This is a genomic window from Bryocella elongata (assembly GCF_900108185.1).
GTDB lineage: Bacteria > Acidobacteriota > Terriglobia > Terriglobales > Acidobacteriaceae > Granulicella > Granulicella elongata.
This window is the reverse complement of record NZ_FNVA01000005.1, coordinates 1-56,770: the sequence shown is the minus strand read 5'-3', so window position 1 is coordinate 56,770 and position 56,770 is coordinate 1. Positions and strand designations below refer to the sequence as shown.

Genomic DNA, 56,770 nt, shown 5'->3' with positions numbered 1-56,770 from the left:
CCGCGTAGGCCCACTCTTTGAGACGCGGTGGAACGATTGGGACGAGAATGGCGACCAGCCCTGCAAACTTCGCCCAGGAGAGCTCCACGCGGAAGTAGCCCGGGAAACCAAGGTGCGCGAAACTCTCCGCCACCTGCGGCAGCCGCAGCTGCGCATAGGCCGTGAATCCCATCTGCAGCGCGAACAGCACGGTCGCCATCCAGAAGCCGATGACTGCACCTCGGGAGCTTTTCATTCGGCCCCCAGTTCGCCCACGACCTTATCCATGGCGCCAAGGAACTTCTGCCAGCCGTACATCGCGCCCTTGTAGTTGGCGTCGCGATCCATCGGAAAGCCCGAGTGCTCCATGTGAACGAGTGTGCCACCCTCGGTCGGTGTCAGCGTGAAGTTCACGACGGTATCGAGCCCGAAGGTGCTCCAGCGATACGAGAGCTCCTTCAGTGGCTCGACCACCAGCACCTCGCAGTCGATGATGCCATCCCAGTTCGGCATCGGTTCGCTGCGCAGCTGAAACCTTCGCCCAACCTCGGGCTCGAAGTCGTTCTTCATCAGCCACTGCGCGACGAGCGCCTTCTCCGTGAGCGCCCGCCACACCTTCTGCTGCGGATGCGCAAACATCTTTTCCATCACGACGGAACGACTGCTCTGTATCTCGCTGCTCATTGCTTCTCTCTCCTTTTCGCGTGATTGCCCCTCACGGTTCCATCCCATCCAGCAAGGCTTCCAGGCGGTCGAATCTCTCGCGCCAGAAGGTACTGTAAGCACGCAGCCAGTCCGCCATCGGCGCCAGCGCTTCGGGTTGCGCGCGATAGTGGGTCTCGCGCCCGGCACGCCGATGCCGCACCAGCCGCGCCTTCTTCAGCACCGTCAGGTGCTTCGACACGGCAGGCTGTGAGACGCCGGCAAAGCTCGTCAGGGCATGCACCGTCTGCTCGCCCTGACGGGTCAGCTCCTCGAAGATCGCCCGCCGGGTAGGGTCGGCGAGAGCGCGAAACACGTGCTGGGGGCTGGCTGACTTCACAACGGAATCATCACCATTTGGTTATGAGTTGTCAAGCCTTGTATCGACTCATTTTCAGCCCTCTGAGTTACAGTGGCAGCACGATGTCGGGCCCCGTCGCAACGTTGTTCGTTCGAGCCAACGCTTCCCCGGAGAGTGAAAGCAATGCCAAAGAACATCGTCCTCTGCGCCGATGGAACGTGGAACACGCCCCACGGCCCCTCTGCGGCCGTCACCGATACCAACGTCCGCAAGCTGTACATGACGCTCGTCAACAGCGACTCGCAGCTGAAGTACTATGACAGCGGCGTCGGTACCGATGGCACACCGCTCGATCATCTCGTCGGCGGCGCCATGGGAGAAGGCCTCTTCCAGAAGGTGCAGGACTGCTACGCCTTCCTTGCCAACGTCTACGATCCCGGCGACAGCATCTATCTCTTCGGCTTCAGTCGCGGGGCCTTCACCGCCCGCAGCATCGCCGGCATGATCGCCGGCTTCGGTGTGCCCTCCATCAACATGGATAACCGCACCGTCAGCCAGATCTTCGCGGCGTATCGCGAACCCGACCCAACCACGAAGGCTGCGCTCAAGAAGCAGCTCACCTCTACCTACGGCCTGCAGGACGTCATCGTCGAGATGGTTGGCGTATGGGATACGGTGGGTTCACTTGGCATCCCCGGCATCTTCTTCAACATGTTCAACCAGAAGAAGTATGGCTTCCTCGATACCAGCATTCATCCCTGCATCAATCACGGCTATCACGCCGTCAGCATCGATGAGCGCCGCGCGCAGTTCCTTCCCACGCTCTGGACGAACCCCGATGGCTCGCCCCTGGTCAACAACGCGCAGGTCGAGCAGGTGTGGTTTCCCGGTGTGCACTGCGATGTGGGTGGCAGCTATGTCGACTGCCAGCTCGCAGACATCACACTCAGCTGGATGCTGCAGAAGGCCATCAAACACGGGCTACAGATCTCCGACGAAGCGAAGGCGGTCAACCTCACGCCACCCATCACGGACATCAGCGGCCACACGCATGACGAGTGGAAGCTCATTCCGTGGGGGCTGCCGGAACATCGTACGGTACCGGGCATCGCCACCATGTCCAACACGGTGCAGGAGCGCCTTGATCTCGTAAGCGACTACGCTCCTCCGAACCTTCAACTCGATGGACGCAAGCTGCACGGCTACGCCATCGCACAGGTGCTGCCCTACGCCGGCTAATCCTGGTTCTCTCACGATGAAGACAGAACTCCTGCGATTCAACGGCGCCGTAGCGCACGATCCTGCGATCGATGCGTGGCTGTGGCAACATCAGGGCGCGCTCGGAGACATCGCACGCCACTGGTTCCACGCGATGCGCCGATGCGGCGACGAAGTCCGCGAACTGCTGCATGATGGCTGCCCTGCCGCGTGCCTCGGAGACGTTCCCTTTGGCTACGTCAACGTCTTCACCTCGCACGTCAACGTGGGCTTCTTCCAGGGAGCGTCGCTGCAAGATCCAGCAAAGCTCCTGCAGGGCTCCGGCAAGCGCATGCGCCACGTGAAGCTGAGGCTCGACGTCCCCGTGGACGCGGTGGCCCTCCACAATCTCATCGAACTCGCCTGGGATGACATCAAGGCCCGCGTCGAGCGTGGCTGACCGAAGCGCTTCTCTCATCGGGGAGGTCTTGGAACGGCCTCCGCCTCGGGAAGAGTTTCAGCATGCATGAACAGCGTGCCTTCGGGACTCACTACCGCGCGTCTACCTCGATCTCCTGCGCCACAGAGATACCCAGCGTCACATCCTCGTGGGTCACCTTGTCGGTCACCACGGCGACGGCTTCGAGCGCAGGGGTGAAGCCTGCGGCATTGATGCTGATGGTATAGCTGCCGGCTGCGAGGTTCGCTACGTCAAACGCTCCACGGGCGTCGCTCTTGAGCGTGTGCGAAACACCGTCTGCATTCGTCACCGTGATCTCCGCCCGCTGAATGAGAGCGCCGGAAGGATCCAGGACCGTGCCGTGGATCGAGCCCAGGTTCGCGCTGTCCGTGGACTGAGCCATTGCGGTTGCAGTGATGCCGCTCATCAGAAAGCCGAGCGCGAGAATCGTCGAAGTCATTGTCTTGGTCATTGAGTTTCTCCTTGAGAGGTTGTCAGAAGCTTTGTCTGAAGCTTCTCCAGAAGAAATCATGCGCGCAGGCCGTGCTGTCGCATTGCGTAAAGCCATGTCACGCTTTGTCACTCGAAGCGTAGTGCTGTGTCACGAAGCAAGGTCACACCTTTCACAGAAACGACCATCCTACGACGCCTCGCTTCTGCGCATCGCCGCGCGAAGGCCCCGGCTGCTGCCATCGAATAAATGCTCCTGCCATCTGCATGCGCTTCCCATGCATCACAACAACAGCGCAGTATTTCCCGGCGCGAAGTCATTCACGGGGTCTTCATGAGCCATCGTTCCATGCTGCGTTCGGCCGGATTCTCGGCGCTGGTTATCGCCTCTTCCCTCACCGTGGCCTCTGCCCAGATGGAGGTGAAGCATACCGTCGGCGCGTTGCATGGCTTCCTCGTGATTCGCTCGGAAGGTGGCGTCGATATTGGCTCCGGAGAGGTATCCGAATTCGCCGAAGGCGACCGCGTCACGGTGAAAACGGTCTATCGTTTCCGCGATGGTTCGCTCGACGAAGAGACCGCCGTCTTCAATCAGCGCAAGAGCTTCCAGTTCGTTAGCGACCATCACATCCAGAGCGGGCGCTTCTTCCCGAAGCCATCCGACATCACCATCGACGCCAGCGGTCAGGTGACCATGCGTTCCACCGACAAGGACGGCAAGGCCAAGGTCGAAACAACGAAGATGGATGTTGCACCAGGGCTATCGAACGGAGTCATGGGCACCATTCTGCAGAACATCGCGCCCAACGCTCCCGAGTTCAAGCTTGACATGATCGTTCCCGCAGGCAAGCCACGCGCTATCAAGCTCGACGTCGCTCCCGCAGGCAAACAGTCCGTCCGCATCGCGGGCCTGCGCCACGAGACCAGCGTCTTTCGTCTGAAGACCGAGATCGGTGGCGTCGCGGGAGTGATCGCGCCCATGGTCGGCAAGCAGCCGCCGGACATCTTCATCTCCATCATTGAAGGTGAAGTGCCGGTGATCGTCCGTATCCTCGGGCCACTCGGAGAAGGTACAGCTGTCGTGGACATCCAACTTGCCGGAGCGACCTTCCCACGCAGCCCGGCCTCGCACTAACGCGCTTCCACGGGCTATTGCGGAGGCACCGGAGCAGCGTTCTTCGGCAGGTCCGGAGTGTCGCTGGGTGTCACCTCGGGCGCGCCGTTCGGGTCATCAATCCAATATCCATTGCGGGCTTCGACCCTCAGGTTGACGTGATCCGGCAATGTGAGCTGGATCGTGTGAAAGCCTGTCGTCGGACTTGAAGGACGGAAGCTGAGCACGTAACGATTCGGCACATGATTCGCAATCGTCAACAAAGCCCGCTGCATCGACTTCTCGTTGTTGAAGCTGTAGTACTCGCCGCCAGTCAGCTTTGACACTGTCTCCGGCACATTGCGACGCATGCTGTTGCCCAACGCAATCGCCGCCATCTTCGCAAGGCGCAGCGGAGGAATCAACTGCGCGAAGCAATCGAAGTTCTGTTGCGAGCGGGTGGGCTGCATCGCCGGTGCGATCGTGTCATCGTGCGCGAAGCAACCGTGCGCGGGCCCTGGATCGTGCGAAGAGCTGATCGCTCCGCCATGCTTCAGTTCGGCCTTGGTCGAATTGAAGCTCACCGTGTAGATCGTTGTGTTCGTGTCCGCAACGGCATGCAGGGTATCCACAAGAGACGTATGGCTGCCATGATCCAGCGTCTCGCTGAAGAGCAGAATCGCGCGACGGTACGATGTCGGCTGCTTCCGCAGCATCTCCACCGCGAAGCTCAACGCATCGTAGATCGCGGCCTTCTGATCGCCCGGCTGCAGGCTGCCCAACGTAATGTTCACCGCATTCAGGCTCGGCGTAAAGGGCTGCTCCACCGTCGGCGCGGAGTCGAAGCCCACAACCGCCACCTTGCGCGGCACTGCGCCGATTACGTTGTCCAGCAGAGCGCCTAGCTGCCCGTACTGGTGCAGCTTCTCCGCTCCATCGCTGCCCGTCTCCACAACGATGACAAGCGCCAGCGGCTCGCCACCCGTATCTTCCTCAAGCCGCAGCTTCTGCGGAATTCCGTTGTCCGTCAGCTGGAAGTCATCCTTGCCCAGCGTGAAGACGATGTCGCCGCTCTTGGTCTTTACCAGTGCAGGCACCACCACAAGGTTCGACCGCACGCTGATCGTCGCCGTCTGCGCATCGCCCGCGGGCTGGGCGTCAACGGCTGGCGTCGTCGAGTCTGTCTGCGCCGATGCCACGCAGGCTACGGCGGCAGACATCGCCGCCAACAGGGTCGTGCGCACATGGGAGGTGGAAGGAGTCATCATCATGCGGTTCGAGACAAGCTTACCTGTGCATTGGACGCACGAGCCAACTCTCTTGGCGCATCGCCTCTCGAGCGAGCCGCTCCGTGCTCCGCACGCTACCTGTCGCTGTGCTTCCGGCCCGTCGTCACGTGGTTCAGCACGAACTCCTGCACCAGGTTACTCACGCCGTCGAGCCCTGCCTGCAACAGACCGTTGGTGATCGTCAGTGGCGCCGAATGCCGGCTTCCCACCGGGTAGTACAGGTTGGAGATCGCAGCCGCGGCCATGTCGCCACCGATGCCGGAGTAGCTTGGCTGCCACTTCCCGTTGTCGCCCCGGGCAATCACCGCGGTTGACAGCGCATACAGCGCACGGGACATCACGCTGCCTGTGCCTTTGTAGAAGTAGCGCGGATCCTGCCGCAGCAACGTCGGCAGTAATGCCCCGCCCACCAGGGTCTGCACTGCGAAGTCGCCTTCGATGGCCCCAAAGCGTTTGCCAAACGACGCTGGCCCCGAACCATAGCCGCTCATCGAATTTGTGGCTTGTCCGACGCCGGCGAAGCCCAGGTTCACCAGGTGGCTCACTGGGTCGATCGACGTCTTCCACGCCAGCTCGAACTTCTGCCGCGCCGCCAGTGGCTGTGCGTTCCAGTCGTAGGTGACAAAGTAGTTCGGCAGGACTCCCAGAAGCCGTTGATGCTCCTCTTCCTGCACCTGGATCTCAGCCATCTGCCGCTGCGAAATCGCATCCACCGAGTCATGCGTCGACGCCTGCAACGCCAGCGGTGGAAGCTCGCGGTTTCCCGCTTCGACGACGAAGCCGTTCAGCGAGCCGTCCCCGAACCCCGCAGCCGAAGCCCGCAGCGAATAAGTTCCCGCAGGAACGTTGGTGAAGGCGTAGCGCCCGTCTCCGTTCGTCTGTTGCTCACGGCTCGGGCCATCCGCCGACAGCAACCTCACCTTCGCGCCTGCGATCGCGGCGCTCTGCGAGTCGGTGATGATGCCGCTCACGACTGCCGAACCTTCGGCAGCAAGCGTCTGCTGCGAGCACCCACACGCGCCGTCGAACCACGCGAGCGAGAGCAGCATCAGGCAGAAGATCGGGAAGGCGCCACGACGCGCGCGAGCAGGCACAACGGCATGCAGCGCGGACTTGGGCCACGTGCGCTCAGGATGGCAGCTTGCAAGGGACACATCCACAGCATACCGCCCACCGTCGAAAGGAGTGCGTGCGACCCATCACGATGGAGAATGGGATACCCGTTGCGAAAGAAAGGCCCATCCCCGGTAAGAGGATGGGCTGGAGAAGTCATGCGTTGTAACAACTGGTGTTGAGTCAACCACTCCTGCTGGTGCTAGTACTGAACCACCAGGTCATCGGCAAGGCGGAAGTGAACCACCGATTCGGCCGGGAGCACGATATCGCGATTGCCCGTCGTGCCGGCGAGCAACGTACCGGCGCCCGCGCCTGCGGCTCCGCCAATTGCAAGCCCAACGCCGCCGGTAGCCACGCCACCGATGAGCATGCCCACGCCCGTCATGCCGCCAATGAAGCCAGCCGTACGACGGCCCTTGCCGCGCTTCGCATTCACATGCTCACGGGTATCCAGCGAGTAGGTGTTGCCGTTGAGGGTCATCGTGGTCAGGCGCAGTTCCAGCACCGAGGCGCCTTTGAAGTGACCGCGGCGGTGCGCTTCATCAATGCGACCGGCTACGGGCGTGCCACGAGGAACAATCACCGTCCCGCCGCGCGAGATGGGCTCAGCCACCTCACCCGTAAAGCGCTCACCCGCAAAGGCATGCTTCACGTTGATCGTCTGGTTGATGCGAATCGCCAACTCGGTACCGGACGGTACCGAAACATTCTGCGGAGCGTAGTTCGCGGCTGGCTGCGGTGCACCCTGGGGTGCAGGCTGCGTGCTCGTTCCGCCATTCACCGGGTACGAAGCCACCGCGTTGTTCAGGTTGTCGCCCTGTGCGGGAGCATTTCCATTGGCGCTGAGCATGTCAGCCGGAGGCGGAGCTGCGACCGCGCTCACCATCGGCTGCGTCGCTGCAGGCTTCGGAGCTCCCGCGGGAGGGGGAGTTACGGTCGTCGAGATCTGCTCCGCAGCGCCGGGAGTCGGAGGCGGCTGCACCGTCGTCGTCACGGTCTCGCCGCTCGAGTTCACATACTGCACCTGCTGCGGAATGTTGGTCGACGCGGCCTGTGCCTTGGCCTGATCGATCGCCTTCTGGTTCGCGCTGGTGCAGCCGGCGAGAAACGCGAACGAGAGCAATGCGGAACCCGCTACCGCGGCGCAGCGCGAGAAACTGCTTTTCGAAGTCTTGTGATCGAAAGTCATCGGTCGTATCTCCTTCACGCGACTCCCCACGAGTGCATGCCGCGTCTGCGGCGAAAGTCAGGGCTGGTGTCCCGGTGCAATGAGACGAAATCTGGATGTGGGGGCCCGTGTTACTAGAAAGATGGATGCCGCGCCATCGCGCCCTGCTGCCTGCGTGGAACACAGAAAACACCCGTCTCGAAAGGTTGCCCTGCACTTTTGAAGACAGACCGAATCTTCCCGGGAGTAGCATCGAAGGTGCCATGAGCACTGCGACAACCCTTCCCGAACCGACCGCGTCGAAGCGCCCGCAACTCGCCCATCTCACCGCCGTCCTCGACGATCTGCGCGCCAAGGGGACCTTCTTCCGCCTGCGCGTCCTCGACGACCAGCAGGCCCCGGTATGCCACTACGACGGCCGCGAGGTCATCAACCTCGCCAGCAACAACTACCTCGGCCTCTGCAATCACCCCAAGCTCATCGAGGCCGCGCTCGAAGCCACGCGCACCCTCGGCGTGGGTTCCGGAGCCGTCCGCACCATCGCCGGCACCATGAAGATCCACATGGAGCTCGAAGAGAAGATCGCCGCCTTCAAAGGCGTGGAGGCCTGCGTCGTCTTTCAGTCCGGCTTCACCGCCAACGCGGGCACGGTCTCGAGCATCCTCGGCAAGGAAGACTTCATCCTCTCCGACGAGCTCAACCACGCGAGCATCATCGACGGCGCCAGGCTCTCGCGCGCCAAGATCAAGGTCTTCCGCCACAAGGACGTCGCCCACGCGGAAGAGCTGCTCAAGGAGGTCCAGAACGAGCCCGGCCGCAAGCTCATCATCACCGACGGCGTCTTCTCCATGGACGGCGACATCGGCCCCATCCCCGCGCTCTGCGACCTCGCCGACAAGTACGGCGCCATCATGATGGTCGACGACGCCCACGCGAGTGGCGTACTCGGCAGGAACGGCCGCGGGTCTGTCTCACACTTCGGCTGCACCGACCGCGTCGACATCCAGGTCGGCACGCTCTCGAAGGCCATCGGCGCGCTCGGCGGTTACGTCTGCGGCAGCCGCGACCTCATCGACTACCTCTACCACCGCGCGCGCCCGTTCCTCTTCAGCACCTCGCATCCGCCTTCGGTCGCAGCCACCTGCATGGCCGCCTTCGATCTCCTCGAAGCCGAGCCCGAGCGGATCGACCGGCTCTGGGCCAATGCGAAGTACTTCCAGGACCAGCTGCGCTCTGCGGGCTTCAACATCGGCGGCATCACCACCCCCGCCACCGAAACCCCAATCACGCCCATCATCATCGGCGATGGCCGCGCCACCATGGACTTCTCGCGCGCCCTCTTCGATCAGGGCCTGATGGCGACCGGCATCGCCTTCCCTACCGTTGCCGAAGGCAAGGGCCGCATTCGCTGCATCATGACCAGCGAACACACGAAGCCGCAGATCGACAAAGCCCTCGAGATCCTCACCGCAACCGCCAAGAAAACGGGCGTAGGCCTCGCGTAGCGCCACGCTCTCCTCGCACCTGACACCCTGAGCACCTCGTACCTCTACAGCTTCACTATCGTGCCTGCCGTAACAAAGAAGACCCGAACGGAGACAAAGAACAAGATGGTTGCAATCGAAATGGAGTACCTCGGAGACCTGCACTGCAAGGCCACACACGGCCCCTCCGGCACTACCCTCGAAACAGACGCCCCCAAGGACAACCAGGGCCGCGGCGAATCCTTCTCCCCGACAGACCTCGTCGCCACCGCGCTTGGCACCTGCATCCTCACGACGATGGGCATCCTCGCGCGCAACATTGGCGTGGACCTCGCCGGCGCCTCCGCCTCCGTCACGAAGGAGATGGCCACTGTGCCCACGCGACGCCTCGGAAGCCTCGCCGTCACGCTCAAGATGCCCGCTGGCGTCTCCGCAGAGAATCGGATCAAGCTCGAACGCGCCGCCCACACCTGCCCGGTACACAAGAGCATGCACCCCGACGTGGCAATGCCCATCACCTTCGTCTGGCCTGATTAGCTCCCTCCCTGAACCGTCATTCCGAGCGCAGCGAAGAACCCCTGTATTTCCTTCGCAGCTGCACAGATCTCAAGGCTCACCCCAGCGCTTCGGCTTGGGCACAAAATCGGATGAGAGCGGCTCTACTGGCTTACCCCATTCCAGGCTCAAATCGCGCCACGCAGGATTGCTCGCCACAATAAGCGCAATCTTCCTGGCGCGATTCCACTTCTTCATCTCGGTCTCGCGCGCGATCGCCCGTAGCCGAACTCCCAATCAGGTTCCACCCCCCGCATGTCACACTGGAAGTGTCCCCGCGCCCCGTGCGCGTCCAAGGAGCCTTCCCCTCTTGAGCCTCAAGCGACTCGTCCCCGCCCTCCTCGTCCTTGCCCTCTCTGCTCCCGTCGCCACCCGCGCCCAGTCCCCCAAAGACTCGCCGGACGTCACGCGCGCCACGCTGAAGAACGGCCTCCGCGTCGTGCTCATCCGCAATCGGCTCGCGCCCGTCGTCACCGTCGAAGCCAACTACATGGTCGGTGGCGATGAGACTCCCGAGGGCTTCCCCGGCACCGCCCACGCGCTCGAACACATGGCCTTCCGAGGCTGCACCGGCATGACCGCCGACCAGACCGCCGCCATCTATGCGCAGCTGGGCGGAGAAAACAACGCCGACACCCAGCAGAACATCACGCAGTTCTTCGCCACCGTGCCCGCCGCTGACCTCGATGTCGCGCTCGAGGCCCAGGCCAAGTGCATGCTCGGTGTCGACAACACCGAGGCCGAGTGGGACAAAGAACGCGGCGCTATTGAGCAGGAGGTGTCCCGCGACCTCTCCAACCCCACCTACAAGTTCATCGCCCGCCTCAACGAAGACATGTTCGCAGGCACGCCCTACGCGCACGATCCGCTCGGCACGCGGCCTTCGTTCGACAAGACCACCGGCAAGATGCTCGGTGACTTCTACAAGGCCTGGTACGTTCCTTCGAACGCGATCCTCATCGTGGTCGGCGACTTCGAACCGGCCGCGGCCATGGCCAAGGTCAAGGCCCTCTACGAGACCGTTCCCGATCACAAGGTCGCCGAGCACCCGGTAATCAATCTTCAGCCCGTCAAGCCCGAAAGCTTCACGCTGGACTCGAATCTCCCCTACGTTCTCGGCTTCATCAGCTATCGCCTTCCCGGCACGGACTCGCCCGACTTCGCCGCCGCCAACATCCTCGCCGACGTGCTTGCCAGCCAGCGCGCCGATGTCTACGCGATGGTCCCTGCGGGCAAGGCGCTCGCTGCCGAGTTCGCCATGGAGGAGACCTACCCCAAGGCCTCGGTCGGCTTCGGCCTCGTCGCCCAGCCCGCCGGCGTGGATCCGAAACCCGCACTCGATGAACTGAAGAAGATCCTCGACACCTACGCGAAGAATGGTGTGCCCTCCGAGCTTGTGGACGCCGCCAAGCGCGCCGAGCTGGCGCAGGCCCAGTTCCAGCGCAACTCCATCCCCGGCCTGGCGACGGTATGGTCGTCGGCGCTCGCAGCCGAGGGCCGCAACTCCCCGGACGAAGACATCGATGCCATCCGCAAGGTCACCCTCGACGACGTGAACCGCGTCGCGAAGGAGTACCTGCTCAACGCTCCGGTGATCACCGCGACGCTGGTCCCCAAGCCTACCGGCGAGACAGCCTCGGCCAAGGGATTCGGCGGCGCCGAAAGCGTCACCCAGGCTCCCACCAAGCCGGTGGTGCTGCCGGAGTGGGCCGCCACCAAGCTCGACGAGCTGAAGGTGCCGTCCACGCCGCTCGATGTCTCGGACACGACGCTCGCCAACGGCATCCGGCTGATTGTGCGCACCGACCGCACCAGCCCCACGGTCACGCTTGTGGGCGGCGTGAAGCATAACGCCGACCTGCAGACTCCTGCCGGCAAGGACGGCGCTGACGCTCTGCTGGATGAGCTCTACAGCTATGGCACCACGTCGCTTGATCGCATCGCCTACCAGAAGGCGCTCGACGACATCGCCGCCAATGCAAGCGCCGGGTACCACTTTTCGCTCACGTCGCTCAAGGAGAACTTTGCGCGCGGCGTGGAGCTGCTCGCCGACGATGAACTGCACCCCGCTCTGCCGCCACAGGCCTTCGCCGTCGTGCAGCAGCAGACGGCCGAGTTCACCGCGGGCAACATCCAGAGCCCGGGTTACAAGTTCGACCACGCCCTGCAGCGCGCTCTGCTTCCGGCCAACGATCCGCAGCTGCGCGACGCTACGCCCGAGACCATCAAGAGCGTGACGCTTGCCGACGTAAAGGCGCTCCACGACGCTACACTGCGCCCCGACCTCACCACCATCGTCGTCATCGGTGACATCACTCCCGCCGAGGCCCGCGCCTCCATCGAAAAATACTTCGGCGCCTGGAAGGCCACCGGCCCGAAGCCTGAGACCGACCTCGGTCCGGTTCCCGTCAACAAGGCGTCGGCCACCAACGTTGCGGACGCGGAGCAGGTGCAGGACACCGTCGTCCTCGCCGAGCAGCTCTCCCTCAACCGCTTCTCGCCCGACTACTACCCGCTGCAACTCGGCACGCACGTACTCGGCGGAGGCTTCTACGCCACACGCCTGTACCACGACCTCCGTCAGGTCGCAGGCTACGTCTACTCAGTCGACGTGGCGCTGAGCGCCGGAAAGACCCGCGCTTCCTACGAGGTCGAGTACGGCTCCGATCCCGACAAGGTCTCGAAGGCCCGCGCCCTGGTCGAACGCGACCTGAAGCAGATGGCCACCGAGGAGGTCTCGCCGGCAGAGCTCCACCAGGCCAAGGCCCTCCTGCTTCGCCAGATCCCGCTCGGCGAGTCCAGCGAAGAGGCCGTCGCCGGCGGCCTGCTCGCCCGCGCCCAGATCGGCCTTCCACTGGACGAGTCTGTGCGCTCGGCGAAGATCTACGCCGGCCTCACCGCCGCCCAGATCAAAGCCGCCTTCGCCAGGTACGTCGATACCGGCGTGTTGGTGCAGGTGGTCCGGGGGCCAGCGCCTCAGTAGGGCAGCAGAACAGCTTGCCCTCCGGCCACTGTTCTGCTGTTCTGCTTCTCTGCTGTTCTGCTAACTAATTCGTTAGTTGACACGTCACATTGAGTGAAAGATGCCGCGCAAGCCCTCCAATACGCTGACCGAAGCCGAACTCAGGCTGATGAACGTCCTCTGGGACCGCGGCGAATCCGCCGTGAGCGACCTGGTGACGGCTGTGTCGGAAGAGGCCGCCCTAGCCTACACCTCGGTCCTCACCACCATCCGCATCCTCGAAAAAAAGGGCTACGTCCACCATCGGCAGGAGGCCCGCGCCTTCCTCTACAGCCCCAGCGTGGGCCGCGACGAAGCCTCCCGCAGCGAGGTCCGCCACGTCCTCTCGCGCTTCTTCTCCAACTCCCGCGAAGGCCTGCTGCTCTCCCTGCTCGGCGACGGCGATATCACCGCCGAGGAGCTCCAGCGTCTCAAAGCCGCCATCGCAGCAGCGCCGGACGACACCACCCCGCGCGCCGGCGCACCGCAGCCCACCGCACCCGGAAGGGCCCCCACCGCTAAGGAGGTCCGCAAATGACCCTCCTCACTGCGCCACTCGGCACCGCTCTTCCTCACAGCTCGTCGCTGATAGCCTCATCGCTCAACAGCGTTGCTTATAGCTCCTCGCGAGCCGCATCTGTGCTGGACAGCAACCTCCTGCACAGCAGCACAATCCTCCACGCTGCACCGATGGCCGCCGGAGCCCTCATCGCCGCGGCCTGGCAGGGCGTCATCCTCGTCAGTTTGGTCGCGCTGGCGCTGCGCCTCCTCCCGCGCCTCTCCGCCACCGTCCGCTCGCTCATCTGGACGGCCGTTCTCGCGCTTGCCGTCCTGCTCCCGCTGCTGTCCTTCGCGACCCACACCGCCCCCACGCACACCGCAGCCACCCCCCACGCCACACTTCACCTCCCCGAGACCTGGAGCTTTGCGCTCGCCGCTCTATGGGCTGCGATCTCGCTCTTCAAACTCGTTCAGCTCGCCCGCAGCGCCTGGCATCTCGCCGCCATCTCTCGCCGAGCGGTCGAAGTCGACCGCGAAGACCTCAGCTCACTCGACCCGAACATCAGCGTCCTCCTGCACGAAGGCCGTCGGCAACCGCGTCTCTGCATCTCCGACGAGGTCGACCGCCCCTGCGTCGCGGGCTTCTTGTCCCCACGCATTCTCCTCCCCGTTGGCCTCCTCGAACGCGTCACGCCCCTCGAACTCGAGCAGATCCTCCGCCACGAGCGCGAGCACCTCAACCGCAGCGACGACTGGATCAACCTCGCCCAGAAGCTCGCCCTCGCCCTCTTTCCGCTCAACCCCGCGCTGCTCTTCATCGAGCGCCAGCTCTGCACCGAGCGCGAGCTGGCCTGCGACGACACCGTCCTCCGCGAGACCCACGCCGCCAAGGCGTATGCGCTGTGCCTCGCCAACCTCGCCGAGATGTCGCTGGCCCGCAAGTCAGCGCTGCTCGCGCTCGCTGCGTGGCAGAAGCGCAGCGAGCTCGCCCGCCGCGTCGAGCGCATCCTGCTTCCCAGCGTCGCCGCCATGCCCCGCCGCGCCGCAGCCACCGCCGGCGCCCTCGTCACGATGCTCGCCATCGGCTCCGCCGCCACGCTCGCCCACGCCCCCGCACTGGTCAGCTTCGTCCCGGCGATGCCTTCGGCCAACACTCTGGCGGCAAACGATCTGCAGGTCGTCCCGCCCACGCAGTCCTTTGCTTCGCGCATGTCCCCGGTGACTCCGGCGGCCACTTCGATGGCATTTCCCGTCGGCGCCAATACGCCTGGCATGCGCCGCGCCCATGCGACATCCTTGCTCATGACGCTCCCCGCGAAACGAATCACCGCGAGGCCGGTCACCGTGACATTAGGAAAGAAGCCTGCGCACCACGCTCCGGTTGCGCGTGAGATTGCAGCGCTCGATCCTCCGCACCTGCAGCAGCCGGCGGAAGCGACGCTGGTCCGCCAGGTCATCGATCCCGAGGAAGGCACCATCACCAGCTGGTACGTCGTTGCCAGCTACGATGCCCTGGGCAGCTCTCAACCTGCGGCGGCCCAGCCTGTGCAGCAACCGCGTCGGCAGCCACACTATGTTCCCACCTACGCCGCCTTCGCGACTCCCGCAGGCTGGCTGGTCGTAGAGATGTAACCCCAACTTCAACTCGGAACGAAGAACTCGCAACTCATCACTCTGAACCCGAAACTCAAACCAAAACCTACTCCCCAAAGGTGCCACCCATGTCCACACCAACTAATGAATTAGTAGCTTCCCTCCGCAAGCAGCTCGCCCGCACCATTGCCCCCGCCGCTATCGCCACCACCTTCGCCCTCGGAGCGGTCTTCGCCGTCAACCACACCAACGTCCACGCAGCGGAGGTCTCCCCGCTCGACGACCACTCCGTCGCCGCGCTCACCGCACTCGACAACGCCATGGAGTCCGTCGCGGCCAAAGTGACGCCGGCGGTCGTGAACATCGCCGTCACCAGCAAGGGTGACGCCGACGAGGACGGCGACGATCAGCAGGGCAACAGTTCCGCACCGCAGCAGGGCCAGCAGCTGCCTCCCGGCCTCGAGCAGTTCTTCGGCCAGATCCCCGGCTTCGGTGGCTTCGGTGGAGGCAACGGCCGCCAGTTCCGGATGCAGCCCCAGCAGCCGCAGCTGCAGCACGGCATCGGCTCCGGCGTCATCATCTCGCCTGACGGCTACATCGTGACCAACGGCCACGTCGTCAACGGCGCCACCAACGTCAAGGTCACGCTGCATGACCGCCGCATCCTCAACGCCAAGGTCGTCGGCGTGGATAAGCTCACCGACATCGCCGTCGTGAAGGTCAACGCCACCGGCCTGCCCTTCATCACCTGGGGCGATAGCGGCAAGCTCATGCCCGGCCAGACTGTGCTCGCCTTCGGCTCGCCCTTCGGCTACTTCCAGTTCTCCGTCACCCGCGGCATCGTCAGCGCCGTCGATCGTCAGAACCCCTACTCCACCGACGCCCGCAAGCCCGGTGGCTACATCCAGACCGATGCCGCCATCAATCCCGGCAACTCGGGTGGCCCGCTGGTGAACGCGCACGGCGAGCTGGTCGGCATCAACACCTTCATCATCTCGGACTCGGGTTCGTTCGCCGGCGCAGGCTTCGCCATCCCCTCACAGATGGTGCACTCCATCTCGCAGCAGATCATCAGCACCGGCAAGGTGGAGCACGGCTACCTCGGCATCAGCATGAACGATGTGACGCCCGACAACGCCCGCTTCTTCCAGCTCAAGGACGCAGCGGGAGCAATCGTCGCCGATGTGACGCCGGATGCGCCCGCAGCGAACGCCGGCATCAAGCAGGGCGACGTCATCCGCTCGCTCAACGGGCATGAGATCGTCAACGGCAGCGCGCTGCAGGTGGCCGTCAGCCAGGATCGCCCGGGCACGAAGATCGAGCTTGGCATCCTGCGTAACGGCCAGCCGTTGACGATCAACCTCACGGTCGGCGAGTACCACGCGAAGGGCGACGTCCAGACCGCTGACAACGATGGCGACGGCACGAACGGCAAGCAGACCGGCAAGCTCGGCCTCGCTGTAGCCAACCTGGATGGCGACGCTCGCCAGCAGCTGCAGATCCCCAGCAGCGTGAAGGGAGCGATCATTGAGACCGTTCGTCCCGGCAGCGCTGCGGATGACGCAGGGCTGCAGCGCGGCGATGTCATCCTCGAGGTCAACCGCAAGCCGACGCCCTCGGCGGACCAGTTCGTCGGAGCCGTCAAGTCCTCCACCGATAACCGTGACCTGCTGCTGCTCGTCTGGTCGCACGGCAACGCGAGCTACCGCACGCTGCGTGGCGATTCCGGCCAGAACGGCTAAGAAGACGAGGGCCCAGGGTTAGGGCACAGGGTCCAGACTGCGATGCGATGTCAGACCACAATCGCAGTCTGGGCCCTGAGCCCTGGACCCTCAACTGCCCGCTCACTTTCCCGTCCCCACGGGCTGCAGCACCGGCGTGGCAATATCCTCCACCCCCGCTTTGCCATCCGTGCGTCCATGCCACACGCCGCCGCCAAAGGTGTTGATGTACACCCAGCCCGGGCGCACCGGGTCCGCGGTCACGCGATGCCCCCAGAGGAAGTTGTAGCCTTCCATCCGCCGCCAGTGCTCGCCCTTGTCGCTGGAGATCCACGCCGAGGACTCATAGCCCGTCGCATACAGCTCATCCGGGTTCTCCGGATTGCACGTCACCGAGAAGATGTGCTGATTGCGATCGAAGATCAATCGCCAGTGCGCGCCCGAGTCTGTCGAGAGAAAAATGCCTCCATTGCTGCCTTTGTTCCCTACCGGCCGCGGCCATGCTGCAAGGTACAGCCGTGTTGCGTCGCGCGGATCGACCAGCACCTCGTAAGGATCGTTGACCCCGTGCGGAAGCTCTACGCGATGCCAGCTCTGCGCGCCGTCGACCGAGTGATACATCTGCCCGTCGGTGTCCGGTCCTGAGAGGTTCGCGCTCGTCTTCCGTGGAACCGTGACGAACAGCGATCCATCCGGCGCCAGTACGATGCGATAGGTCCGCGGATACTCGTCGGCGATCCCTTGATTCATCAGCTTCCAGCTCTTGCCGTCGTCCACGGACTTGGCCACTCCGCGCCCCAGCACGGACGCATACAGCGTGCGTTGGCCTACCGGACTCTTCGGATCGAGCACCAGGCTCGTCACCGCTCCGGGAGGCACTCCTGCGAAGGTGTTCGTCCACGATCTTCCACCGTTCACGCTCAGATACACCGCACCGCGAAAGTGCGTCACCGGCCTGTTGCGCCACACCCTCGGCGACGGAAGATCGTGCTGGTCGCTGTAGGCCACCCACATCTTGTTGCGCACTGCGGGATCGAAGACGACATCGTACGCCGTGTTGGCCAGGGCGAACGGAACCCCTTGCCGCGAAGCCCACCACGACTCCCCGCCATCCTCACTCCGGAAGAGGCCGATGTCGGTGTAACCGACAAATATCCTTCGCGGATTAAACGGGTCGAAAGACACAACGTAGTTGTTCAACACGTCGAGCCCGTTCGTTACTGCGCCACCGTCCGGCCCTGAATGCGAGTACACCGCCTCCCAGTGGTCGCCGCCGTCGGTGGACTTCATCGCCCGCCCATCGTCGGTGGAGTACACCGTTCCGTGCTTCCCCGGAGCCACAGCGATTCCATGCGGCACACCGCCCCACATACTGCCCAGGAACGGCGTGATCCACGCATCCTGCACGTTGTCCGCACCCGGACCGGAGTCCTTCCACACCAGGGTCCAGGTCTGTCCGCCGTCCTGACTCCGTGCGATACCGTCCCACGTCTGCCCGGCGTCCTTCAGATCGGAGAACGCAGCGAAGATCGTCTTCCCGTCGTGCCCTCCTGCGGCCAGCGCGACCTTGGCATCGGTCCCCGGCAGCTCCGCCTTGTGCCATTGCGTGGGCCCGTCCTTGCTCGCGTTCACCACGTACAACACATCGTCGTGGACGCCCATCAGCGTGACTGGCCCCGCGGCAGCTTTGTCGGGCCCATCCAGCGCCACGCTCGACCAGTAGTCCGTCGGGCTCACGCTGGGAGCGAAGATCTTCTTGTCTGAGAGGCGCCAGAAGCCCTTTGGGCCGGCCAGCCAGACCCCGTCCGCGGCCACGAGAAGCCGTTCCACCTTGGCTGGCAGCATCTTCTCCTCACGCCAGTGCGTCCCGTGGTCAGCCGAGCTCCACAGCAGCTCCGGAACTCCCTCGGTAGCAGCCCACAGGCGGCCATCTCGCGGGTCGACCGCAATCGCAGCCACGCCCGGAGGTCCCTGACTGCCGGGCGGCGCCGGAGAGCGAAGATTGATGTCAGCGTCGTCCGAGCTGTCGTCGACCCCAACGATCTGCTTGGGCGATGGGAGCACCAGCTCCCACGTCGCTCCCTCGTCCACCGAACGCCACAAGCCGACAGTCAGCGCGTACATCACCTTGCGGTCCAACGGATCGAAGGCAAAGTCTCGCGCAGCTCCCAGCAGGTTGAACATCCTCCAGTGGAGGCCACCGTCGTGGGTGATGTATGACCCGCTCATATCGCAGCCCACCAGCACCGTCTGCGGGTCGATGGGGCTGATCGTGGGGTGAAACATTGCTCCACCACCGCCGGGCCCAATCACGGCAAAGTCCCCGGCACGCTGCGCGGCGGCTGGGGCGCAGCTCGTGGCGAGCGGCAGCGAGACGAACGCCAGCGAAAGCATCCAGAACAGACGCAATCTGCTGGTCCCCATAGGGAAAACCACTGCGCGACCCGCTCTGCTCATGCTTCTCCTTGCCACATTGTTGTTTCCTGGAGGGCGGAGACCATTGTCGGTCAGCGCAACGCCCGGCACAATCCGTATGGCGCTCCCCATCCGGCTTGCGGCGATCCCGGAAGCCCTCCCTGTACACTTGAACCTGACATGTACAAGCGCGTTTTGCTCAAGATCTCAGGGGAAGCACTGGCCGCCGGTCGCGGCTTCGGTGTCGACGCAGTCTTCATCAATGCCATCGCCGAGGAGATCGTTGACGTCGCGCGCAGCGGTTGCGAGGTAGCCATCGTCGTCGGTGGAGGAAACTTCTTCCGCGGCGTCGCCGAGCAGGCGCAGCACATGGACCGCGTCGCCGCCGACCACATGGGCATGCTCTCCACGGTCATCAACGCCGTCGCCCTGCAGGACGCCATCGAGAAGACCGGCGTCTACTGCCGGGTCATGAGCGCCATCGCGATGCACCAGGTCGCCGAGCCGTACATCCGCCGCCGCGCCATCCGCCACCTCGAAAAGGGCCGCATCGTCATCTTCGCCGCCGGCACCGGTAACCCGTACTTCTCCACCGACACGGCCGCCAGCCTGCGCGCGATGGAGATCGGCGCCGACGTCCTGCTGAAGGCCACCAGCGTCGACGGCATCTACACCGCCGACCCCAAGAAAGACCCCACCGCCGAGAAGTTCCAGACGATCACCTACATGGAGATCATCAAGCTCGGCCTCCGCGTCATGGACACCACCGCCGTCTCGCTGTGCAAGGACAACAACCTCCCGATGATCATCTTCTCGATGCGCGAGAAGGGGAACATCCAGCGCGTCGTCCACGGCGAAAAGCTCGGTACGCTCGTCACTGCCTAGACACCAGAGCAGCAAGGATCCGGGTGCCCCGGGTACGGACTCTCGGACCCGGGCTCAGGACTGCCGGCCATTCCCACGGCCGCTATCAATCTGACGGCGTCCTCGCCTGAATCTCGCGTCAACCCCGCGCTATCATTTCCCTCGTATGCTCGCCGCGATCCCCCAAGCCCTCCGGAGCGTCCTGGCCGTGCTGGCCGGCTTCGTCGCTATGGTCGCCCTGGTCATCGTCTGCACGCTCCTTGCTATGCAAGCGATGCACCTCAAGTCGGGCCATCCCACGCCTGGCTACCTCGTGATCAACGCGACCTATTCGCTGCTGGCCGCTGTCGCTGGCGGCTGGATCGCCGCAAGGCTGAGCCGTTATAAGCCGTTGCACCACGCGCTGGCGCTCGCCATGATCGTGGCCTTCCTAAGCCTCGTGATGCTCATGAAGCCTTCGCTCTCGCAGTCCTACACGTATCAGCTCGCAATGGCGATCGTGCCGCCGTTCGCTGTACTTGCCGGAGGTTGGCTCGCCTCCCGCCAGATGGGCCCGGACGTCGCTGCCTGAGCCCATTCCGCTGATCGCAGTTACTCTGCCGCGATGATCTCGCCGTCCACGCTCTCGCTGCGCTCCGTTGCCGCAATCACTGCGTAGCCCAGGAACATGAGGATGTAAGGGACCGCCGTCAGCAGAGACGCGAGTACCTCGAGCACAAGCCGCTTCTCTTCCGTAGCGCTGCGCACAATCGCCGAGCTCTGGCCGATGAAGAAGCCCATCGCCAGCGCCACAAATCCCAGAACCAGCGCCATCAGGCGGGCGCTCCGCGCTCCATGCTCCGTCGGAGTCTTCTCCGTCAGCACCTTCAACGCGGCATTCGAAAGCACTCCCACCTGCAGCGCCACGACCACTGCCGCGAGGCCCAGGCGGAACCAGATGCTGTGCAGCAGCGCGGGGTTCGCGACCAACAAGTAGCGCGTCAGGTAGGTGTTGCCGACGGCCGCGGCCGCATACAACGCCAGCGCTCGCAGAGCCAGCAGTGTCGCACCGTTGACGCGTGCGCTCAGTGCCGCCACAGCACCGTTCCAGCTGTTCCTGCGGCCAGCGGTCCACACCAGCCCAGCGGTCAGCACAAACGCCGAGACGTACAGCAGGATGCGCACGAAGTTCGTCGTCCAGCCCAGCGCAATCGCATAGATGTAGAGCTGCTGCGCGGCCTGCATCGTCAGCCCCTTGGTCGCAACCGTGCCGCCGAGCGCCGAGTGGAACTGCATACGGTGCATCGCGATGGCGTGCATCAATGCACCCTGCCCAATGTTCAGCAGCGAGCCAATCAGGTCCGCCACCAGCACCGGCACCCACAGCAAAGGGCGACGGAAGAAAAGGTCTGAGGCGTCAGCCCAATAGCGTCCCATCGATACAGGTTGCGTTGCCATGTGTGCGTTCCAACTCCCGGAGCCTTCGCCCCCAAACTTCAGGAGCATTCGCTCCACTCCTCATGATACCGGGCCGGCGGCGGGAAGCTCACCCATCTGCAGCATCTCCAGCTCCTTCACGCGCACCCTCCTCGGCACAACCAGCAGAGCGAAGGCGACAAACTCAGGAACCTGCGGCAGATCATTCACAATCGTTCTTGCCATCGACGTCCACAAATGCGACGAAACATCTCCCGGGAAGCTCCATCCGATGGTGTACTGCGCCCGAACGATCGCGAAGACGACGAGCGACGCCGCCACAGCGACAACCCGCGACGCCAGCTTCTCCGGCGCACCGAGGGACTGATCCGAAAGCATCCATAACCAGAGTGGTGCCAGCAAGCCCTCCAGCGCGAGAGCCACTGCGTAGGTAACAAAGGCGAACATGCCGCCCTTCAGACTCGGCATGAGACCGTACAGTACCATCACCAACAATAGCGGGAGGAGGACGAAAGCCAGCACCTGAACTCCGGTAAGTCCCAGGATCCGCTTGAGGTTCCAACCTCGTGGAAGGTCTGTTGAAACATCCGCGCGATCGAGCTTCCAAACCGCCTGGGCCGTGGCGACGCACGCCACAACCGTGCAGAGAACACTGGCGGATCGCAGCAGGAATCCAACCAATCCCCCGACAAGCGTCAGCCCGAATGGCGTCGCCAGCACTGTGAGCATTGATCCATGATTTCCCGTCAGGACGGAACGCTCCCCCGCGTTCTGGAACGCGAGCCAGCGTAACCCGTCTCGCATGAAGCTCAATCGTGCAAAGAGAAGAAGGTCCTCCAACACGGAGGCAATGACGACCGGCACCCAAACCGCAGGATGCCTGCGGCATATCTCAAACGTGCGCTTCCAAAGCTCGCCCACTTCGATATCTCCATGCAGGGCATTGGGTAACTGCCGCCCATCCTACAAGAGTTCGAAGGAATACCAGGTCGCGAGTTACGCAGACTCCGCAGCTGCCCGTTCCTTCTGCGCCGCCCGCTTCGCCTTCCACCAATCCTTGATCCAAACCTGCGCCGGATGCTCCACCCACTTGCGTGCAGCCACCGCCACGCACACCACCAGCACGTAGCTGATCCACGGATCGAAGCGCTTCAGGTGCAGCGCTTCCATCACGTGGTGCTGCTGCAGCAGCAGCATGCCGTTGAAGTGCAGCAGGTACAGCGCGTAGGTCGAAGTGCCAATCACCAGCAGCGGCGGAATCCCGAAGATCCTCTGCCACAGCCCCGGCCCGGACAAGCTGAGGATGATCAGCGCGAACACCGGCGTCAGCAGCCCGCCGTGCACCAGGATGTAGGGCATGCGCGTGACCAGGTGATACACAATGACGTACGCCGCGCCGAAGCCAACGATCCCGACGATCGTGCGGCTGCGGCTGGATAGCGGCCACCGTGCGTGGTTCTTCCACTGCTCGTGGATGTGTCCCAGCGTGAGGCCGGCGAAGAACGTGCACACATACGGCAGCGGTGTGTACTTCAACGTATTGAGCCAGTAGCCGCCCGAGTACCGGTCGGCCATGCCCGCCAGGTGGTCCGGGTTGCGCACGATGTAGATCGAATGCGGAACGAGCCCTACCGCCCAGAAGCCGAAGAACATCAGCAGCAACGTCGGCAGGCTGCGCGGCCACTTCAGCCGCACCAGCCAGGGGAATGCGAGGTACAGCATCACCTCGCACGACAGCGTCCACGTCACCGTCATCCAGAAGGTCGCGAGGTCCGGAAACCAGCCCTGCATCAGCAGGGGGGTCGCAATCGCGCCCTCCCAGAACTGATGGTGCGAGCGAACATGCCATTCGTTGAGGAGGAACGGAATCGACACCAGCATCGTCAGCAGGTAGATCGGATACAACCGCGACATCCTCGCCATCCAGAAGTCGACCGGATTCACAGGCTTGTCCCGGAAGGCGTAGTTGTAGGAGAGGATGAACCCCGAAATCAGGAAGAAGAAGCTGACAAACACATATCCGATGTCCACGATCGGATAGAGCGACACCCACGGGTGCGCCTCCCAGCGAAGCCCCGACGGCGTGAAGTGAAACAGCAGAATCGTCAGCGCGAGACAGGTCCGGATACCCGTAAGTCCCGGCATCGGTTGACGTCGCGCCTCGGTGGCAGCTGTCAGCGGCTTCGGCTGCAGGTCTCCCGCAAGATCTCCGGTGGAGGTCGGGGCCGTATCGGGGACGGGATCTGCGATTTCGTGAACAGCGAGCCCTGGACTCATGATTCCTCTGACTTCTTCCATGAGACGCAAGCCTTCGCCGCGCAGTCGCGCCAGCCCCGGAATTATCTTCAGACGCGCCGCAGCCCTCATGGGCCTCGATGCGCTGTCTGCCGGGCTTTCCCCTCAGGGGGTGACGCGGGCAAGTGCATGACAGCACGCAAAATAGGGCCCTTCTAGGATACATCCACCAACCAGGCGGCGGAGGTGAGGATGTCGCAGAACGACGACACCAGCCCGCGGGCCACGCCGCTACTTCACGTCCACATGCGCGAATCCCAGACCCTCGAGCATCGCCGTCACGGTTGCTCGGGCGTTCTTTGACGCCGCATCCAGAATCCCGTCCGTCAGCGCCGCCTGCTGCAACTCGCCCTGCGCCTTCTGCCGCACCGACGTCTCCAGGTTCGGGTCCGCCTTCACCAGCAGTCCTGTATCGCGCTGGTAGACACGCGTCTTGCCGTTATCCAGCGTCGTCAGGAACACCTGCGACGCCGGCAGCGTCAGGTGGATCGTCCGCCCGTCCTTGCCCTCGGTAATCTGCACGCTCTCCGGCTTCAGCTGGCTCAGGTCCACGCCCGCAATCGTCTGCCCATGCACGATCATCAGCAGCTTGTCGCCGGCCAGCGCATCCGGCAGCACCGGGTTCGACTCGTTACCTTCGACGACCGTATCCATCGAGTAGACGACGGTCTCCAGCCGGCTCAGACGCTCAATCTTGTCGATCACATCCGGCGCCGTCACAATCGTCATCGGCCGGCCCGTAATCATCGAGACCAGCCGCCCCGCCAGCCCCGACCGCGCATGGTGAACAAAAACACCCAATGCCAGAGCGCCCAAAGCAATAGAGAGCAGCACACCAAAAAACGCCCCGCCGCCCCGCCGCTGCCCATCCCGGTAGTCGTATTGCATCGTCATCACGAACTACTCTACAGCCAACCGGCCGAAATGCCATTTTGAAATGGTAAAATGGTATTCATGAATGCCACGGTAGAGATCGACAAGGCCGGACGTATCGTGGTCCCCAAGAAGGTCCGCGACGCCCTTGGGCTCAACGCCGGCACGCAAGTTGAGTTAGAGGTACAGGAGGATGCCGTTGTGCTCCGCGCCAAGCGACAGCCGAAGGGCCTCTGGAATGACCGCGGCCTCTGGGTCTATGACGCTGGCGTTCCGATCACGACCGACGAAGTCCAGCGGTGGATGGACGAGCTGCGCGAACGTCGCATGCGATTCGTCTCCGGCGAGAGCCTCGAGCCATGATCTTCCTGGATACGTCTATCCTCATCGCGGCTGCGCAGAGTTCACACATCCACTACGAGAACAGCGCCGAATTGCTTCGAGCAGCCACTCGTACCAACACAGCATGTGGCTCTCATTCCCTCGCAGAAACCTACTCAAGCCTGTCGGGGATGCCTAAGCCCTTGCGGCTGCCAATCCCCGCAGTCATGCAGGTCATGTCCCAGGTTCGCGAGAGGGTCAAGATCGTCAGCCTGACTGATCGAGAGTATGCCTCTGTGATCGAGCACACGGCTGCGTCAGGATTGATTGGCGGGATTATCTTCGACGCGCTCCTGATCGAGTGCGCCCGGAAGGTAAAAGCGACGCGCATCTACTCTTGGAACGCGCGCCACTTTCGCCTGCTTGCTCCGGATCTTGCCAACCGGATCTTTACGCCCTGACCTCCGCCTTCACCACATCCTCGGCCTTCTTCAGCCCACGATTCGCGTAGCTGGCCTTCACGAAGTTGCGGAACAACGGGTGCGGCTCCAGCGGCTTCGACTTGAACTCTGGGTGGAACTGGCAGCCAGCAGGTTGACACTCCAGGTAGCGTCGCTCGGCCTTCTGCACTACGATGAACGCATGCGGGTGACCATCGACATCCCGGAAGCAACATACGAAACTCTTCGGGCTCTCGCTGCCGCCCAAGAGGTTCCCGTCGATCAAGTTGTCGCAGATCAGCTACGTAAGCTCGCGGGAATTCCTGCCACACCGGAAGAACTCGCAAAACGCTTCCCGCTGATTAAGTCGAAGCACCCGAATTCCATCACATCGGAGCAGGTCGCGGAGTTCGATTTCCTTGATCCTTCCTGACGCAAACGTATGGTTCTCGCTGAGCACGAGCGGACACGCCAGTCACACATCCACGGCGAAATGGTTGCAGTCCGTCGCTTCCAGCGAGCGCATATTCTTCTGCCGCCTCACTCAGCTCTCTCTGCTGCGCCTGCTCACCACCAGCCAGGTAATGGGTGACGACGTGATGACGCAGCGAAGCGCCTGGCTATCCTTCGACTTTCTAATGCTGGACCCACGCATCGAACTTCATCCGGAACCAGAAGGCCTTTCCATTGCGTTCAGGAATCAGTCCAATCGCAACGAAGTTTCGCCAAAGCGTTGGGCAGATGACTATCTTGCGGCATTCGCAAACGCCGGCGGTCTTCAGCTTGTCACTTACGACCGCGCTCTGGCCGCGAGAGTGCAGGGCGCGTGCCTGCTTACGCCCTGACCTCCGCCTTCACCACGTCCTCCGCCTTCTTCAGCCCGCGATTCGCATAGCTGGCCTTCACAAAGCTGCGGAACAGCGGGTGCGGCTCCAGCGGTTTCGACTTGAACTCAGGATGGAACTGGCAGCCCAGGAAGAACGGGTGCCCGGGGATCTCCACGATCTCCACGTAGGTCGCATCCGGCGTCGTGCCCGTCAGCTTCAGTCCGCCGCCCACCAGCACCGCCTCGTACTCGCGGTTGAACTCATACCGGTGCCGATGGCGCTCGCTGATCTGCGTCGTCCCGTAGGCCTGCGCCGCCAGCGATCCCGGCTCCAGCACGCAATCCCACGCACCCAAACGCATCGTTCCGCCCATCTCTTCCACGCCCGTCAGCTCGCGCAGCTTGTAGATGATCCGGTGCGGCGTCGCTGGATCGAACTCGCCCGAGTTCGCCTTGCCCAACCCGCACACGTTGCGCGCGTACTCGATGCACGCCGTCTGCATGCCCAAACAAATCCCGAAGTACGGCACCTTCTGCTCACGCGCATAACGAATCGCCTTCAGCATGCCTTCGATGCCGCGCTTGCCGAAGCCGCCCGGCACCAGAATGCCGTCGAAGCCCTCCAGCTGCGAGTGAAAGCTCGTGTCCTCGGGACCATCGCCTTCCAGCCCCTCGGCCTCCACCCAAACCACGCGCAGCTTCAGGTTCTCCGCCAGCGCGCCATGCACCAGCGACTCCTTCAGGCTCTTGTACGAATCCTCATACTCCACGTACTTGCCCACGATGCCGATCACAACCTCGTCCTGCGGGTTGTAGGCGCGATGCACGATGTCCTGCCACTTGCTCAGGTCCGCCGGCTTCGCGTCGATGCGCAGATACTTGAGCACCAGCTCGTCCACGCCCTGCGCCGCAAAGTTCAACGGCACCTCGTAAATGCTCGGCACATCGCGCGCGATGATCACCGCCGCCTGCTCCACGTTGCAGAATGCCGAGATCTTCTCCCGCATATCGCGCGGGACTTCGCGATCGGCACGGCACAACAGAATGTCCGGCTGGATGCCGATCGACAGCATCTCCTTCACCGAGTGCTGCGTCGGCTTGGTCTTCAACTCCTGCGCCGCCGCAATCCACGGAATCAGCGTCGTGTGCACGAAGCACGTGTTGTCACGGCCCAGCTCCTGCCGCATCTGGCGGATCGCCTCCAGGAACGGCAGCGACTCGATATCGCCCACCGTGCCGCCGATCTCCACCAGCACCACATCCACATCGCCCGACGCCGCCACCTTGCGCGCCGCGTTCTTGATCTCATTCGTGACGTGCGGAATCACCTGCACCGTCTTGCCCAGGTAGTCGCCCCGGCGCTCCTTGGTGATGATCTGCTCGTAGATCCTGCCCGTCGTCAGGTTGTTGTCCCGCGACAGCTTGGCGTGCGTGAACCGCTCGTAGTGCCCCAGGTCCAGGTCCGTCTCCGCACCGTCGTCGGTCACAAAGACCTCGCCATGCTGGAACGGGCTCATCGTGCCCGGATCCACGTTCAGATACGGGTCAAACTTCATCATGTTCACGCGGAGTCCACGCGCTTCCAGCAAACAGCCGATCGAGGCCGCAGCCAGGCCCTTGCCGAGGGAAGACACAACTCCGCCCGTTACAAAGATGTACTTTGCTGACATTGCGGCGACCTCTTTAATTGTGAGTTTGGTTGGTGCTTGGTGGGCACGATCAAGTATACCGTAGCCCGTCTGTGCATTCCCCCAGACGCGGAGTATAGTGACCGCATGGCTGCTCTCGCCCAGATCACGCCGCAGCAGGAGGCGATTCGTGAAGCGCTGGCTTCGCTCTCTCTGCCGGAAGGCGTTGCCCTCCAAGCGGTGGAGCTCAGAGAAAACAGCTTCGGTGAGCCGTCCTGGTTCATCATCTACGCCGTCGCACCCATCCACCTCTCCGACGAAGATCGGGCGAAGCAGCTGTCCGATCTCATTGATGACACTCTCCGGGCTCTGGATCGGCTGGATCTGCCATTGTTTGAATATGTAGACTTCGTCGTCGCGTAATCGTCGTCACCCAATCTATGCCCCTGCACGAAGAGTTGTTGCTACAGGCGCGAATGTTGGCCACAGCGGATAGCTCCAGCCGCCCCATCGCGGTTCCGCTCCAGGCGAACCTTCGCCGCGCCATCTCTGCGGGATACTATGCGGTCTTCCATCTGCTCATCGCGGAAGCCGTCGGACGGCTTCTGCCCACGGCTCCGCCGACTCTTACCGCCCGCGTCAGCCGAGCCTTCGAGCACAGAGAGATGAAAAAGGTGTGCGACTGGTTCGTAAAGCCGCAGTTGCCCGATCAGCTTCGCGATCTCCTTCCAGGCGGCGTCTCTCCCGAACTGAACCGGGTCGCTAAGAACTTTCTTCAGCTCCAGGAAGCGCGCCATAGAGCCGACTACGATCTCCAGTTTCCTCTGGATCGCCAGATCGCTCTCGCACGGGTTAAGGAAGCGGAAGATCTCTTCCGCACGTGGAATAACGTCCGCGATGAGGAAGACTCGCGCATCTTTCTTACGGCGCTGGCGTTCGGCGGTCGGTGGTCCAAGTGAACCTCTCATCCACACGCCGCAATGGCTTCCTCACCCTCGAAGCCCGCCTCTACACCCGCCTGCGCCGCCTCGCCGACGACCGTCTCGCCGCTCGCGCCCTCCGCTTATGCAAGCGCCCCAAACCCGAGCACCTCCTCACCGGCGAACGCGGCGAGGATGCCGCCTTCTTCTGGCTCCGCGAGCGGGGCTGGCAGATCACCGCCCGCCGCTGGCGCGCTCCCCGGGGTCCCGGGGACCTCGATCTCGTCGCCTGGCTCCCCGCCTCGCCCGAATCCCCGCACCCCACTCTCGTCGTCTTCGAGGTCAAGGCCCGCACCCGCCGCGACTTCTATCCCGCCCAGTCCCAGGTCGATCCGGCCAAGCAGCGCATCCTCCGCCGCGTCGCCCGCGCCTACCTCCGCCAGTATCCCGAGACTGAACGCGAGCAGCTCCGCGTCCGCTTCGACGTCATCGCCGTCTACCTCCTCGGCGACCAGCCCGAGTGCGAGCACTACGAAAACGCCTTCGCCCTGCACGACGACCGACCTCGCCGTCGCAGCTAACCGCGAAGCGGCTAACGGCGACCCCGCTACCCACCAAAGGTGGCTAACGACCGAAGGTCGCCGTCTCACGCATCCGTTTTCCCGCTCTCCGGTGTCTAATAATCTGCGAACACCCTTTCGCCGCCTGCGCGAAGGGCCACGACATCGACGAACGAAGGAAGACCTCCATGAGCAGCCTGATGAACGCCCCCGCGTTTAACCCCGCGAAAGAGAAGCAGAACCGGAACATCCTCATCGCCATCGCCGCGTCCATCGTGCTGCTCATCGTGCTCACCTTCGTGGGCTACGTCACCGGGCACGGCTGGCTCTTCTCCAACTACCCCTCCCAGCGCAAGGTCGACAAGTTCCTCAACGCGATCGAAGCCAAGGACTACGCGAAGGCCTACGGCATCTATAACAACGATGCCGACTGGGCCTCGCACGCGGATAAGTACAAGGACTATCCCCTCGCCCGCTTCACCGAGGACTGGACCACCCACAGCCCCATCGAAGCCCCCATCACGAGCCATCACGTCGACGCTTCCGCCACCGACGGCAGCGGCACCTTCGGCACCGGCGTCATCGTCGCGGTCAACGTGAACGACAAGAAGGAAATCTTCATGTACGCCCTGCGCTCCGATGGAACCCTCACCTGGCCCGCACCGCATGAGTTGACGCGCTACTAGGGGAGAGCGGCAGCACGGACAGGAGCCGCCACCAGCCCCAGGTGGCTCCTGACCTCTGCCTTCGCCCCCGCGAGCTCTCTCTGGAAGTCGGGCGATGCCGCAATCAGACCATACAGCGACGTGGCGATCAGCCGTGACGCCGCGACATCACTTGGATAGTGAACCCCGCACACCACGCGGTTCTGCGTGTACTGGTCCAACCGGTGAAGGATCTCGGGCGACCGCTCAGGAACAATCTGCGTGAGGGCAAGCGCCTCCAGCGTGCCCACCATGCTGTGCCCGCTTGGATAAGAGTTGCTGGCGGTCTTCTCGCACACGGGATGAACCTCCGCAGAAGTAACAAACGGACGTGGCCGCCCGTAGTACACCTTCATCGGATTGTTGATCACCGCAGAGGCATCGCGGAGGTGCTGCGAAAACGCCGCCGTCAGCGGCAGCTCCGCTGCACTGAACTTCGGACCGAGGACAGTCGCAAACGCGAACATGTCTTCTTCCTTATCGTCCGCCTGTGCCTGCTGGATCTGCGCCGCTGTGCGGGTGCGCTGTTCGAGCAGAACTTCCTTCATGTCCTGCCTATCGAGCTCCGAGCCCGGCGCCGGCGGAGCAGGAGTCAGCGCGACGAAGTCGATGGTTTGCGCTTTGAACCATGGGCTGGTCCGCGGCGCCTTCGCGGTAGGAGACTGTTGCGCACCGGCAACGGAAGTAAGGATGAGGAGAAAAACCAACGATCGCATGGGACGCTCTCACGGATGACGAGGATAGGAACGGGCAGGCCGGAAGTTACCGGCCTGCCCAGGCTGAGCCACAGGAAAGTTATTCCTTGTGGCGAGTAAGGCCCACCTGAAAGGAGACAGTGATGCTGCGGCCCGGAAGCAGCGTGAGCGTGTCGCCAGCGTTGGGAGTGAACGTGGTCCCGGCCGTTGCGGCAGTGAGCCCGGTGATGCCCTGAGCATTGAACAGGTTGTTGAAGCTCAAGCGCAGCTTTGACTCTCCGAAGTACGGGAGCTGACGGACGTTGTAGTTCAGGAACAGATTGGAGAGCGTGAACGGATCGATGGGAATCACCTGGCTGGCGGTAATGCTCGTGCTGCCCGAGACCGTGCCATCGGTGTAGTTCAGCTTGACCGTCGCCTTGTTGTCGTTCCACATCGGTCCGATGCGCTTCGTGAGCCAGCCGAAGTCGAAGCCATGCGAGTTATACGTCAGTCCCCACGTCTCCGTGTTCGCCGGTGTGCTGGCGACAGCCGCGCCGTTGTTGGGATTGATGTAGTACTTGTTGCCCGTCGAAGTACCGGTGAGGATCGTCTGGCTCGTATAGCGCGCCGAGCCGACCGTGCCGTTGGTATAGAGAAGAAAGCCGTGCGTGAGGGAGATGTTCGCTTCGCCCTCGAAGCCCTTCGTCGTCGAGTTGCCCGAGCTCTGGTACTCGTTCGCGCCGGCAGCCGTGGGGTCCGGCGAAGCCGTGTAGCCGTTACCGAACAGCACGTAGTAAAAGTCGCCGTCGAGGGTCAGGCGGCGAAGCTTCAGCACCGAGCCCGTCTGATACGTGTAGGCCTTCGTCTGCTTCGGGAGCACCGTCACCGGGTTCACGAGCACACCACTCACTACGTTCGGCACATCGAACACGCTCGACGGAGGAATGAGGCTGCCGGTGCCGAACTGCGCGTAGGCCGACCAGTTCTCACGGAAGCGATAGTTCACGTCCGCCGAAGGAAGAACCGTGTTGAACGTGGCGTAGTGATAGACCGCGGTCTGCCCTGCCGGGAGCGTACCAACGGCGCCGCCGTTGTCGGAGAGCTGCTTCAAATCGAACGTGTAGCGCGAGAACTTCGCTCCGCCGGTAACCGTAAGCTTCAGCGTCGGATGCCACTCGTACTCGGCAAACGGCTGGTAGCTGTTGGTGTGGAAGAACTCGTTGAAGTTCGGCAGCACCGTGTCCTTCAGCGTGATCGGATCCTGCGGAATCTGATGGCGCGAGGTCGTCGCCCACTCGTACCAGAGACCCGTCCGGAAGATGCCATACTTCGACACCTGGCTCACCGTGGTGATGTCGCCGTACTTGCGATAGCTGTTCAGCTTGTCCACGCCGCAGGTCTGCGTGCCCTCCGGCAGGCAGTTGGTCGACGAGATCACACCCGTCTTCGGCGTCGAAGCATAGTTCTGCTGGTTGTAGTAGCTGTACGTGTACTGCTTCGTGTCCACATGCCAGCCATGGCCCAGCGGCATGATGAAGCCCACATACTCGAAGTCCGAAGGGATGTGGTAGTAGTTATAGCCCGCATAATCGGAGCGTGTATTGTCCGTGTTCTGCAGCAGGTAGTTGTACTGCGCCAGATACTGGGTACGCGTCGGGCCCTTGGTGTTCGGCGTGTTGGTGTCCAGCAAGCCAACGCCGCTGTAGCCCGTCAGGATCTTCTCGTCGTTGAAGCGGTACTCCACCTTGATGTCGCCGGCCGAGCGCATCTGCGCGTTCCAGGTCTGAAAGCCATCCGAGGTCAGGTGGTTGAAGTCGGCAAGGAAGTGCGTCTTCTTGTTCGCGCCCAGCGGGCCCGAGTTCACCTGCACGTCCGTCAGAATCGTGTTCCACGATCCATAGCTCACCGAGCCGATGATGTCCGGGTTCTGGCGCAGCGTCTTCGACAGCATGTTGATCGAGCCGCCGAAGGGCGTCGGTCCAACCGTCGACGCGGTGCCCGGCGAGCGATCGAAGTCCACACTGCCGATGAAGGGTGCCGGGAAGAACGCCCACGAATGATGCGTCGGCGAGTTCGTGTCCTCGTAAGGGATGCCGTCGAAGGTGATGTCGTAGTTGCCGTCCGAGAAGCCGCGGAAGAAGTTCTTCGAGTCACCCAGGCCGCTGCCGTTGGGGTTCACCGAGAACGTGCCCGGCGCGAAGAAGATCATCTCCGTGTTGTCAGCCGTGGGCGTCGTGTAGTTCTCGATGAAGTGCGACGTGATCTCGGTACGCGCCGATCGGGCATCCAGACGCGCGTCCATCGGAGCAAGCTGCGCAGCGACAGAGTTCGACGCATCGGCCTGCACTTCGACCATCTGCTCCAGGTTCCCGATGCGCAGGGTCACGCTGAGTTCTGTGGCCTTGTCGCCCGCAACAGTCACGCTTGCCTGGTGCGTGGTCGCAAACCCGGGCGCGTCGGCGTCGAGAATATAGTTACCAGCCGGCACGTTGCTCAGCGCAAAGTGACCCGCCTCATCCGAGAGGGTGTTGCGGGTGACCTTGTTATCCGGTGAGTGGAGTGCGATCTTCGCGTGGGCGACGAGCGCGCCCTTACCGTCGACAACGGATCCAGCCACGGATGAGGCTGTCTGGGCCGAAAGTGTAGAAACAAGAAGAATGCTGGCCGTGAAAAGCGCAGCGAATTGCAAGCGTGCAGAGCGCACAGGCGGGTCTCCCTCAAAGTGGTGATAGGAGGAAGCTATGCAGCTTGTATAGACCAACTGTGAGTCTGGAGTTACAGCACGATTTCAATTCCCTTACGGAAACGTCATCTTCGAAGAGCGCGGCCCGTCCGGATACTTACAGTCACCAACCGGCACTAGCGCCGGCGAGCGCCTCGGACGGATCCCGCATCGCCCTCGCTCTCATTCGCGCCTGCGGCGCCTTCTGTCGACCGTAGCCAAAGCACGCCTTGCAATCGTCGCAAACGGTGACCCACGCCACAACATTTCTTTGCGCTGCACCCGCCTCTGTCAGCCTGACAAAACCACAGCCGCACTTGCTGTTCACAGTCCTTTAACCGTGGATTCACAGTCTGCTCACTCTATCCATTCACTCCGCTGACACACTTAGGTCACTCAGGTGATATCTGGGCGAACTACGACCTGCAAAGGCCCGGTCCGCGCCGCAGAGTGTCCGCTTCAAGGATGCCGGCGTGCGAACGAGATCAGGCCCCTGTGCGCCAATGAGACGCCGTAGCGCCGTTACAAATAGACCCGGGTTGCTGCCCCGTGAGTCAACATCCGCACCACTTTGAACCACTGCCCTACAAGGGGAAGGAAATCGCCAGAATGATGATCGTTCGAGAACACTCAGAAGACCTGCGTCGCATCGTGCGCCGGGTCAACCAATCGCTTGCAGGCTTTGCCCTGCTCGCAGTGAGCTTGTGCAGCGCGAGCTCGGCATTCGCTCAGGCTACGGGCATTGAGGGCACCATCACCGACTCCAAGGGTGGTGTGATTCCCAAGGCGACCGTCACCGCGAAGAACGAGAGGACCGGCAAGACCGTCTCGGTCACCGCCGACAGCCAGGGTCACTTCTCCTTTGCTTCTCTGCCAGATGGCGCCTACGATATCGACGCGATCTCTACTGGCTTCGGCGTCGCTCACCAGGTTGCCGTGCACGCTCCCGCAAGCCTGATGCTGGCGCTCCCGATCGGGCAAGCGACCACCGACATCACCGTCGACGCCGACCAGACCCACTCCGTCGCTGCGGCCCTCGCGCCCATGGACGCTCTCCTCTCCGAGACCTCCGCCCGCACCGAGATCACCGGGACCATGATCAAGAACTTCATGTCCCCCGTCGCCGACTACGGCGAAGCCGTCGAGATGGCTCCCGGCACCTTCACCACCAACGGCAACGGCGTCGGCCTCGGCCAGTCCAAGACCAACTTCCGCGGCTTCCCCGATGGTGACTACGACATCAAGTTCGACGGTATTCCCTGGTCCGATACCAACAGCGTTTCGCACCACTCCTGGGCATTCTTCCCGTCGCAGTTCCTCGGCGGTATCGACTTCGACCGCTCGCCCGGCACGGCTTCCACCATCGGCTATGCTCCCTTCGGCGGCTCCATCAACCTGCTCTCCAAGCCGTTCTCTCCCATCGAGAACGTCCGCGGCAGCGTCTCCTACGGCTCCTTCAACACCAAGCTGTATGACGGCGAGTATGACTCGGGCAACTTCGGCCCCGGCCACAAGTTCAACCTGAACATCGACGTCCACCACCTCGGCTCGGACGGCTACCAGACCTACAACTTCCAGACCCGCAACGCCGGCGACATCCAGGTCCAGTACAAGCTCTCCGACAAGACCACGATCACCGGCTTCTCGGCCGTCATCTGGCTCGACGCCAACACCCCCAACTTCAACGCCACCCGCTGCCAGATGTACGGCGCCGGGGCGAACTACACCTGCACCGGAACCAACGCTCCGTTTGCCGGCTCAGGCATCAATTTTTACCTGACCAATAACGCCGATCCGATGCTCTATCTGGACTACCAGTACAACTACTACCATGTGCCCACGGACTTCGAATACGTCGGTGTTCACAAGGAAATGGCGCACGGCTTCATCCTGGACTTCAAGCCTTACACCTACAACTACGACAACTCCGAGAAGTACTCCAACGCTGTTCCCATCACCGACAACGCGGCGCTCATCGGCACCACCTACGCTCCTCTCGGCGTCAAGATCACGGCCCTTTGCTCTGCTGGCGGATGCGGCGTCGACAAGTACAACAGCTACCGCACCTATGGCGAAACCTCGCAGCTGAGCCAGGTATCGAAGCTCGGTATCTTCCGCGCCGGCATGTGGTACGCGTGGTCCAACACCAACCGCCATCAGTACCCGTCCGACCCGTTGACGAACTGGACCGACCAGGCGCTACCGAACTTCAAGGAAACCTTCGTCCAGGACTCCTACCAGCCCTTCGCCGAGTACGAGTTCCACCCCACCTCGAAGCTCCTCATCACACCGGGCGTCAAGTTCTCCTACTACACCATCGGCACCAAGCAGTATGCCGACAACGGCGGTAAGATCGGCGGACTCGGCACCAACAACCCCGCCAGCTTCATCGCCAACGGCGGAAGCTACTTCGCCACGCTGCCTTCGGTCGCTGGCAACTACCGCATCACCAACAACTGGTCCGCGTACGCACAGTACGCCACCGGCACCATCGCTCCCCCGTCGTCGACCTTTGACTTCACCCAGTCCTCGACTGGGACCCCCGTCGCCACGCTTCCCAAGCAGCAGAAGACGACCACGTACCAGACCGGTACGGTGCTCAAGCTGAAGCGCGTCACGCTGGATCTGAGCTACTTCAATATCCACTTCGGCAGCGGCTACTCTTCGTTCACCCCGCTCAACACCGGCGAGCCGGTCTACTACCCCACGCCGCCTTCGATCACCCAGGGCGTCGAGGCTGAGAGCAACATCTCCCTCACCCACGGCCTCAGCCTCTACCTCAACGCCAGCTACGACGACGCCAAGTACACCGGCAGCGCCATCACCTACTGCACCTCGTCCGCGGCCGGCTGCACCTCGACCACCCCGACCATCACCACCCCGACCCCCAGCGGTCTCTGGGTAGCGAGCACCCCGTCCGACATCCTCACCGAGGGCCTCACCTACCAGCACAGCGGTTGGGACGCGGGCATCTTCAACAAGACCGTTGGCACCCAGCGCCTGGACGACGGCGGCTTCCACAACGAGGCCACGATCTCGCCCTTCACGCTCACCAACCTCTTCCTCAACTACACCATCCGCGGAACGAGCCACTTCAACAACACCAAGCTCCGCCTCAGCTTCAACAACATCTTCGACGAACACAACATCACCGGCGACAGCATCTCCACCAAGGCCAAGGCGAATACCATCACCGCCAACGGCACCAGCTACGCCGATCCATTCAACGCGAACATCTCTCAGGCGCCAGCCGCCGGAGCTGACGCCATCACCATCCTCCCTGGACGCAGCGTGATGTTCTCGGCAACCTTCGGCTTCGGACCCAAGGGACGCTAGACCAAAGCACCACCTGGCGGAAACGCCACAACGCACGAACAGCGCAACAAGAGACGAGGGACGCCATCTGGCGTCCCTCGTTTTGTCTTTCCCCCAAGGAAAATTTCGTCCGCTCGCCTCGCTTTATCGCGGCGGTCCTGCCTGGCCGCGCGGAACCATGTAAGGCGTCGCGGGGCGGCCTGTGCCCGTGCGGAGTGCTACACCCGGCGTCGTGGCAGGTGTCGAAGGCAAACGAAGCGACATGAGACCATCTGCTGACCTCTGCTGCATGCGGCTGACCTTCTCCGCCAGTGCAAGACCGATGAAGTGGTTGAGTGAGATACCTTCCTCCTGCGCGATTGATGCGGCCTGCTCCCGCAGCGTGGGAGGAAGACGCAGGAGGAAGCTCTGCTTCCGGCGAAGTGTGACATCCATCATGGGCCTCCTGTCGTAATGAAACATTCGCGGGCACGACCGTATTCTGTCGCGACGCTGGCTATCACAGGAGGATCGAAGAACCTCCCCACGCAGCCAGCGATATCACCACCACTTACAACTCCCAGCGGTATTGCTGGGGCTATGCACCGGAGAATACGCGCAAGCCGCAGCAGCGCTCAATGGTGCAATCCAGATAATCCGGGCTCGTGATATCACATCAGCTCGTGCGGACGTGGTCATCGCGATAGCAATGTCGCCGTCTCCGCGTCGGACGATTGGTCCTGATGGCGCGCCCACATCCAGCGCACTCCATATCCGCAATGCGGTTTGCATAGCGGGCCGCGCAGACGCAAACCGCCTAGCCTTTCAGCCTGCTCGCCCACGGCACATCAAGGAAGCCTGGCTGGACATCACGAAAAACCGCCTCTCCCGCAGCATCTACGCGCGATAGCTTTTCTTCGATGGCCTGGCTGATGAAGAAGTTGAGCGAGACGCCGGCGCGCTGTGCAATTTCAGCTGCCTGACGCTGCATGGATGGCCCAAGATGGACCGGAAGAGACTGGTGGCGGACGCAATTCTGTTCCATGGCTGATCTACTCCTCTGGGTTGTTGCAGCCTACCGTGCTCCTCACCTCGACCTCGAGGAGGGCCCGACGAGCACAGTCTTTATTGGTTTGGATGTGACGTCGATCACCAATTCGTGACACGAGGTGATATCACAAACAGCCTTTTCCCAATTGGGGAATAAGTGTTGTACATTACGGGTGATATCACCTCAACTTCAGGCAACGTTGAAGGCAACTAGTATCCAAAGCGCTGCATCTCTGCGGTACTGGTGATCGTCGGTTCACGGGAGACCGTGGTACAAGCGAGCAGCAATCGGGGCTGCGTCGCTGGTGCATCAGCTCACCTCGGTGGGCGGACTCCGAAGTTCGTTCGAAGCGGTGGGTCGTCCGGATAGCGCGGCAGGAACCTGGAACATTCCCTCGGAGGAAGTCCATCCAGGCGAGATCCTCCGCTTCGAAGTTTGCGAAGCACTTCATGACAACGAACCGGCGTCGGCAGAGCTTTCCACTTCGTTTATCTCCCCATGCGCGTACTCAGGCCTCCGAGCAGGCACGGCGCGAGGGCATCTCCCTGAATCACTTCATCAGCCTCGCTGTGGCTGAGAAGATCAGCCGCACGGAGCAGGACACGCTGCAGCGCCAGCAGCCGCCGGAACCCCGGCTGCGGACTGAAGCGCCCCTTCAGTCCCCCGATCGCCACGCCTCCGGGCAGTGAGCAGAGTCGCAGGTCTAGGTCCGCGCATGCGATTCGTGCGGCGGGACTTACTCCCTGCGTGCCAGGATTTCTTGAATCTCCCCGTGATATCACCGTGCGCGATTACTTATCGCGCCGCCGTGGAAATGACTTCTCAGCGTGCTTAGATATCCTTCACGCGGTCCTTCGGCCGAGTTACTTCGGTCACCGGAGCCGCGGGAAAGGCAGCATCGAGCATGTCAGTGCGCAGGTTCCTCCGCGACCAGACCGGACAGGCCCTCATCATCAGCGCCATTGCGCTGTCGATGGTCGTGGGCTTTCTGGGTATGGCCGTCGATGTGGGACATCTGTGGCAGGTCAAGCGCCAGCTGCAGACCGCAGCCGACTCTGCGGCACTCGCCGCGGCCATGGAGATTCGCACCTGTGGCTCCCTGCCGAACTGCCAGGCGATGCAGGACGCTGCCAGCAGCGCAATCACTGAGAACGGCTACAGCACGCCGACCGTCTACACCAACTGCACGAACGTCACCAGCACCGGCCTCTCGCTGACCATCAACGATCCTGTCTGCGCGATGGGCGCCAGCGATCCGAACTACGGCAGCACTCGCGCGGTCGAGGCCGTCGTCACCACCTATACGCCCACCTACTTTGCCCGCATCTTTGGCTTTGGGAACTTCAAGGTCGGCGCTCGGGCAGAAGCCGCACGCACCTCCGCCGGATGCGTGTACGCACTCGATCCCAGCGGCGACAACGCCGTCACCATCGATATCGCGCTGATGGCGGCGTGCTCCATCATTGATGAGTCGGCATCGCCCTACGCCCTCACCTGCCTGCTGTCGTTCACGGTCACGGCGCCGCGCATCCGCGTCACAGGGGGCGATGCAGGCCTGCTCTGCGGCATCGTGCCGCATCCCCAACTGAACGCGGCGAGGCCTACGCCCAACGACCCGCTCGCGTATCTCACTCCGCCTTCAACAACAACCTGCGGCACCAGCACGAGGTCGCCTTACTTCGGCTCCAGCTCCATGCTCACGCTTACGGCTCTCAATGGGCCCGTGGTGCTCAATCCTGGAACGTACTGCGGCGGTATCAACATCGCAGTCCTTGCCAACGTTACTTTCAATCCCGGAACGTACGTCATCGAGTCGAATAACACGGGATTACTAGGTCTGCCCGCCGGAGGACTTAGTATCAGTCTGCTCTCGACCGTCTCAGGCAGCGGTGTGACCTTCTATAACTATGGTCCGGTCGGCGGAATTACCTTCCTTGCACCCAGCGTGCTGGGACTGCTTGGCAGCGTCAACCTCACCGCGCCGACGACGGGAAGTTATCCCGGCATCCTCTTCTGGCAGGATGCCAGCAACACCACTCCCGCGACCATCCTCGCCAGCGGACCCTGGGGATCGAAGCTCGAAGGCGCCTTCTACTTCCCTTCCGCTTCGGTCAACTACGCCGTCGATGGAGTCGCCAATTACAACATCCTCGTGGCCAAGGACATCGTCTTTCTCGCGACCATCGGCAGTGTCTTCAACGCGAATTACAACTCGTTGCCCGGCGGTTCGCCGCTGAGCGACGATAGCGCGGTGCTGGTGCAATGACCATGACGCCCCCTCTGACTACCCGGCACCGCGCTTCCCTTCTCGCGAAGCATCTTCGGCTCGATCAATGCGGGTCCGCGCTGATCGAAACGGCGCTCGTATCGCCTCTGCTGGTTCTCCTGTTCGCCGGCGCCATCGACATTGGCCGCGTCTGCTACGTGGCCATCGAGGTCTCCAACGCCGCACAGGCAGGAGCTGTGTATGGCTCGCAGGCCCCGGAAGATTCCACCGGCATCGCCTCGGCTGCCCAGGTCGGGGCGCCGGATGTTTCCAACCTCAACGTCGCCGTCAGCACTGGCTGTGAGTGCTCAGACGGAAGCTCTCCGGTAGTCAACTGCACGTCCACCCCTGTCTGCGGACACAACGTGGTCCATTACGTCGAGGTGGACACCTCGACCACCGACTATCCCATCATCCTCGTGAACACGCTGCCAGCCTCGTTTCCTCTCTCCGGGAAAGCGCGGATGCGTGCAGCTTACTGACGGGCCAGCCCCCTGGGAGTAAATCCATGACCCAAACAATTCACGGTTCTGTCCGCGCGTGCATCTGCTTCGCCACCGATACCGCTGGCAATGCGAGCATCGACATCGCGATCAGCATGTCGCTGTTCCTGATGGCGCTCTTTGGCATCGTGGATTGCTCGCGGCTCGCCTACATCGACCACTTCCTCGCTACGGCGGCGAGTTCCGCCAGCCGCTACGCGATGGTTCGCGGATCCACCTGGAACGGCGCCAGCTGCACCAACACCATCAACGGAGGCTGCACCGCCACGTCCACCGACGTGGCGACATTTGTGAAGGCACTCGATGTCACGGGCATCTCGTCGAACAAGCTCACCGTAACGACCACCTGGCCCGGAACCGGCCCCACGGGCCTCGCCTGCGGTACAGCCTTCGGAACCAACGGCCCCGGCTGCGTGGTGAACGTAAGTGTCACCTACGCCTTCAACTTCGCGTTACCGTTCCTTCCAACCGGAACGATGAATCTGCACAGCTCCGCCTCCGAGACCATCGTCCAGTAGCGCAACGGATCTGCCAGCGCGACAGGACCGCAACCGACGGTTTCGCGCTTCCCCAGGCAAACACGGCATACTGGTAGGCGTACCTCCGCCGCCCACCTCGGGCGAATCGCGTGGAGGGGCCTATAGCTCAATGGTCAGAGCAGGGGACTCATAATCCCTTGGTTCCAGGTTCGAGTCCTGGTGGGCCCACCACACTCCTCTTGCCGCGCGGTCATCGCGTGCGTCCGCGTCAGGGACGGCTCAGCAGTTTGTCCGCTTCCACAAATTTTTCTGCCGGCACCGGGCGGCCGAGAAGATATCCCTGCAGCGAATCGCAACCCAGCTTGGTCAGGAACTCCTGCTGCTCTGAGGTCTCGACACCCTCCGCGACAATCCCCAGCTTTAGCGAACGGCCCAGCGCCACAATCGCTGAGACGATGGCGGCGTCTTCCGTGTCGTGCGTCAGGTCGCGGATGAAACCCCGGTCGATCTTCAGCTCCGTCGCCGGCAGCCGCTTCAGGTACAGCAGGCTGGAGTAGCCCGTGCCGAAGTCGTCGATGGAGATCCTTACCCCCATCGCGTGCAGCTCCGAGAGGATCGCGAGGCTCGACTCGACATCCCGCATCGCCGTCGATTCGGTGATCTCCAGCGTCAGGTAGTGCGGCTCGAGTCCGTGGCGCAGCAGCGTCTCGGTCACCATGCGCACCAGGCGATCATGGCTGAACTGTAGCGGCGAGAGGTTCACTGCGATGGTCCACTCATCGTGCCCGGCGTCCACCCACTCGCGCATCTGCCGGCAGGCCTCATCCAGCACCCACTCGCCGATCGGAATGATCAGGCCCGTCTTCTCGGCCAGCGGAATAAAGCGGTCCGGCGAGATCAGGCCCCGCGTCGGATGGTTCCAGCGCAGCAGGGCTTCGGCCCCCAGAACGGGCCCGGCGGGCGCCTGAAACTTGGGCTGGTAGTGCAGCACCAACTCCCCCTGCGCGAGCGCATGCCGCAGGTCCTGCAGAAGCTGCAACTGATCATGCGCGTTGACGTTCATCGAGTTCTCGAAGAAGCAGTAGACGTCCCGCCCCTGCGCCTTCGCGTGGTACATCGCAGCATCCGCGTTGGTCAGCACGTCATGCTGCGTCTCGCCGTCTCCGGGATACATGGCGATGCCGATGCTCGCGGAGACCTGCAGCTCGTGGCCGTCGCTTTCCACCGGTTCGCGGATCACGCGGAGCAGCTTGTCGGCAAGCGCTGCGGCTCCCGTGGGCTCGGAGATATTCGCGACCAGCACGAACTCGTCTCCCCCGATGCGCGCCACCGTATCTTCACTTCGAACGCACGCCTTGATGCGCACCGCGATCTCGACCAGCAGGTTGTCGCCTACGTGATGCCCGAAGGCATCGTTCACACCCTTGAAGCCGTCCAGGTCCAGGAACATCACCGCGATGCGGCTGGCTCCTCGCCCCGCACCCAGGATCGACTGGTGCAGACGATCCTCCAACAGCAGCCGGTTCGGCAGCTTGGTCAGGCTGTCGTGCAGAGCCAGATAGGTCAGCTCCTGGTTGGCCTCCGCAAGCGAGGACGACAGCGCCGCCGTGCGAAGCTCCAGTCTCAGATCGAGCACAGAGATGATCAGCGCGATCGCAAGCACCGCCAGGGTGGCAATCACGATCACCATCGCCATCCAGTTGCTGCTCGCTCCGGAGTGCATCGCCGCGCAGCTGCTTCCCATCGGGAATCTTGCCGCGGCCATACCCGTGTAATGCATGCCGACGATGGCCACACCCATCACCACCGCTGCGCCCGCGCGCCGGGCCCGCACCCTCGTCCCATGCTGACGCAGCTGGAAGGCGATCCACAACGCCGCACCCGACGCGACCACCGCGATCACGATGGAGAGCGAAAACAGCAGCGGGTCGTACTTGATTCCGGGAGTCATCCGCATCGCGGCCATGCCGGTGTAGTGCATCCCGGCGATGCCCGGGCCCATCAGCAGAGCTCCGCCGACGACCCGCCGCAGAGGGAGCTCCTCCTGGCAAACGAGCCATAGGGCGAAGGCGGACGAGGCGATCGCAATCCCCAGGGACAACAGCGTGATCGTCAGGTCGTAGCCGATCGGGACCGGAAGTCGAAACGCCAGCATCCCCACGAAGTGCATCGACCAGATGCCGACGCCCATCGCGCAGGCGCCACCAAGCAGCCACGCCTTGGCGACACTCGGCTGCGCCGCAGTGATGCGGCCGGCCATCTCTAAAGCTGTGTAGGAAGCCAGAATTGCGACGAGAAACGAACACACAACAAGCAGGGGGCTGTACGAGCTGGGCATCATCATGGGTAGTCTTTGTCCCCGCGCCTGAACTGCTCATCATTAAAGCGTCTTGGGTTCTATCGACTATCCGTTGTGGCCAATCAAAGAACGAATCACCATTGCGTTGTATCCGCGTGTCGTTTGCGAGGGATAGCGACGCGGAATTTTCATCGGACAAAAGATCCCGGCCCTTCATTACCGCACCCTGAAGCTTCGGCCCGTGGCCTCGCGGCTACTTCCAGTTCGTCCCCGGCGTCGTGCCCGTCTCGCCAGGTGCCGACGGCTTGACCGTCTCGGCCGCCTGGTCCGCCGCGCTCTTATTCACCGGCGTCTCAGAAGGTGCAGGCTGCGGAGCCTCCGGGCCGCTTCCCCAGCTTTCCTTCGCCTTGGGCATCCTGGATGTCCTGAACCTCTCGGATGTTTCAGTACCTGCGCTCATCGATTTCCTCCTCGCCGGGGCTCCAGCGTCTTTCTTCGATGCCTCCCGCCGGCCCTTGTGCCGCCTATCCCTCCCCGCAATGGGACTCGACCCGTTACGTCCTCGGCAACCCCTTGGTCGTAGCCTTCCCTTCCGGCGCTATGCTGGTGCTACCGCGCAGGTTCATGGTTCGGGGCAAGCGCGGCTCTTGATTGCAACCGTCCCGACAGGAACTGCGCAACACCGCCTCCACGTGTCGAAAACGCAACAATTTCCAACTCTGCCCGTTAGATACAAGCAGGAAAGAATCCTCGCTCCTGCCCCAACTTCTATCAGTGCCTCTCGCACGGCTCTTCTTCTGAGGAGCTGTACTCCCGGAGCAAAAGGCCTCGTCCAACACGGTACGGTCGCGGACCAGCCGCCAGTTCGTCAGGAGCAGATCCGGCCGTCCGTGCTACCCACAACCTCCACCGCACGTTTGCCAGCCTCCGCCAGTGAGGGCCTCCACAGGAAGACATGCTCCCCATGAGAACCAGTCATCGTTCCCTTTTTCAAGCCGCTTCGGCCGTACTCGTTGCCGTAGCCGTATGCGGAGCCTCCGGGCAGGCCCAAGCTCAGACCCAGACCAGCCGCTCGCGCATCACCGCAGCCATCGACAACGGGCAGCGCACCACCCTGGCGCACTCGCGCCCGGCTCGCGCCGTCGCCGACTTTGATCGCGGCCAGGTGGATTCGAAGCTCCAGTTGCAGGGCCTTGAACTCACCTTCAACATGAGCGACGCCCAGCAGGCGGATCTCGACGCCCTGATCGCCGCGCAGCAGGACAGTTCTTCCGCCCAGTACCACCAGTGGCTAACGCCCGCCCAGTTCGCCACGCGGTTCGGCATGTCCGACGCTGACCTCGCCAAAGCGGAGGCCTGGCTCTCCTCGCAGGGCTTCTCGGTCACCGGCGTCAGCGCCAACCGCCTTGGGATCACCTTCGACGGCACCGCCGCCCAGGTCGCCAGCGCCTTCGGCACCTCGCTGCACTACTACCGCAGCTCGAGCGATACCGAGAGCCACTATGCGCCCTCCAGCGATCTCTCGATTCCTGCTGCGCTGGCTGGCGTCGCCGCCGGTGTCAGGCATCTCTCGAACTTCCGCGTCCTGCCGCACACGCAGCTTCGCAGCCCCGTCAGCGTTCGGCCCGACTTCACCTCCAGCCAGACCGGCGGACACTTCCTCACGCCAGCCGACGTCGCCACCGTATACAACATCAAGGCTGCCTATAACGCCGGATACACCGGGACCGGCCAGACCATCGCCGTGATCGGCCAGTCGGCGATCGTCGCCACCGACATCACCAACTTCCAGACCGCGGCAGGCGTCGCCGTCCGCGCACCCACACAAACCATCCTTCCCGGAACCGGCTGCCCGCTGGTTTTCACTGACGACGAGGCCGAAAGCGATCTCGACCTGGAGTACTCCAGCGGCATCGCCACTGGCGCCACCATCAACTTCGTCTATGCCGGCGGCGGCAACTATAACAACTCAACCGGATGCGGTAACGGGACGGCGAACGAAGGCGTCTTCGATGCCATGGGCTACGCGATCCAGAACAAGCTCGGACAGATCATCACCGTGAGCTATGGAGAGTGCGAGTACGTTGCGAGCAACGGAACCTCACCCGCACCGGCGGGAAGCGACGTTGCTACCTATGAGCTTCTTCTGAAACAGGCCGCGACCCTCGGCGAGACCGTCATCAACTCCTCCGGCGACGATGGCTCGACCTCCTGCGCTGGCCAGTACGGCACCTCCGGCCTCAACAGCACGGAGCTCGCCACCGAGCAGACCCTCAACGTCAGCTACCCCGCGTCCAGCGCGTACGTCGTAGGCGTAGGCGGCACGGAGTTCCCGGCAGCCGATACAGGGACCTCCGCCACCACCTACTGGGCCTCGGCCAGCGGCTCGGATGTCATCAGCTCGGCCCTCTCCTATATCCCGGAGCAGGTCTGGAACGACGACACGGCTGGCTCCACGACCGCCACTCTGGGCACTTCGCTGAGCAACTACCTGTCGTCCAGCGGCGGCGGCGTCAGTACGCTCTTCGCCCGTCCCAGCTGGCAGACCAGCATTGCGAGCACCAGCACAGGCTTCTACCGCCTCGTGCCGGATATCTCTCTGGCCGCTTCACCCAGCTACCCCGGCTACCTCTACTGCTCCAGCGACACCTCCACCGGGATCACCGGCAGCTGCTCGCACGGCTTCCGCGACTCCACCAGCACCTACCTGACCGTCGCCGGCGGCACCAGCTTCGCCGCGCCGATCTTCGCCGGACTCGTCGCCATCATCAACCAGTACAAGAACGCCACGACCGGCCAGGGACTCATCACACCGGCCCTGTACGCGATGGCCTCCAACTCCACCACGTATGCGTCCGCCTTCCACGACGTCACGTCGGGCGGCAACGAGTGCACCGTCGGCGTCTCGCTCTGCGGCAGCGGCAACGACAACCTCTGGTACACCGCCAACACCGGGTATGACATGGCAACCGGCCTCGGCTCGCCCAACTTCTACAACATGATGACGGCCTGGACCTCCGGCAGCTCGACCTCCGGCAAGTCCTTCACGCTCGCGGCTTCGCCCACCACACTGACCATCGCATCAGGCTCCACCGGCACGACCTCCGTCACCGTGACCCCCGCCGGCGGCTACACCGGCACCGTCGCCTGGAGCATCAGCTCCAGCCCGACGCTCAACTACGCCTGCTACACCATCCCCACCGCCACCATCACCGGCACCACCGCCACGAGCGTGACGCTGAGCGTCATCGCTACCAACTCCGGCTGCCAGGCCGGCGCGGCCTTCAAGTCCGCCGGGACCACGGTCTCTGTGAACGAGGCACCAGCAAGCAAGGCGCCGGCTAGCCCCGCTCCCGGGCACAGCAAGCTGCCAGAGGGTCTCGCCCTGGCCGGCCTGCTGACCACCGGCTACTTCGGCCGCCGCTCCCGCAAGCTGAAGGGCCTCGTCGCCATGGGCCTGCTGATGGTCGGCGGACTCTCCCTCACCGGCTGCTCCAGCGGCACGGTCAACACCTCCACCAGCACCGGCACTGGCACCACGACGACGACCTCCGTGAGTCAGACCGTGACCACCGCTACCAAGGGAACCTACACGCTCACCATCACCGGCACGGACACCACCAACTCGGCCATCACCGCCAGCACTACGCTGACGCTGACAGTCGACTAGCAGCCTCGTTCCGCCGGAACAACCGACGCCTCCACTGCGGTGGGGGCGTTGGTGTCTCTGGCGTCTCCCATTCCGGGGCTGGAGCGCGATCTCGCGGTGATCTCCGGACACCCGCCTGCTTCTAAGCCGGGTTTTGCACGCTCAGAGATTGCTCTCCACAACACCGTTTTCGGTACCCTGAAATTGGCCATTCACGGGATTGTCACAGAATCCCGCAACTGTGGCGGATTCCCAGCGGTTTCCACAAGAAAACCCCAAGAAAACCGCACTTGGAAGACCAAACCACCGCGTGGGTCACAGCTTCCCGGGTATCTGCATTGGCACCACAACATCTAGTTGCTTTATACTTGACTCGTACCAGATAGGGCGGTACTTTCACACTCACCGCTGGTTCTGGTGAAGCCGCCTTCTGGGCCACACCGCTTGCAAAACAGGCCCTGATTTCGGTTTCGGTCCCGGCGACTCTCGCGCGGGCCATGGGTTCTGCTGCGCTTGTGGACGGGAGGAGACTCTCCCAAAACCCGTGGCAAAACTCCGAGTCGCGGTCTGTTCCCCGACCTTAGCGTCCAACTTCTTAGCCCGGCCGGTTCTCCGGCCCTGCGCCACTTTTTGTCGAAAGCCCCAATCCGCCGGGAGGTAACACACACGATGTCCGAGATCAGCTCCACCGCAATCCACGCCCTATCTGCACTCGATGCAGCCGCTATCACCACCAGCCCCGCGCCTTCGCGCGCCAAGTCGGCTCCTGGCCTCACCTTCGAGCGTCACTTCACGCGCCCGGGCGTTTCGCCCATGGACGAGGTCGCGTGGGAACTCCGCGACGCCGTCATCCAGGACTACAAGGGCAAGCTCATCTTCGAGCAGAAGAACGTCGAAGTCCCCGCCGACTGGTCCATGACCGCGACCAACATCGTCGCCAGCAAGTACCTCCATGGCCGCGTCGGCACGCCCGAGCGCGAGTCCGGCGTCCGCGCCCTCATCAGCCGCGTGGCTGAGTCCATGCGCGACTGGGGCATCCGCGACGGCTACTTCGCGACCGCCAACGATGCTCAGATCTTCTTCGACGAGCTCACTCACCTGCTCGTGAACCAGAAGGCCGCGTTCAACTCTCCGGTCTGGTTCAACGTCGGCTGCGATCGCCTCGAGCCCAACTCCGACGCCCAGAACTGGCACTGGACCGCCGAGCAGGGCAAGGTGCTCTTCAGCACCACCGGCTACAGCAACCCCCAGTGCTCCGCCTGCTTCATCAACTCCGTCGGCGACTCGCTCGACTCGATCCTCACCCTCGCCAAGACCGAGGGCATGCTCTTCAAGTGGGGTTCGGGCGCAGGCTCCAACCTCTCGGCGATCCGTGGCAGCATGGAGACCCTCTCGGGCGGCGGCACCGCCTCCGGTCCCCTCAGCTTCATGCGCGGCTTCGACGCCTTCGCCGGCGTCATCAAGTCCGGCGGCAAGACCCGCCGCGCCGCCAAGATGGTGATCCTCAACATCGATCACCCGGACATCGAAGACTTCATCCAGTGCAAGGTGAAGGAAGAAGCCAAGGCCTGGCACCTGATGCAGGCCGGCTATGACGGCTCCGGCCCCGACTCCGAGGCCTTCGCCTCCATCTTCTTCCAGAACGCCAACAACTCCGTCCGCGTGACGGACGAGTTCATGCACGCCGTCGAGACTGACGGCTCCTTCACCACCCGCACCGTCAAGAACCGCGAAGAGGTGAAGGAGTACAAGGCCCGCGACCTCATGCACCAGATCGCCGAAGCCACCTGGCAGTGCGGCGATCCCGGCATGCAGTTCGACACCACCATCAACCGTTGGCACACCTCCAAGAACACCGCCCGCATCAATGCGTCGAACCCCTGCTCGGAGTACATGTTCCTCGACGACTCCGCCTGCAACCTCGCCAGCTTCAACCTGATGAAGTTCCTCACCCCGGCCGGCAAGTTCGACGTGGAGTCCTACCGCCACGCCATCAGCGTCGTCACCACCGCGATGGAGATCATCGTCGACGCCGCCGGCTACCCCACCGAGCAGATCGCGAAGAACTCGCACGACTACCGCCCGCTCGGCCTCGGCTACGCCAACCTCGGCGCGCTGCTCATGAACTTCGGCCTGCCCTACGACTCCGACGCTGGCCGCGCCTTCGCCGCCACCGTCACCGCCATCCTTTGCGGCGACGCCTACGCGCAGTCGGCACGCATCGCGGCCACCTGCCCGCCGCTCGGTGCCGCCACCCCGCTCACGCAGTCCACCGGCGTGCAGGGCGGAGCTTGCCCAGGCTTCTACGTCAACCGCGAGCCCTTCCTCGATGTCGTCCGCATGCACCGCGCTTCGGTCAACAACATCGACAGCAGCCTCAAGGTCTCCGGCACCAGCTCCTACGTCGACAACGCCGGCTTCATCGCTCCGCAGCTCGAAGAGATGAAGGCTGCCTCCCAGGCCGCATGGGACGAAGCCCTCGTCCTCGGTGAGAAGTACGGCTACCGCAACTCGCAGGTCACCGTGCTCGCTCCCACCGGCACCATCGGCTTCATGATGGACTGCGACACCACCGGCATCGAGCCCGATCTCGCCCTCGTCAAGTACAAGAAGCTCGTCGGCGGCGGCATGATCAAGATCGTCAACAACACCGTCCCCGGCGCGCTCTTCAAGCTCGGCTACAACGAGCATGAGGTCGAAGGCATCGTCAACTACATCGACGCCACCGGCACCATCGAAGGCGCTCCCGCCCTCAAGCCCGAGCACCTCGCCGTCTTCGACTGCTCCTTCAAGCCCGCCAAGGGTACTCGCACCATCTCCTGGCTCGGCCACGTCAAGATGATGGCGGCAACACAGCCTTTCTTGTCCGGGGCGATTTCCAAGACCGTCAACCTCCCCAACGACTGCTCCGTCCAGGACATCGCCGACGCCTACATGGAATCCTGGCGCCTCGGCCTCAAGGCCGTAGCCATCTATCGCGACGGCTCCAAGGGTACCCAGCCCCTCAACGTCTCCGCCCAGACCGACGCCGACAAGAAGGGCACCAGCGTCACGGCCACGAAAAACGCCGTCATTCTGAGCGGAGCAGAATCGCAAAGCGATTCCGCGAAGTCGAAGAACCCCGACCCCGATCGCCTGACCTCCGTCGTCGAGAACCTTTCCGCCGACAAGGCCGCTCTTTCTCAGCAGCTAGCCGAAACCGCTGCCGCCAAGTCCGCCCTCGAAGCCCGCGTCGCCGACCTCATCGCCGCCGCCACCTCCGCCCAGGACGCCACCGACCAGACCGCACCGCCCCGCGCCGTGCGCCACCGTCTCCCCTCCGAGCGCGCCTCCATCACCCACAAGTTCCGCATCGCCGACCACGAAGGCTACCTCACCGTCGGCCTCTACCCCAACGGAACCCCGGGCGAGATCTTCATCCGCATGGCCAAGGAAGGCTCCACCATCTCCGGCCTCATGGACTCCTTCGCCACCGCGGTCTCCATGTGCCTCCAGCACGGCGTCCCCCTCAAGCTGCTCTGCGAGAAGTTCGCGCACACCCGCTTCGAGCCCTCCGGCTGGACCGGCAACGAGCAGATCGGCTACGCCAAGTCCATCATGGATTACCTCTTCCGCTGGATGCAGCTCCGCTTCCTCAGCGGCCAGCAGCTCGACCTCTTCGCCAACCTCCGCCCCGCCACCCCCGTTGAAACCGTCATTCTGAGCGCAGCCCCTGACCTCGCGAAGCGAGTCGAAGGGGCGGAGTCGAAGAACCTGCACGACACCGCGCCCAGCACGCCCTCCGGAACCCTTTCCGCCAGCATCTTCGGCGACGCCCACCAGCAGTTCAGCGGTACCAACGAGCCCACCGCCACCCACCAGCAGTCTGAACCCTGGGCCCTGAACCCTGACCCCTCGTCCCTCACCGACCGCCGCGCCCCCCAGGGCGGCATCGCAAGCGAGCCGCAGGCGACGATCGCAAAGGACCTCACCGCAGCCAGCGGCCTCTCGCAGTCTGGAACCTGGCCCCTGGGCCCTGGACCCTCCACGATCGAAGATCGTGGAATCTACCACGCCGCCTCCGCCATGAAGGAAATGTACGAAATGGGCGACTCCCCCAGCTGCTCCACCTGCGGAGCCATCATGACCCGCAATGGCAGCTGCTACCGCTGCATGGAATGCGGCAGCACCAGCGGCTGCAGCTAGGCGCAGTCGCTGGTGAGATAATCCAGCCTAAAAGGAGCGCAAGCGGAATGGCAGTCTACGTGATTGGCTACGACTTAGATAAACCGGGCCAGGATTACTCCAGCTTGATCGCGGAAATTAAGGGCTTAGGCTCTTGGTGGCACTGCTTGGATTCGACCTGGATCATCAATACCCAACTCACTGCGACAGAGGTGCGGGACGCGCTCAAAGCAAAGATGGATGCGAATGACAAACTATTGGTCGCGGCTGTCGGAGCTCCTGGGGCGTGGAGCGGCTTCGACAAAAATTGCTCAGATTGGCTGCTGAAAAACTTACACTAGCGTATCGATTAGAGGACCGCAGGGCGTATGAGAGTACGAAAGCAAACTCAAAAGCCCATAAACGGGCAGACAGTGCGCGGCGAAGACCTCGTCGCGATCGCCCAACGCAGCCCGCTAGTCTTCGTGAGTCATGACAGCCGCGATGCGGCACTTGCTGAAGCATTTAGCAAGCTATTATCCGGCATTAGCGCAGGCATGCTGAAGTCATTCCGATCGTCGGATAAAAAGGGCACCCAAGGCATCGAGTTCGGAGTCGAGTGGTATCCAGAAGTCATGTCGCGAATCGACGAAGCCACCGATGTGGTTTGCCTTCTCACCCACCGCAGCATCGAGCGTCCTTGGATCCTGTATGAGGCTGGCGTTGCGAAAGGAAAGGCCAACACCCCGGTTTATGGCGTTGCGTTAGGAATCTCGCTATCTAAGGCATCCACAGGGCCCTTCGCTCAATTCCAGAACTGCGGTGACGACGCAGAGTCATTGACGAAGCTTGTGAAACAGCTGCTCTGCCGTATCCCGGGAGCAGAGCCGGACACCGATACGATCACCATGCAGGTCGAGGCTTTTCGGACAAAGAGTGCAGCACTGGCACAGGAGGGTCAGGCTCAAGGTCCGCTAACGAAGGAGCAAGATGGGCAGCTAGCTGATGCCTCCGTCGCCAAGCTCTTCGAGGAAGTTAAGGTAATGTTTCGTGAGCTGCCTACTGCAATCGCCAGACGCGAAGAGAGGGGTTCCAGATCCAAGTTTCACCGGCTCCCGCCCCGGATGATGTACCAGCTCATCTCCGACCGAATCGGCTTTCAAGGCGATTACATGGGCCTCTTGATCCTAAGTTCGCTGTTCCGGGATGAGATCCCATGGCTTTATGAACTCGGGATGGATGTCTACCGTCACGTAACCTCGATGGGCCCACAAGCGGCGATTCCGGTGGCGCAACGACTGAAGGCAGCATGCGATGTCATCGCACATAGCCCAGAGATTTTCGGCAGCCGCGAAGAGACATTCCTTGCGGCCATGGAATTGCGGTCGATCGCCGAAACCCTAAATCCATCGCCACGGAGAACACAAGCGGGCAAAATCAAGCCTTCCGACGGCGAAGAACCAAAGAATGCAGGCGCCTGAAGGCGGATGGCCCACCAATTCCGGGTGCCCAACTCGTGGGGGGCCTCACCATTACAGATGGGAACATCAATCGCTGGCGCAACCCGGATCAATGATCGCTAATCCCGCCTCCAAACTCCCCCCCAACACCACGTCCCGTTAAGGGCACGACTTCAGTCGTGCCGTAAGCTGCAAGATCTTCCCCGCGCTTTAGCGCCTGAGGTACGCTTGGCAATCACCAAACTCGCCTCCGCGCCTGAAGGCGAACCTGAAGCGACCCACAACGGCACGACTAAAGTCGTGCCCTTAACGAAGTCGAGCGACTCGAAGAGCGATATTGAGAGATCCGAACTTCCGACGCCCACAACGGCACGACTGAAGTCGTGCCCTTAACGAGAAGCCCCTCACGCATTCAGCAAACAACCCCAAAAACACATACCGACAATGGCTATCCCCTCCAGAGCAGCAAGCCATGGAACGTTCTTCGTCACCAGCCGCACATACAACGGCACTCGCCTCTTCGTGGCGCCAAAGAACGCCGAACTCTTCCTCGAAACCCTCCAGCACTACCGCCGCGAAGGCCACTACAAACTCCACGCCTTCGTCGCCATGCCCGACCACGTCCACTTACTCCTGACGCCCACCGGCATCACGATCGAACGCGCCATGCAACTCATCAAGGGCGGCTTCTCCCACCGCCTCGAATCGAACTTCCCCGTCTGGCAACGCGGCTTCACCGACCACCGCATCCGCGACCGCGACGACCTCCTGAAGCACCGCGACTACATCCACGCGAACCCCGTCCGCGCCCGCCTCTGTCAACTCCCCGAGCTGTACCCCTACTCCTCCGCCTACACCCACGCACACGCGGCTTCGGCGACTGAAGCCTAGTAACGCCAACCACAACGTCAAACCCCAAATCCTGTTAAGGGCACGACTTCAGTCGTGCCGTAACTCGCCCCTCTTCCCCGCGCTTTAGCGCCTGAGGTACGCTTGGCCATCCCAAAGCAAAGCCGCAAACCACGAGCCACGGCAAGCTACCTGCTCCCACTCATTTCCCCCGCGTGAGCAGCCGCTGAACGACGAACACCACGCCCGCGACCAGCAACCAGATCGCGACGCACGCTTCCATCGCGCCTGCGAACGCCGCAAGTCCATCCTGCCCATCATGAGGCGCTTCGCGCACCGCTTCAGCCAGATAGTGCTGCTCGAGAGGCCCAAACGCCGCCGCACACGCAAGGCTGCCGACGACAACCGCAACTCCCGCGTGCGCCCATCCAGACCGAGGCCATTTCGCCATTCGCAAAGCATACATCCGCACCTAGAGAAAGCTCCGAGTTGCTACTATCCTTCGCGCTCTGCAGCGCCTGGCGTCACGCTAGCCGCAAATCCCAACCCACCACGTCCCGTTAAGGGCACGACTTCAGTCGTGCCGTAACTGCTGCCCCCTTCCCCGCGCTTTGGCGCTTGAGGTACGCTTGGCCATCGCCAAACCCACCTCCGCGCCTGAAGGCGAACCTGAAGCGACCCATAACGGCACGACTGAAGTCGTGCCCTTAACGAGTAACTCCGCTCCATCAGACGACGATCCAAGCATGGCGATCCCCTCCAGAGCAACAAGCCATGGAACGTTCTTCATCACCAGCCGAACGCGCAACATCCACCGCGTCTTCAAGGCCTAAGAACGCCAACCTCGTATCCCGCCCCAAAACTCCCCACGCAAGCACCACCCGGAATGACACGGCTCGAACCAGGCCGTGAGCGTCCCCTCGCGGACTGATATCGCAACACCTTCCATATCTCGCAATCCTTTTTCCGTTGCTGTAGGGGTCGATGATTCCAATATCTCCGCCCGAATCTGAGGGCCATGCCCGTCTCGGACGCCGTCGGCTCCTTCAGCGACCGCGCCGCCCGTGCAGCGCAGGATCATGAAACAGCTCGTTCAAGCCGTCCTGGCAGCTTCTCTCTTGGCTGGCGCGCCCCGCGCCCTCGCCGGGACCATCTCCTGCACCTGCAGCCCGTCCCTCACCCTCACTCGTCTACCCGGCAGCCTGTCAACCCCAGCATCCCCCTATCTCACTGAAAACAGAGCCACTGCGCATGGCGCACCGGCCCCGCCCCAGGGCCTACACTGGAGATAGCCCCTGAATCCAAAGCCCCGCGTCCACGCCGAAGCGTACGCTGGGCCGAAACCCAACGCCCTCAAGACCCGGCGCCCAACTCCTGACGGCTCAGGATTTTACGAGATACCCCCAGATAACTCCCCTGCTCTCAGGATCTTCCCCACACCCGGGGGGAGGGGCCCACACCTGCTGCGGCGACAGAGTTCCCCGGTCCCCGCGCCTGCATCGCTCGCAAAAAAGCGCGCCGCCGCTTGGAATTTTTCGTCGGCTACCGCTACAATTTCGTCACACTCCCGGGCCGCGTTTTTCGATCCAGACAGTCAATTCCACTTTCGGGTGATCCCCCTCCATGCTGAAGATCGCTGGCCTTCTGGCTATGTCCGCTTTGCTGTTCAGTGCCTCTGGAAGCGCGCAGCTCCAGCACCCGGCCAGCTCATCCCTTTCGCTCCCCTCAGCGACGCTCGCCGAGCGGCAACTTCCGCAGCCCATCCTGCTGGCCGCAAACAGCGGCCCGGCCGAGGCCGACCGGATCTTCCTGCCGGGACTCGGCCCCGCTGCGATACGACCTATCCACCTCGGCTGGAATCTGCAAACCAGTCTCAATGACTGCAAGAACAACGCCGTGAACAAATGCACCGCCGGGTGCGCGGACATTGGAGAATGCATCTTCGGTTGTGAGATTGGCGGCATTAGCAGTGTCTCTACGTGCAACTCGAGTTGCAATGGCTTAGGAACGCCGTGCGTCAACAGCTGTTTGAGCACAGTCAACGACATCATCACTTGCTCGCCGCTGCAAATAACGGCCTTCAAGGTACTGTTCGGTTCTACTGCCTACACGATAAGCACCGCCTCTCCGGCGATCCTTCCCTGGAATGTGACTGGGATCCAGGTGACCTTCTCGGAGCCGGTTGTCACGGGAACCATCAACAGTTTGGGTGGAATTACCGCAACCGGCTTTAGTGGCGTGGGAACAAACACACTCACCTGGACCATTGCGCCAACTTCGAGTGCCAACGTGACCCTCACGCTGGCTACCACCGGAATCAACATGTTGAGCGATGCCAGTGGCAACGCGCTCGAACTTGGCAATCCCTTCTCGCAAGGTCTGAAGGTTCTGGCGGGAGACGTGAATGCCGATGGCGTCGTCAACGCCAGCGACCTGGTGCTGGTCAACAGCGGGATCGCCCAGCAATACAACATCCTCTATGACACCAATGGCGACGGAGCCGTCACCGCCGCCGATGTCACTGCCGTGAAAGCCAAACTGAATACCAAGCTGCCGACCCCTCCACCGCAATAGACCAGTGCCCCGCGTCGTTCGCGGGGAATCTCCTTCCGCGGGCGGCCTCTCACCAGGAAGACGCCACGACACTCCAGTTCCGAACGAAATGGCAGCGGGGAAATCCGCTTTCAGAAGGGGCTCATGCTCAACACCAGACGTACGATCGCGATCTTGTCCACGGCAATCTCCATGGCCTGTGTCTTGTCTGCTCATGCTGACATCATCTTCTCGGCTGCATCGACCACTGCCTCCGCAGGCAGTACCGGGAACAGCTTCGAAGTCGACATCACCAATACGGGCTCCTCCGCTGTGCAGATCGGCGGCTTCGTCTTCGAGATCACGACAGCGAATTCGGCCGTGACGTTCACCGACGCCACCACCAGCACCACGACCTACGACTACATCTTCGACGGCAACTCGTTCTTCGGCCCCGACATCTCCGCTTCGGGCTCCGGCCAGACCTTCGATGCGACCGACATTGCCTCTACCCCTTCGAGCTACACCACACTCGTGGCGGGAGAGACGCTCGGGCTTGGCGAGATATTCTTCGACCTCGCATCGGGAGCATCCTCGGGGACGGTATCGTTCAATCTCGATAACTCCAGCCTCTCCGACGGGGACGGCAATCCGATCTCAATCGACAGCACCAACTCCGGCCTGATCACCGTTTCGAGTGTTACGCCCGAACCCACCAGCCTGCTTCTCGCAGCCACCGGCGCACTTGCCCTCTTCGGCACATCACGCCGGCGACTCCGGCAGCCGGCCCGCACGTAACGGCACACGCCCCCTCTTCACCAGCTAAGGCCCTTCGGGCGCTTCGCGTGCACGTGCCGCACCCGTGATGGTGCCATCGTCACGGGTCGCGACCCGAATCCCCCAGCAGGACAGGGAGATCCCCCGTAGGGGTGAGTGGTCTACCGCTCTCGCACTTCGGGTTCCGGACGCAGAAA

52 protein-coding genes, 1 tRNA gene and 1 pseudogene (1 of these 54 cut by a window edge) are annotated in these 56,770 nt (G+C 62.8%); 33 read left to right on the top strand and 21 right to left on the bottom strand.

Annotation, left to right across the window (positions count from 1 at the left end; translation table 11 throughout):
- The 3 genes in view from C4S68_RS14350 to C4S68_RS14340 are tightly spaced (at most 31 nt apart) and all read right to left on the bottom strand, a layout consistent with a single transcriptional unit that may run on beyond the window.
- Positions 1–235 carry the 5' portion of a DoxX family protein gene (locus C4S68_RS14350; protein WP_103933787.1) on the bottom strand. The gene continues 152 nt to the left of window position 1, outside the view, so only the first 235 of its 387 coding nucleotides appear in the window; it begins with the start codon at positions 233–235; the stop codon falls past the left edge of the window.
- Entirely contained in the window at positions 232–663 is a 432-nt protein-coding gene (locus C4S68_RS14345; protein ID WP_103933786.1) for an SRPBCC family protein, read from the bottom strand. The genes C4S68_RS14350 and C4S68_RS14345 overlap by 4 nt, the downstream gene beginning before the upstream one ends.
- 31 nt (positions 664–694) lie before the next feature.
- Positions 695–1,021 carry an ArsR/SmtB family transcription factor gene (locus tag C4S68_RS14340; protein ID WP_103933785.1) on the bottom strand — a complete coding sequence of 109 codons (327 nt, stop codon included), beginning with the start codon at positions 1,019–1,021 and terminating at the stop codon, positions 695–697.
- 144 nt (positions 1,022–1,165) lie between these two features.
- Here C4S68_RS14340 and C4S68_RS14335 point away from each other — a divergent pair, with 144 nt between their 5' ends.
- Together C4S68_RS14335 and C4S68_RS14330 are read left to right on the top strand one after the other, a co-directional pair.
- Positions 1,166–2,221: a DUF2235 domain-containing protein gene (locus C4S68_RS14335; RefSeq protein WP_103933784.1), complete on the top strand. Its 1,056-nt coding sequence runs from the start codon at positions 1,166–1,168 to the stop codon at positions 2,219–2,221.
- Positions 2,222–2,237: 16 nt separating this feature from the next.
- A complete protein-coding gene (locus tag C4S68_RS14330; RefSeq protein WP_103933783.1) occupies positions 2,238–2,639 on the top strand; it encodes a DUF1801 domain-containing protein in 402 nt (133 codons plus the stop codon).
- 91 nt (positions 2,640–2,730) lie between these two features.
- On the opposite strand, the gene C4S68_RS14325 is transcribed toward C4S68_RS14330, so the two are convergent.
- Entirely contained in the window at positions 2,731–3,111 is a 381-nt protein-coding gene (locus C4S68_RS14325) for a carboxypeptidase-like regulatory domain-containing protein (RefSeq protein WP_160115166.1), read from the bottom strand.
- Positions 3,112–3,423: 312 nt separating this feature from the next.
- Between C4S68_RS14325 and C4S68_RS14320 the strand changes: the two genes are divergently transcribed.
- Complete coding sequence (locus C4S68_RS14320; RefSeq protein WP_160115165.1) at positions 3,424–4,224, top strand: hypothetical protein; 801 nt, start codon at positions 3,424–3,426, stop codon at positions 4,222–4,224.
- Positions 4,225–4,238: 14 nt separating this feature from the next.
- Here the strand turns inward: C4S68_RS14320 and C4S68_RS14315 are convergent, their stop codons facing one another.
- The 3 genes from C4S68_RS14315 to C4S68_RS14305 all read right to left on the bottom strand — a co-directional run bounded on the left by C4S68_RS14315 (position 4,239) and on the right by C4S68_RS14305 (position 7,776).
- Positions 4,239–5,453, bottom strand: a complete 1,215-nt coding sequence (locus C4S68_RS14315) for a VWA domain-containing protein (RefSeq protein ID WP_235011604.1) — start codon at positions 5,451–5,453, stop codon at positions 4,239–4,241.
- 92 nt (positions 5,454–5,545) lie between these two features.
- The gene (locus C4S68_RS14310) at positions 5,546–6,625 is read right to left on the bottom strand and encodes a carboxypeptidase-like regulatory domain-containing protein (RefSeq protein WP_103933780.1); all 1,080 of its coding nucleotides are present in this window, start codon (positions 6,623–6,625) and stop codon (positions 5,546–5,548) included.
- 161 nt (positions 6,626–6,786) lie between these two features.
- Positions 6,787–7,776 (bottom strand): hypothetical protein, encoded by a 990-nt coding sequence (locus C4S68_RS14305; protein ID WP_103933779.1) that lies wholly within the window; start codon positions 7,774–7,776, stop codon positions 6,787–6,789.
- Between the two features lie 242 nt (positions 7,777–8,018).
- Here C4S68_RS14305 and C4S68_RS14300 point away from each other — a divergent pair, with 242 nt between their 5' ends.
- The 6 genes from C4S68_RS14300 (at position 8,019) to C4S68_RS14275 (ending at position 16,631) form a co-directional block, all read left to right on the top strand.
- Positions 8,019–9,260 (top strand): glycine C-acetyltransferase, encoded by a 1,242-nt coding sequence (locus C4S68_RS14300; RefSeq protein WP_103933778.1) that lies wholly within the window; start codon positions 8,019–8,021, stop codon positions 9,258–9,260.
- A gap of 105 nt (positions 9,261–9,365) precedes the next feature.
- On the top strand, positions 9,366–9,776 hold the full coding sequence (locus C4S68_RS14295; protein ID WP_103933777.1) for an OsmC family protein: 411 nt from the start codon (positions 9,366–9,368) through the stop codon (positions 9,774–9,776).
- 328 nt (positions 9,777–10,104) lie between these two features.
- Positions 10,105–12,777, top strand: coding sequence for a M16 family metallopeptidase (locus C4S68_RS14290; RefSeq protein WP_103933776.1), 2,673 nt, complete (start codon positions 10,105–10,107; stop codon positions 12,775–12,777).
- 100 nt (positions 12,778–12,877) lie between these two features.
- Positions 12,878–13,333 (top strand): BlaI/MecI/CopY family transcriptional regulator, encoded by a 456-nt coding sequence (locus C4S68_RS14285; RefSeq protein WP_103933775.1) that lies wholly within the window; start codon positions 12,878–12,880, stop codon positions 13,331–13,333.
- Complete coding sequence (locus C4S68_RS14280; RefSeq protein WP_103933774.1) at positions 13,330–14,928, top strand: M56 family metallopeptidase; 1,599 nt, start codon at positions 13,330–13,332, stop codon at positions 14,926–14,928. Before C4S68_RS14285 ends, C4S68_RS14280 begins: the two co-directional genes overlap by 4 nt.
- A gap of 89 nt (positions 14,929–15,017) precedes the next feature.
- On the top strand, positions 15,018–16,631 hold the full coding sequence (locus tag C4S68_RS14275; protein WP_103933773.1) for a Do family serine endopeptidase: 1,614 nt from the start codon (positions 15,018–15,020) through the stop codon (positions 16,629–16,631).
- A 102-nt stretch (positions 16,632–16,733) separates the two neighbouring features.
- On the opposite strand, the gene C4S68_RS14270 is transcribed toward C4S68_RS14275, so the two are convergent.
- Positions 16,734–19,034, bottom strand: coding sequence for a WD40/YVTN/BNR-like repeat-containing protein (locus C4S68_RS14270; RefSeq protein ID WP_103933772.1), 2,301 nt, complete (start codon positions 19,032–19,034; stop codon positions 16,734–16,736).
- Between the two features lie 171 nt (positions 19,035–19,205).
- Here C4S68_RS14270 and pyrH point away from each other — a divergent pair, with 171 nt between their 5' ends.
- Positions 19,206–19,910, top strand: coding sequence for a UMP kinase (gene pyrH / locus C4S68_RS14265; protein ID WP_103933771.1), 705 nt, complete (start codon positions 19,206–19,208; stop codon positions 19,908–19,910).
- Positions 19,911–20,055: 145 nt separating this feature from the next.
- Entirely contained in the window at positions 20,056–20,460 is a 405-nt protein-coding gene (locus tag C4S68_RS14260; RefSeq protein WP_103933770.1) for a TMEM199/VMA12 family protein, read from the top strand.
- Positions 20,461–20,480: 20 nt separating this feature from the next.
- Here C4S68_RS14260 and C4S68_RS14255 read toward each other — a convergent pair whose 3' ends face one another.
- The 4 genes from C4S68_RS14255 to C4S68_RS14240 all read right to left on the bottom strand — a co-directional run bounded on the left by C4S68_RS14255 (position 20,481) and on the right by C4S68_RS14240 (position 24,494).
- Entirely contained in the window at positions 20,481–21,326 is an 846-nt protein-coding gene (locus C4S68_RS14255) for a hypothetical protein (protein ID WP_146072151.1), read from the bottom strand.
- A 60-nt stretch (positions 21,327–21,386) separates the two neighbouring features.
- On the bottom strand, positions 21,387–22,109 hold the full coding sequence (locus C4S68_RS14250) for a hypothetical protein (RefSeq protein WP_146072150.1): 723 nt from the start codon (positions 22,107–22,109) through the stop codon (positions 21,387–21,389).
- A 192-nt stretch (positions 22,110–22,301) separates the two neighbouring features.
- Complete coding sequence (locus C4S68_RS14245; RefSeq protein WP_103933767.1) at positions 22,302–23,582, bottom strand: acyltransferase family protein; 1,281 nt, start codon at positions 23,580–23,582, stop codon at positions 22,302–22,304.
- A gap of 249 nt (positions 23,583–23,831) precedes the next feature.
- The gene (locus tag C4S68_RS14240) at positions 23,832–24,494 is read right to left on the bottom strand and encodes a DUF4230 domain-containing protein (protein ID WP_103933766.1); all 663 of its coding nucleotides are present in this window, start codon (positions 24,492–24,494) and stop codon (positions 23,832–23,834) included.
- A gap of 60 nt (positions 24,495–24,554) precedes the next feature.
- On the opposite strand from C4S68_RS14240, the gene C4S68_RS14235 reads away from it, so the two are divergent.
- Together C4S68_RS14235 and C4S68_RS14230 are read left to right on the top strand one after the other, a co-directional pair.
- Positions 24,555–24,836 (top strand): AbrB/MazE/SpoVT family DNA-binding domain-containing protein, encoded by a 282-nt coding sequence (locus C4S68_RS14235; protein ID WP_103934114.1) that lies wholly within the window; start codon positions 24,555–24,557, stop codon positions 24,834–24,836.
- Positions 24,833–25,255, top strand: a complete 423-nt coding sequence (locus C4S68_RS14230; protein ID WP_103933765.1) for a type II toxin-antitoxin system VapC family toxin — start codon at positions 24,833–24,835, stop codon at positions 25,253–25,255. The genes C4S68_RS14235 and C4S68_RS14230 overlap by 4 nt, the downstream gene beginning before the upstream one ends.
- Here the strand turns inward: C4S68_RS14230 and C4S68_RS23410 are convergent.
- Positions 25,245–25,382: pseudogene (locus C4S68_RS23410) on the bottom strand (glutamine amidotransferase-related protein); the annotation flags it as partial. The gene C4S68_RS14230 and the pseudogene C4S68_RS23410 overlap by 11 nt on opposite strands.
- 54 nt (positions 25,383–25,436) lie before the next feature.
- Here C4S68_RS23410 and C4S68_RS22955 point away from each other — a divergent pair.
- Together C4S68_RS22955 and C4S68_RS14220 are read left to right on the top strand one after the other, a co-directional pair.
- Positions 25,437–25,667 carry a hypothetical protein gene (locus tag C4S68_RS22955; protein ID WP_146072149.1) on the top strand — a complete coding sequence of 77 codons (231 nt, stop codon included), beginning with the start codon at positions 25,437–25,439 and terminating at the stop codon, positions 25,665–25,667.
- Complete coding sequence (locus tag C4S68_RS14220; RefSeq protein ID WP_160115164.1) at positions 25,654–26,079, top strand: TA system VapC family ribonuclease toxin; 426 nt, start codon at positions 25,654–25,656, stop codon at positions 26,077–26,079. The genes C4S68_RS22955 and C4S68_RS14220 overlap by 14 nt, the downstream gene beginning before the upstream one ends.
- On the opposite strand, the gene C4S68_RS14215 is transcribed toward C4S68_RS14220, so the two are convergent.
- Positions 26,069–27,730, bottom strand: coding sequence for a CTP synthase (locus C4S68_RS14215; RefSeq protein ID WP_103933762.1), 1,662 nt, complete (start codon positions 27,728–27,730; stop codon positions 26,069–26,071). The two genes, C4S68_RS14220 and C4S68_RS14215, sit on opposite strands and share 11 nt — an antisense overlap.
- Before the next feature lie 105 nt (positions 27,731–27,835).
- Between C4S68_RS14215 and C4S68_RS14210 the strand changes: the two genes are divergently transcribed.
- From C4S68_RS14210 to C4S68_RS14195, 4 genes are all read left to right on the top strand, one after another.
- Positions 27,836–28,111, top strand: a complete 276-nt coding sequence (locus C4S68_RS14210; protein ID WP_103933761.1) for a hypothetical protein — start codon at positions 27,836–27,838, stop codon at positions 28,109–28,111.
- Between the two features lie 53 nt (positions 28,112–28,164).
- Positions 28,165–28,647, top strand: coding sequence for a hypothetical protein (locus C4S68_RS14205; RefSeq protein ID WP_103933760.1), 483 nt, complete (start codon positions 28,165–28,167; stop codon positions 28,645–28,647).
- Positions 28,644–29,189: a YraN family protein gene (locus tag C4S68_RS14200; RefSeq protein WP_103933759.1), complete on the top strand. Its 546-nt coding sequence runs from the start codon at positions 28,644–28,646 to the stop codon at positions 29,187–29,189. Before C4S68_RS14205 ends, C4S68_RS14200 begins: the two co-directional genes overlap by 4 nt.
- 167 nt (positions 29,190–29,356) lie before the next feature.
- The gene (locus tag C4S68_RS14195) at positions 29,357–29,854 is read left to right on the top strand and encodes a hypothetical protein (protein ID WP_103933758.1); all 498 of its coding nucleotides are present in this window, start codon (positions 29,357–29,359) and stop codon (positions 29,852–29,854) included.
- On the opposite strand, the gene C4S68_RS14190 is transcribed toward C4S68_RS14195, so the two are convergent.
- Both C4S68_RS14190 and C4S68_RS14185 read right to left on the bottom strand, forming a co-directional pair.
- Positions 29,851–30,588, bottom strand: a complete 738-nt coding sequence (locus tag C4S68_RS14190; RefSeq protein WP_103933757.1) for an acid phosphatase — start codon at positions 30,586–30,588, stop codon at positions 29,851–29,853. The genes C4S68_RS14195 and C4S68_RS14190 overlap by 4 nt on opposite strands.
- A 79-nt stretch (positions 30,589–30,667) precedes the next feature.
- Positions 30,668–33,166 (bottom strand): TonB-dependent receptor, encoded by a 2,499-nt coding sequence (locus tag C4S68_RS14185; protein WP_160115163.1) that lies wholly within the window; start codon positions 33,164–33,166, stop codon positions 30,668–30,670.
- A gap of 714 nt (positions 33,167–33,880) precedes the next feature.
- On the opposite strand from C4S68_RS14185, the gene C4S68_RS14180 reads away from it, so the two are divergent.
- Entirely contained in the window at positions 33,881–36,607 is a 2,727-nt protein-coding gene (locus C4S68_RS14180) for a TonB-dependent receptor (protein ID WP_235011603.1), read from the top strand.
- 123 nt (positions 36,608–36,730) lie between these two features.
- On the opposite strand, the gene C4S68_RS14175 is transcribed toward C4S68_RS14180, so the two are convergent.
- On the bottom strand, positions 36,731–37,024 hold the full coding sequence (locus C4S68_RS14175; RefSeq protein WP_200821561.1) for a toxin-antitoxin system HicB family antitoxin: 294 nt from the start codon (positions 37,022–37,024) through the stop codon (positions 36,731–36,733).
- 358 nt (positions 37,025–37,382) lie between these two features.
- Complete coding sequence (locus C4S68_RS23230; RefSeq protein WP_160115162.1) at positions 37,383–37,556, bottom strand: hypothetical protein; 174 nt, start codon at positions 37,554–37,556, stop codon at positions 37,383–37,385.
- Between the two features lie 509 nt (positions 37,557–38,065).
- Here C4S68_RS23230 and C4S68_RS14165 point away from each other — a divergent pair.
- The 5 genes from C4S68_RS14165 to C4S68_RS14145 all read left to right on the top strand — a co-directional run bounded on the left by C4S68_RS14165 (position 38,066) and on the right by C4S68_RS14145 (position 41,095).
- Positions 38,066–38,305: a toxin-antitoxin system HicB family antitoxin gene (locus tag C4S68_RS14165; RefSeq protein ID WP_103933754.1), complete on the top strand. Its 240-nt coding sequence runs from the start codon at positions 38,066–38,068 to the stop codon at positions 38,303–38,305.
- A 215-nt stretch (positions 38,306–38,520) separates the two neighbouring features.
- A complete protein-coding gene (locus C4S68_RS14160) occupies positions 38,521–39,882 on the top strand; it encodes a pilus assembly protein TadG-related protein (protein ID WP_103933753.1) in 1,362 nt (453 codons plus the stop codon).
- 2 nt (positions 39,883–39,884) lie between these two features.
- Positions 39,885–40,364 carry a TadE/TadG family type IV pilus assembly protein gene (locus tag C4S68_RS14155; RefSeq protein WP_160115161.1) on the top strand — a complete coding sequence of 160 codons (480 nt, stop codon included), beginning with the start codon at positions 39,885–39,887 and terminating at the stop codon, positions 40,362–40,364.
- A gap of 26 nt (positions 40,365–40,390) precedes the next feature.
- Positions 40,391–40,903 carry a TadE/TadG family type IV pilus assembly protein gene (locus C4S68_RS14150; protein ID WP_103933751.1) on the top strand — a complete coding sequence of 171 codons (513 nt, stop codon included), beginning with the start codon at positions 40,391–40,393 and terminating at the stop codon, positions 40,901–40,903.
- 116 nt (positions 40,904–41,019) lie between these two features.
- Positions 41,020–41,095, top strand: a tRNA-Ile gene (locus C4S68_RS14145).
- A gap of 37 nt (positions 41,096–41,132) precedes the next feature.
- On the opposite strand, the gene C4S68_RS14140 is transcribed toward C4S68_RS14145, so the two are convergent.
- Both C4S68_RS14140 and C4S68_RS23225 read right to left on the bottom strand, forming a co-directional pair.
- Positions 41,133–43,208, bottom strand: a complete 2,076-nt coding sequence (locus C4S68_RS14140) for a putative bifunctional diguanylate cyclase/phosphodiesterase (protein WP_200821560.1) — start codon at positions 43,206–43,208, stop codon at positions 41,133–41,135.
- Positions 43,209–43,416: 208 nt separating this feature from the next.
- Positions 43,417–43,578 (bottom strand): hypothetical protein, encoded by a 162-nt coding sequence (locus C4S68_RS23225; RefSeq protein WP_160115160.1) that lies wholly within the window; start codon positions 43,576–43,578, stop codon positions 43,417–43,419.
- A 549-nt stretch (positions 43,579–44,127) separates the two neighbouring features.
- Here C4S68_RS23225 and C4S68_RS14135 point away from each other — a divergent pair.
- The 5 genes from C4S68_RS14135 to C4S68_RS14115 all read left to right on the top strand — a co-directional run bounded on the left by C4S68_RS14135 (position 44,128) and on the right by C4S68_RS14115 (position 53,306).
- A complete protein-coding gene (locus C4S68_RS14135; protein ID WP_160115159.1) occupies positions 44,128–46,833 on the top strand; it encodes a S53 family peptidase in 2,706 nt (901 codons plus the stop codon).
- A gap of 648 nt (positions 46,834–47,481) precedes the next feature.
- On the top strand, positions 47,482–50,997 hold the full coding sequence (locus C4S68_RS14130; RefSeq protein WP_103933749.1) for a vitamin B12-dependent ribonucleotide reductase: 3,516 nt from the start codon (positions 47,482–47,484) through the stop codon (positions 50,995–50,997).
- Positions 50,998–51,044: 47 nt separating this feature from the next.
- Positions 51,045–51,317: a SinR family protein gene (locus C4S68_RS14125; RefSeq protein ID WP_103934110.1), complete on the top strand. Its 273-nt coding sequence runs from the start codon at positions 51,045–51,047 to the stop codon at positions 51,315–51,317.
- Between the two features lie 27 nt (positions 51,318–51,344).
- The gene (locus C4S68_RS14120) at positions 51,345–52,436 is read left to right on the top strand and encodes a TIR domain-containing protein (RefSeq protein ID WP_103933748.1); all 1,092 of its coding nucleotides are present in this window, start codon (positions 51,345–51,347) and stop codon (positions 52,434–52,436) included.
- A gap of 423 nt (positions 52,437–52,859) precedes the next feature.
- Positions 52,860–53,306 carry an REP-associated tyrosine transposase gene (locus C4S68_RS14115; protein WP_103933747.1) on the top strand — a complete coding sequence of 149 codons (447 nt, stop codon included), beginning with the start codon at positions 52,860–52,862 and terminating at the stop codon, positions 53,304–53,306.
- Between the two features lie 160 nt (positions 53,307–53,466).
- On the opposite strand, the gene C4S68_RS14110 is transcribed toward C4S68_RS14115, so the two are convergent.
- The gene (locus C4S68_RS14110; RefSeq protein ID WP_103933746.1) at positions 53,467–53,715 is read right to left on the bottom strand and encodes a hypothetical protein; all 249 of its coding nucleotides are present in this window, start codon (positions 53,713–53,715) and stop codon (positions 53,467–53,469) included.
- A gap of 178 nt (positions 53,716–53,893) precedes the next feature.
- On the opposite strand from C4S68_RS14110, the gene C4S68_RS14105 reads away from it, so the two are divergent.
- The 3 genes from C4S68_RS14105 (at position 53,894) to C4S68_RS14095 (ending at position 56,594) form a co-directional block, all read left to right on the top strand.
- Positions 53,894–54,097: a hypothetical protein gene (locus C4S68_RS14105; RefSeq protein ID WP_103933745.1), complete on the top strand. Its 204-nt coding sequence runs from the start codon at positions 53,894–53,896 to the stop codon at positions 54,095–54,097.
- 790 nt (positions 54,098–54,887) lie between these two features.
- Positions 54,888–55,838 (top strand): dockerin type I repeat-containing protein, encoded by a 951-nt coding sequence (locus C4S68_RS14100; RefSeq protein ID WP_103933744.1) that lies wholly within the window; start codon positions 54,888–54,890, stop codon positions 55,836–55,838.
- Positions 55,839–55,961: 123 nt separating this feature from the next.
- Positions 55,962–56,594: a PEP-CTERM sorting domain-containing protein gene (locus C4S68_RS14095; RefSeq protein WP_103933743.1), complete on the top strand. Its 633-nt coding sequence runs from the start codon at positions 55,962–55,964 to the stop codon at positions 56,592–56,594.
- Positions 56,595–56,770 lie beyond the last annotated feature (176 nt).

Coding starts and splice junctions, on each gene's coding strand:
- C4S68_RS14235 (WP_103934114.1), top strand. CDS start 24,555: ATGAATGCCACGGTAGAGATCGACAAGGCCGGACGTATCGTGGTCCCC.
- C4S68_RS14180 (WP_235011603.1), top strand. CDS start 33,881: ATGATGATCGTTCGAGAACACTCAGAAGACCTGCGTCGCATCGTGCGC.
- C4S68_RS14230 (WP_103933765.1), top strand. CDS start 24,833: ATGATCTTCCTGGATACGTCTATCCTCATCGCGGCTGCGCAGAGTTCA.
- C4S68_RS14245 (WP_103933767.1), bottom strand. CDS start 23,582: ATGAGTCCAGGGCTCGCTGTTCACGAAATCGCAGATCCCGTCCCCGAT.
- C4S68_RS14335 (WP_103933784.1), top strand. CDS start 1,166: ATGCCAAAGAACATCGTCCTCTGCGCCGATGGAACGTGGAACACGCCC.
- C4S68_RS14300 (WP_103933778.1), top strand. CDS start 8,019: ATGAGCACTGCGACAACCCTTCCCGAACCGACCGCGTCGAAGCGCCCG.
- C4S68_RS14295 (WP_103933777.1), top strand. CDS start 9,366: ATGGTTGCAATCGAAATGGAGTACCTCGGAGACCTGCACTGCAAGGCC.
- C4S68_RS14215 (WP_103933762.1), bottom strand. CDS start 27,730: ATGTCAGCAAAGTACATCTTTGTAACGGGCGGAGTTGTGTCTTCCCTC.
- C4S68_RS22955 (WP_146072149.1), top strand. CDS start 25,437: ATGCGGGTGACCATCGACATCCCGGAAGCAACATACGAAACTCTTCGG.
- C4S68_RS14195 (WP_103933758.1), top strand. CDS start 29,357: ATGAGCAGCCTGATGAACGCCCCCGCGTTTAACCCCGCGAAAGAGAAG.
- C4S68_RS14155 (WP_160115161.1), top strand. CDS start 39,885: ATGACGCCCCCTCTGACTACCCGGCACCGCGCTTCCCTTCTCGCGAAG.
- C4S68_RS14135 (WP_160115159.1), top strand. CDS start 44,128: ATGAGAACCAGTCATCGTTCCCTTTTTCAAGCCGCTTCGGCCGTACTC.
- C4S68_RS14175 (WP_200821561.1), bottom strand. CDS start 37,024: ATGATGGATGTCACACTTCGCCGGAAGCAGAGCTTCCTCCTGCGTCTT.
- C4S68_RS14320 (WP_160115165.1), top strand. CDS start 3,424: ATGAGCCATCGTTCCATGCTGCGTTCGGCCGGATTCTCGGCGCTGGTT.
- C4S68_RS14280 (WP_103933774.1), top strand. CDS start 13,330: ATGACCCTCCTCACTGCGCCACTCGGCACCGCTCTTCCTCACAGCTCG.
- C4S68_RS14345 (WP_103933786.1), bottom strand. CDS start 663: ATGAGCAGCGAGATACAGAGCAGTCGTTCCGTCGTGATGGAAAAGATG.
- C4S68_RS14120 (WP_103933748.1), top strand. CDS start 51,345: ATGAGAGTACGAAAGCAAACTCAAAAGCCCATAAACGGGCAGACAGTG.
- C4S68_RS14210 (WP_103933761.1), top strand. CDS start 27,836: ATGGCTGCTCTCGCCCAGATCACGCCGCAGCAGGAGGCGATTCGTGAA.
- C4S68_RS14285 (WP_103933775.1), top strand. CDS start 12,878: ATGCCGCGCAAGCCCTCCAATACGCTGACCGAAGCCGAACTCAGGCTG.
- C4S68_RS14260 (WP_103933770.1), top strand. CDS start 20,056: ATGCTCGCCGCGATCCCCCAAGCCCTCCGGAGCGTCCTGGCCGTGCTG.
- C4S68_RS14325 (WP_160115166.1), bottom strand. CDS start 3,111: ATGACCAAGACAATGACTTCGACGATTCTCGCGCTCGGCTTTCTGATG.
- C4S68_RS14165 (WP_103933754.1), top strand. CDS start 38,066: ATGACAACGAACCGGCGTCGGCAGAGCTTTCCACTTCGTTTATCTCCC.
- C4S68_RS14305 (WP_103933779.1), bottom strand. CDS start 7,776: ATGACTTTCGATCACAAGACTTCGAAAAGCAGTTTCTCGCGCTGCGCC.
- C4S68_RS14275 (WP_103933773.1), top strand. CDS start 15,018: ATGTCCACACCAACTAATGAATTAGTAGCTTCCCTCCGCAAGCAGCTC.
- pyrH (WP_103933771.1), top strand. CDS start 19,206: ATGTACAAGCGCGTTTTGCTCAAGATCTCAGGGGAAGCACTGGCCGCC.
- C4S68_RS14130 (WP_103933749.1), top strand. CDS start 47,482: ATGTCCGAGATCAGCTCCACCGCAATCCACGCCCTATCTGCACTCGAT.
- C4S68_RS14190 (WP_103933757.1), bottom strand. CDS start 30,588: ATGCGATCGTTGGTTTTTCTCCTCATCCTTACTTCCGTTGCCGGTGCG.
- C4S68_RS14100 (WP_103933744.1), top strand. CDS start 54,888: ATGCTGAAGATCGCTGGCCTTCTGGCTATGTCCGCTTTGCTGTTCAGT.
- C4S68_RS14160 (WP_103933753.1), top strand. CDS start 38,521: ATGTCAGTGCGCAGGTTCCTCCGCGACCAGACCGGACAGGCCCTCATC.
- C4S68_RS14240 (WP_103933766.1), bottom strand. CDS start 24,494: ATGACGATGCAATACGACTACCGGGATGGGCAGCGGCGGGGCGGCGGG.
- C4S68_RS14115 (WP_103933747.1), top strand. CDS start 52,860: ATGGCTATCCCCTCCAGAGCAGCAAGCCATGGAACGTTCTTCGTCACC.
- C4S68_RS14140 (WP_200821560.1), bottom strand. CDS start 43,208: ATGATGATGCCCAGCTCGTACAGCCCCCTGCTTGTTGTGTGTTCGTTT.
- C4S68_RS14205 (WP_103933760.1), top strand. CDS start 28,165: ATGTTGGCCACAGCGGATAGCTCCAGCCGCCCCATCGCGGTTCCGCTC.
- C4S68_RS14330 (WP_103933783.1), top strand. CDS start 2,238: ATGAAGACAGAACTCCTGCGATTCAACGGCGCCGTAGCGCACGATCCT.
- C4S68_RS14270 (WP_103933772.1), bottom strand. CDS start 19,034: ATGGGGACCAGCAGATTGCGTCTGTTCTGGATGCTTTCGCTGGCGTTC.
- C4S68_RS23230 (WP_160115162.1), bottom strand. CDS start 37,556: ATGCAGCGTCAGGCAGCTGAAATTGCACAGCGCGCCGGCGTCTCGCTC.
- C4S68_RS23225 (WP_160115160.1), bottom strand. CDS start 43,578: ATGCCCAAGGCGAAGGAAAGCTGGGGAAGCGGCCCGGAGGCTCCGCAG.
- C4S68_RS14095 (WP_103933743.1), top strand. CDS start 55,962: ATGCTCAACACCAGACGTACGATCGCGATCTTGTCCACGGCAATCTCC.
- C4S68_RS14110 (WP_103933746.1), bottom strand. CDS start 53,715: ATGGCGAAATGGCCTCGGTCTGGATGGGCGCACGCGGGAGTTGCGGTT.
- C4S68_RS14150 (WP_103933751.1), top strand. CDS start 40,391: ATGACCCAAACAATTCACGGTTCTGTCCGCGCGTGCATCTGCTTCGCC.
- C4S68_RS14250 (WP_146072150.1), bottom strand. CDS start 22,109: ATGCGAGACGGGTTACGCTGGCTCGCGTTCCAGAACGCGGGGGAGCGT.
- C4S68_RS14255 (WP_146072151.1), bottom strand. CDS start 21,326: ATGGCAACGCAACCTGTATCGATGGGACGCTATTGGGCTGACGCCTCA.
- C4S68_RS14125 (WP_103934110.1), top strand. CDS start 51,045: ATGGCAGTCTACGTGATTGGCTACGACTTAGATAAACCGGGCCAGGAT.
- C4S68_RS14315 (WP_235011604.1), bottom strand. CDS start 5,453: ATGATGATGACTCCTTCCACCTCCCATGTGCGCACGACCCTGTTGGCG.